At 66.4% G+C, this 52,728-nt stretch carries 49 protein-coding genes; 21 read left to right on the top strand and 28 right to left on the bottom strand.

Annotated features, from left to right (window positions below):
• Window positions 1-6 precede the first annotated feature (6 nt).
• From cmoB to rpmH, 13 genes are all read right to left on the bottom strand, one after another.
• Complete coding sequence (gene cmoB / locus ACLFRM_RS01345) at window positions 7-1,005, bottom strand: tRNA 5-methoxyuridine(34)/uridine 5-oxyacetic acid(34) synthase CmoB (RefSeq protein ID WP_410753820.1); 999 nt, start codon at window positions 1,003-1,005, stop codon at window positions 7-9.
• A gap of 7 nt (window positions 1,006-1,012) precedes the next feature.
• Entirely contained in the window at window positions 1,013-2,080 is a 1,068-nt protein-coding gene (locus ACLFRM_RS01340) for a DUF2860 family protein (protein ID WP_410753818.1), read from the bottom strand.
• 112 nt (window positions 2,081-2,192) lie between these two features.
• Window positions 2,193-2,987, bottom strand: coding sequence for a carboxy-S-adenosyl-L-methionine synthase CmoA (cmoA, locus tag ACLFRM_RS01335; RefSeq protein WP_410753816.1), 795 nt, complete (start codon window positions 2,985-2,987; stop codon window positions 2,193-2,195).
• A gap of 79 nt (window positions 2,988-3,066) precedes the next feature.
• On the bottom strand, window positions 3,067-4,188 hold the full coding sequence (gene mnmH / locus ACLFRM_RS01330) for a tRNA 2-selenouridine(34) synthase MnmH (RefSeq protein WP_410753814.1): 1,122 nt from the start codon (window positions 4,186-4,188) through the stop codon (window positions 3,067-3,069).
• Window positions 4,189-4,202: 14 nt separating this feature from the next.
• Window positions 4,203-5,270, bottom strand: a complete 1,068-nt coding sequence (gene selD / locus ACLFRM_RS01325; RefSeq protein WP_410753812.1) for a selenide, water dikinase SelD — start codon at window positions 5,268-5,270, stop codon at window positions 4,203-4,205.
• Between the two features lie 94 nt (window positions 5,271-5,364).
• A complete protein-coding gene (locus ACLFRM_RS01320; RefSeq protein ID WP_410753811.1) occupies window positions 5,365-6,159 on the bottom strand; it encodes an EAL domain-containing protein in 795 nt (264 codons plus the stop codon).
• Between the two features lie 58 nt (window positions 6,160-6,217).
• Window positions 6,218-6,760 carry a GNAT family N-acetyltransferase gene (locus tag ACLFRM_RS01315; RefSeq protein ID WP_410753809.1) on the bottom strand — a complete coding sequence of 181 codons (543 nt, stop codon included), beginning with the start codon at window positions 6,758-6,760 and terminating at the stop codon, window positions 6,218-6,220.
• Between the two features lie 19 nt (window positions 6,761-6,779).
• Window positions 6,780-7,334, bottom strand: coding sequence for a PAS domain-containing protein (locus ACLFRM_RS01310; protein ID WP_410753807.1), 555 nt, complete (start codon window positions 7,332-7,334; stop codon window positions 6,780-6,782).
• Window positions 7,335-7,460: 126 nt separating this feature from the next.
• Entirely contained in the window at window positions 7,461-8,801 is a 1,341-nt protein-coding gene (gene mnmE, locus ACLFRM_RS01305) for a tRNA uridine-5-carboxymethylaminomethyl(34) synthesis GTPase MnmE (RefSeq protein WP_410753806.1), read from the bottom strand.
• A 78-nt stretch (window positions 8,802-8,879) separates the two neighbouring features.
• Window positions 8,880-10,586: a membrane protein insertase YidC gene (yidC, locus tag ACLFRM_RS01300; RefSeq protein ID WP_410753804.1), complete on the bottom strand. Its 1,707-nt coding sequence runs from the start codon at window positions 10,584-10,586 to the stop codon at window positions 8,880-8,882.
• 9 nt (window positions 10,587-10,595) lie between these two features.
• A complete protein-coding gene (gene yidD / locus ACLFRM_RS01295) occupies window positions 10,596-10,901 on the bottom strand; it encodes a membrane protein insertion efficiency factor YidD (protein WP_410753803.1) in 306 nt (101 codons plus the stop codon).
• Entirely contained in the window at window positions 10,886-11,305 is a 420-nt protein-coding gene (gene rnpA / locus ACLFRM_RS01290) for a ribonuclease P protein component (protein WP_410753802.1), read from the bottom strand. Before rnpA ends, yidD begins: the two co-directional genes overlap by 16 nt.
• A 5-nt stretch (window positions 11,306-11,310) precedes the next feature.
• A complete protein-coding gene (rpmH, locus tag ACLFRM_RS01285; RefSeq protein WP_058574926.1) occupies window positions 11,311-11,445 on the bottom strand; it encodes a 50S ribosomal protein L34 in 135 nt (44 codons plus the stop codon).
• 442 nt (window positions 11,446-11,887) lie between these two features.
• Between rpmH and dnaA the strand changes: the two genes are divergently transcribed.
• From dnaA to xth, 7 genes are all read left to right on the top strand, one after another.
• Entirely contained in the window at window positions 11,888-13,297 is a 1,410-nt protein-coding gene (dnaA, locus tag ACLFRM_RS01280; protein WP_410753801.1) for a chromosomal replication initiator protein DnaA, read from the top strand.
• Window positions 13,298-13,560: 263 nt separating this feature from the next.
• On the top strand, window positions 13,561-14,670 hold the full coding sequence (gene dnaN, locus ACLFRM_RS01275) for a DNA polymerase III subunit beta (protein WP_410753800.1): 1,110 nt from the start codon (window positions 13,561-13,563) through the stop codon (window positions 14,668-14,670).
• A gap of 10 nt (window positions 14,671-14,680) precedes the next feature.
• On the top strand, window positions 14,681-15,751 hold the full coding sequence (gene recF, locus ACLFRM_RS01270; protein WP_410753799.1) for a DNA replication/repair protein RecF: 1,071 nt from the start codon (window positions 14,681-14,683) through the stop codon (window positions 15,749-15,751).
• A 164-nt stretch (window positions 15,752-15,915) separates the two neighbouring features.
• A complete protein-coding gene (gyrB, locus tag ACLFRM_RS01265) occupies window positions 15,916-18,327 on the top strand; it encodes a DNA topoisomerase (ATP-hydrolyzing) subunit B (protein ID WP_410753798.1) in 2,412 nt (803 codons plus the stop codon).
• 78 nt (window positions 18,328-18,405) lie between these two features.
• Window positions 18,406-18,978 (top strand): LemA family protein, encoded by a 573-nt coding sequence (locus ACLFRM_RS01260; protein WP_410753797.1) that lies wholly within the window; start codon window positions 18,406-18,408, stop codon window positions 18,976-18,978.
• Window positions 18,979-18,990: 12 nt separating this feature from the next.
• On the top strand, window positions 18,991-19,935 hold the full coding sequence (locus ACLFRM_RS01255) for a GIDE domain-containing protein (RefSeq protein WP_410753796.1): 945 nt from the start codon (window positions 18,991-18,993) through the stop codon (window positions 19,933-19,935).
• Between the two features lie 61 nt (window positions 19,936-19,996).
• Window positions 19,997-20,788: an exodeoxyribonuclease III gene (gene xth, locus ACLFRM_RS01250; protein ID WP_410753795.1), complete on the top strand. Its 792-nt coding sequence runs from the start codon at window positions 19,997-19,999 to the stop codon at window positions 20,786-20,788.
• 48 nt (window positions 20,789-20,836) lie between these two features.
• On the opposite strand, the gene glnE is transcribed toward xth, so the two are convergent.
• The gene (gene glnE, locus ACLFRM_RS01245) at window positions 20,837-23,764 is read right to left on the bottom strand and encodes a bifunctional [glutamate--ammonia ligase]-adenylyl-L-tyrosine phosphorylase/[glutamate--ammonia-ligase] adenylyltransferase (protein WP_410753794.1); all 2,928 of its coding nucleotides are present in this window, start codon (window positions 23,762-23,764) and stop codon (window positions 20,837-20,839) included.
• 416 nt (window positions 23,765-24,180) lie between these two features.
• Here glnE and ACLFRM_RS01240 point away from each other — a divergent pair, with 416 nt between their 5' ends.
• Together ACLFRM_RS01240 and ACLFRM_RS01235 are read left to right on the top strand one after the other, a co-directional pair.
• On the top strand, window positions 24,181-25,038 hold the full coding sequence (locus tag ACLFRM_RS01240) for a metallophosphoesterase (protein ID WP_410753793.1): 858 nt from the start codon (window positions 24,181-24,183) through the stop codon (window positions 25,036-25,038).
• Window positions 25,039-25,041: 3 nt separating this feature from the next.
• Window positions 25,042-25,224 carry a hypothetical protein gene (locus tag ACLFRM_RS01235; protein ID WP_410753792.1) on the top strand — a complete coding sequence of 61 codons (183 nt, stop codon included), beginning with the start codon at window positions 25,042-25,044 and terminating at the stop codon, window positions 25,222-25,224.
• Window positions 25,225-25,329: 105 nt separating this feature from the next.
• Here ACLFRM_RS01235 and purH read toward each other — a convergent pair whose 3' ends face one another.
• Both purH and ACLFRM_RS01225 read right to left on the bottom strand, forming a co-directional pair.
• Complete coding sequence (purH, locus tag ACLFRM_RS01230) at window positions 25,330-26,892, bottom strand: bifunctional phosphoribosylaminoimidazolecarboxamide formyltransferase/IMP cyclohydrolase (RefSeq protein ID WP_410753791.1); 1,563 nt, start codon at window positions 26,890-26,892, stop codon at window positions 25,330-25,332.
• 220 nt (window positions 26,893-27,112) lie between these two features.
• Window positions 27,113-27,973: an NAD(P)-dependent oxidoreductase gene (locus ACLFRM_RS01225; protein ID WP_410753790.1), complete on the bottom strand. Its 861-nt coding sequence runs from the start codon at window positions 27,971-27,973 to the stop codon at window positions 27,113-27,115.
• A 422-nt stretch (window positions 27,974-28,395) separates the two neighbouring features.
• On the opposite strand from ACLFRM_RS01225, the gene dgt reads away from it, so the two are divergent.
• Together dgt and yfbR are read left to right on the top strand one after the other, a co-directional pair.
• Complete coding sequence (dgt, locus tag ACLFRM_RS01220; protein ID WP_410753789.1) at window positions 28,396-29,835, top strand: dGTP triphosphohydrolase; 1,440 nt, start codon at window positions 28,396-28,398, stop codon at window positions 29,833-29,835.
• 46 nt (window positions 29,836-29,881) lie between these two features.
• On the top strand, window positions 29,882-30,520 hold the full coding sequence (gene yfbR, locus ACLFRM_RS01215) for a 5'-deoxynucleotidase (protein WP_410753787.1): 639 nt from the start codon (window positions 29,882-29,884) through the stop codon (window positions 30,518-30,520).
• A gap of 17 nt (window positions 30,521-30,537) precedes the next feature.
• On the opposite strand, the gene ACLFRM_RS01210 is transcribed toward yfbR, so the two are convergent.
• From ACLFRM_RS01210 to trxB, 3 genes are all read right to left on the bottom strand, one after another.
• Complete coding sequence (locus ACLFRM_RS01210) at window positions 30,538-31,437, bottom strand: hypothetical protein (protein WP_410753786.1); 900 nt, start codon at window positions 31,435-31,437, stop codon at window positions 30,538-30,540.
• On the bottom strand, window positions 31,437-31,808 hold the full coding sequence (locus ACLFRM_RS01205) for a hypothetical protein (protein WP_410753784.1): 372 nt from the start codon (window positions 31,806-31,808) through the stop codon (window positions 31,437-31,439). The genes ACLFRM_RS01210 and ACLFRM_RS01205 overlap by 1 nt, the downstream gene beginning before the upstream one ends.
• Before the next feature lie 62 nt (window positions 31,809-31,870).
• Entirely contained in the window at window positions 31,871-32,830 is a 960-nt protein-coding gene (gene trxB / locus ACLFRM_RS01200) for a thioredoxin-disulfide reductase (RefSeq protein WP_410753782.1), read from the bottom strand.
• Between the two features lie 212 nt (window positions 32,831-33,042).
• Between trxB and hemH the strand changes: the two genes are divergently transcribed.
• From hemH to ACLFRM_RS01155, 9 genes are all read left to right on the top strand, one after another.
• Window positions 33,043-34,155 (top strand): ferrochelatase, encoded by a 1,113-nt coding sequence (gene hemH / locus ACLFRM_RS01195; RefSeq protein ID WP_410753781.1) that lies wholly within the window; start codon window positions 33,043-33,045, stop codon window positions 34,153-34,155.
• Window positions 34,156-34,167: 12 nt separating this feature from the next.
• The gene (locus tag ACLFRM_RS01190; protein ID WP_410753779.1) at window positions 34,168-34,956 is read left to right on the top strand and encodes a competence/damage-inducible protein A; all 789 of its coding nucleotides are present in this window, start codon (window positions 34,168-34,170) and stop codon (window positions 34,954-34,956) included.
• A 179-nt stretch (window positions 34,957-35,135) separates the two neighbouring features.
• Window positions 35,136-36,590 (top strand): DegQ family serine endoprotease, encoded by a 1,455-nt coding sequence (locus ACLFRM_RS01185; RefSeq protein ID WP_410753777.1) that lies wholly within the window; start codon window positions 35,136-35,138, stop codon window positions 36,588-36,590.
• A gap of 193 nt (window positions 36,591-36,783) precedes the next feature.
• A complete protein-coding gene (locus ACLFRM_RS01180) occupies window positions 36,784-37,551 on the top strand; it encodes an exodeoxyribonuclease III (RefSeq protein WP_410753775.1) in 768 nt (255 codons plus the stop codon).
• An 87-nt stretch (window positions 37,552-37,638) separates the two neighbouring features.
• Window positions 37,639-38,097, top strand: coding sequence for a glycine zipper 2TM domain-containing protein (locus ACLFRM_RS01175; RefSeq protein WP_410753773.1), 459 nt, complete (start codon window positions 37,639-37,641; stop codon window positions 38,095-38,097).
• A 57-nt stretch (window positions 38,098-38,154) separates the two neighbouring features.
• A complete protein-coding gene (gmk, locus tag ACLFRM_RS01170) occupies window positions 38,155-38,757 on the top strand; it encodes a guanylate kinase (protein ID WP_410753771.1) in 603 nt (200 codons plus the stop codon).
• Window positions 38,758-38,889: 132 nt separating this feature from the next.
• Window positions 38,890-39,216 (top strand): DNA-directed RNA polymerase subunit omega, encoded by a 327-nt coding sequence (gene rpoZ, locus ACLFRM_RS01165; protein WP_410753769.1) that lies wholly within the window; start codon window positions 38,890-38,892, stop codon window positions 39,214-39,216.
• A gap of 25 nt (window positions 39,217-39,241) precedes the next feature.
• On the top strand, window positions 39,242-41,425 hold the full coding sequence (locus ACLFRM_RS01160) for a RelA/SpoT family protein (RefSeq protein WP_410753767.1): 2,184 nt from the start codon (window positions 39,242-39,244) through the stop codon (window positions 41,423-41,425).
• Window positions 41,426-41,486: 61 nt separating this feature from the next.
• On the top strand, window positions 41,487-41,876 hold the full coding sequence (locus ACLFRM_RS01155) for a RidA family protein (RefSeq protein ID WP_410753765.1): 390 nt from the start codon (window positions 41,487-41,489) through the stop codon (window positions 41,874-41,876).
• A gap of 148 nt (window positions 41,877-42,024) precedes the next feature.
• On the opposite strand, the gene ACLFRM_RS01150 is transcribed toward ACLFRM_RS01155, so the two are convergent.
• The 9 genes from ACLFRM_RS01150 to ACLFRM_RS01110 all read right to left on the bottom strand — a co-directional run bounded on the left by ACLFRM_RS01150 (window position 42,025) and on the right by ACLFRM_RS01110 (window position 51,399).
• Window positions 42,025-43,050, bottom strand: coding sequence for a DUF2157 domain-containing protein (locus tag ACLFRM_RS01150; RefSeq protein WP_410753764.1), 1,026 nt, complete (start codon window positions 43,048-43,050; stop codon window positions 42,025-42,027).
• Window positions 43,051-43,104: 54 nt separating this feature from the next.
• On the bottom strand, window positions 43,105-43,836 hold the full coding sequence (locus ACLFRM_RS01145) for a YdiY family protein (protein WP_410753763.1): 732 nt from the start codon (window positions 43,834-43,836) through the stop codon (window positions 43,105-43,107).
• A gap of 219 nt (window positions 43,837-44,055) precedes the next feature.
• A complete protein-coding gene (locus ACLFRM_RS01140; RefSeq protein WP_410753761.1) occupies window positions 44,056-44,364 on the bottom strand; it encodes a BolA family protein in 309 nt (102 codons plus the stop codon).
• 35 nt (window positions 44,365-44,399) lie between these two features.
• Window positions 44,400-46,418 carry a putative bifunctional diguanylate cyclase/phosphodiesterase gene (locus ACLFRM_RS01135; RefSeq protein WP_410753759.1) on the bottom strand — a complete coding sequence of 673 codons (2,019 nt, stop codon included), beginning with the start codon at window positions 46,416-46,418 and terminating at the stop codon, window positions 44,400-44,402.
• A gap of 10 nt (window positions 46,419-46,428) precedes the next feature.
• Window positions 46,429-47,733: a PfkB family carbohydrate kinase gene (locus tag ACLFRM_RS01130; RefSeq protein ID WP_410753758.1), complete on the bottom strand. Its 1,305-nt coding sequence runs from the start codon at window positions 47,731-47,733 to the stop codon at window positions 46,429-46,431.
• Window positions 47,734-47,766: 33 nt separating this feature from the next.
• Entirely contained in the window at window positions 47,767-48,333 is a 567-nt protein-coding gene (locus ACLFRM_RS01125) for a metallophosphoesterase family protein (RefSeq protein ID WP_410753756.1), read from the bottom strand.
• Window positions 48,299-49,519, bottom strand: a complete 1,221-nt coding sequence (locus ACLFRM_RS01120) for an SO_0444 family Cu/Zn efflux transporter (protein WP_410753754.1) — start codon at window positions 49,517-49,519, stop codon at window positions 48,299-48,301. Before ACLFRM_RS01120 ends, ACLFRM_RS01125 begins: the two co-directional genes overlap by 35 nt.
• A gap of 90 nt (window positions 49,520-49,609) precedes the next feature.
• Window positions 49,610-50,329 carry a LytR/AlgR family response regulator transcription factor gene (locus tag ACLFRM_RS01115; RefSeq protein ID WP_410753753.1) on the bottom strand — a complete coding sequence of 240 codons (720 nt, stop codon included), beginning with the start codon at window positions 50,327-50,329 and terminating at the stop codon, window positions 49,610-49,612.
• A complete protein-coding gene (locus ACLFRM_RS01110; protein ID WP_410753752.1) occupies window positions 50,326-51,399 on the bottom strand; it encodes a sensor histidine kinase in 1,074 nt (357 codons plus the stop codon). The genes ACLFRM_RS01115 and ACLFRM_RS01110 overlap by 4 nt, the downstream gene beginning before the upstream one ends.
• Window positions 51,400-51,571: 172 nt before the next feature.
• Here ACLFRM_RS01110 and argH point away from each other — a divergent pair.
• Window positions 51,572-52,728 (top strand): argininosuccinate lyase (gene argH, locus ACLFRM_RS01105; RefSeq protein ID WP_410753751.1); only part of this gene is annotated, 1,157 nt, incomplete at its 3' end.

The raw sequence follows: 52,728 nt of genomic DNA, 5'->3' as shown, positions 1-52,728 counted from the left end.
GGGTTCTTACCCGGGGCGCCGGGCGGTGATGATGGCGCGGCGCGGGGCGGGCAGGCCTTCGCGAGTGCGGGAGGGATCGTCGGGATCGAGGAAATCGACCAGCGATTGCCGGTCGCCGAACCAGTCGGTGCGGTGCTGCTCCTCGGTGGTAGTCACCGTCACGTCGATCAGTTCGGGATCGACGAAGCCCATGCGTTCGAGCCAGCCGATCACGGCGGCCGGGCTGGGCAGGAACCAGACGTTGCGCATGCCGGCATAGCGGTCGGCGGGCGTGAGGATGGTGGTGGCGTCGCCCTCGACCACCAGGGTCTCGAGCACCAGTTCGCCACCCGGGCGCAGGCAGGCCTTGAGCTCGCCCAGATGGCTGAACGGGTCACGGCGGTGATAGAGCACGCCCATCGAGAACACCGTGTCGAAGTGCGGCCGGTGCGGGAAGCGCTCCAGGGTGGTGGGCACGATGCCGGCACGGGTCTCGCCCAGCAGGTGGGCGACGGCATGAAACTGCGCGACGAACACCCAGGTGGGGTCGACGCCCAGCGCGAAATCCGCCCCCGCGCCGAGCATGCGCCACAGGTGATAGCCATTGCCGCTGCCGATATCGAGCACCCGCCGCCCGGCGAGCGGCTGGATGCGGTCGACCAGTCGATCCCACTTGAGATCCGAGCGCCACTCGGTGTCGATCGACACGCCGAACAGGTCGTAGGGGCCCTTGCGCCAGGGGATCAGCTCGCGCAGCCACTCTTCCAGCCCGGGCAGGGCCTCGTCGGCACGGGCCGTTATCGCCGGGCCGTCGAGCCGGTTGATCGCGGAGGGCGGTCGCTCGGGCAGCCGGCCCACGGCGGCCAGCCACCGGTGCCAGTCGCCGTGGTTGACCGCGCCCCAGTCGAAGGTCCGCCACCCCTCCATCGGCATGCGCCGCGGGAGGCGACCGAGCGCCGCCCGCGTCTGGCGGGCCATTCGCTCGACCCCGAGGGTGACTTGGCGTTCCTTGCTCTTCTCCGTCATCGGTCGGTCAGAAGCGGTAACCCATGCCGATGGCGAACAGGCCGGTTTCCTGATCGTAGAAACGGATGTCGGAATCGCGCTCGGACCAGACGCCGTAGGCGTTGACCGACCAGTTGGACCAGCCGAACGGCTCGGCATAGCGCACACCGGCGGCGACGCCCATCTCGTCACCGTCACGGTACTCGTCGTAGATCGGCTGACGGGCGTCGTAGCGATCCACTCCGTAGTAGCCGGTCATCGAGACCGACCAGCGATCGATATCGTATTGCGCGGTCAGCTGCGGGCGTAGCAGCCAGCCACGATTGGCCGCGCCATCGGCATCGAGGTGACGGTACTGCACGCCCGGCGTGAGGCTGAGGTTGTCGGTCAGGGCGACCCGGTAGTTGAGGTCGAAGCGATGCTCGGTGCCCTCGCGCTCGAGCAGCCGACGCTCCGCGGACGACAGTCCCAGCGCCTGGCCGGAACGCTCGTCGTCGAGATCGCGTCGATAGAGCCGATAGTCGACCGACAGCCCGGTGCCGGCGATACCCGCCAGACCGAGACGCAGGCCGCGCCGATCGGCATCGGTGGCGTCCCGTCGCGTCCCCGTGACGAACGGGTCCGACCAGGCCTCGCTGTCATTGATGGTGAACGGGGTCACCGCCGCGGTCAGCAGCCCGACCCGATTCACCAGGTAGCGCGCCCCGACCTCGAGGGCCAGCTCGCCGTCCGCCAGAGCCGAACGCGGCGTGCCGGCATAGAGCGCGAGCTCCTTCGGCACCACGGTGTAATCCACCTTCCCCAGCACGCCACCGATCGGACGTGTCTCGCGCGCGGACAGGCTATAGAGGGAATCGATGCGTTTCTGGTCGCTGGACACGGCGAGGTTGGACCGGCTGGACAGGACGCCGACCAGCGGCTGGATCTCGCCGGACAGGCCCCTCTCGTCGGCAATCGGCGCCGCCTGAGCCTTGGCCTGGGTCAAAATCTGGGGCATCACCGCGCCCAGCAGACAAAGTGGCAAAACGGCCCGGCTGATCGCCAGGTGTCTGGCCGGGCGCAAGGGGTTGGCAACGGGGTTGTCGGACGGGTTCATCGGCTGCATTCCTGTTGTTCGCGTACCACGTTCCGCGCAATCGCTCGGCGCTGACCGCGCAGGATAAGAGGTATGTCCCTTCCCGCCATGAGCGGTTCCGAAGGAAAGCCGATCAGTCGACATTCCGCGTTGTTTTTTTGCATCGCCTCGCCAGCCAGAGGCAAAACCCATAGTGCCGCGAGAGCATCACCACCTCGCCGAATCCGGCGCGGGACAGGCGCTGCTCGTGGTCGGCGACCGTCTCGGTGTGCAACACGTTCTCCAGTGCCTGTCGCTTGCCGGCAATCTCCAGCTCGGAGTAGCCGTTGGCCCGCTTGAAATCATGGTGCAGCTCGGTCATCAGCGCCTCGGCGCCCCGGCCTTCCTCGTGGACCTTTTCCGCCAGCACCAGCACGCCGCCCGGGCGCAGGCCGTCGTGGATGCGCGCGATCACGGCGTCGCGCCGCGACGGATCGACGAACTGCAGCGTGTACCCCAGCACCACCATCGAGGCCCGCTCGGGCACCACCTCGGCGAGATCGGCGCAGACGAGCTCGGTACGGTAGGGTGAATGAAACGCCGCCAGCTGCGCGCCGGCGCGCTCGAGCATCGCCTCCGAATTGTCCACGCCGATCAGTTCGACACCCGCGGGCGGTGCCGCCATCCCCGCCAATGCCGAGCGGATCGAGAGGGTCATCGCCCCCAGCGAGCAGCCGAGGTCGTAGACGCGCGAATGGGGCTGGACGTGACGCCGGGCGATCGCGGCCACCAGTTCGAGGTTGAAGCGGTACCCGGGCACGGAGCGCGAGATCATGTCGGGAAATACCGCCGCGACCGCGGCATCGAAGCGGAACGCGGCCGGCGGCTGCGGGTCGCGGTAGAGATCGTCCCGACCGACCGGGGCGGGGTATTGTGGGGATTCCGACATGACGGCCTCGACCTTCCGAAGGGGCGGAAAAGTCTACCGCGGGCAGCCGGTATCGAACAGGCTCGCCGAGCCGAGCCGCTCAGGTTGCCGAACGCGGACGCAGGCCGCGCGCGATCAGTTCCTCGGCCACCGCCTCGGGCGGGCCACTGAAGACGATCCGGTCACGCTTGCCGGCGAGCTGGTAGTCGTACATCGGGTCGTAGTACTCGACCAACATGACGCGGATAAGGTCACGCAGGCCCTGAACGTCATCCTGCCCGTACCAGGCATCCAGCGCCTCGATGGCCATGCCGCGCACCCGGGCATGACGGACGCCACCGAGTCGCTTGGCGACCCGGTCGATCGCACCCAGGATATGGTCGCGCACCCGCGCGCTCGCGCCGATCGCGTCGGTGGCCAGCACGCGCCGATAGCCCGCCTCCAGATCGATGATGTAGTCCTTGAGGCTCTGCTCGACCCGCTCGTCGAGCGGGCGCTCGATCACCACCAGCGGCGATCGACGCATGCGTTCGAAGAGGGTCGGCGGTACCTGGCGGGCGCCCACCATCTTGCCCTCGTCCTCCACCAGGATCGGCTCGTCCGCGGCACGATGGCGCAGGCGCAACAGATCGATGGCGAGCTGGTTCTCGAAGTCGATCGGCATGGGTTGCGGCTCCGGCTCGCGACCGAAGGCCGAGCCCTTGTGGCGCGCCCGTCCCTCCAGGTCCAGGTGGCGCTCGAAGCGGAACAGGAACGGCGTCTTGCCCACCCCGGTGCGCCCGCCAAGCAGGATCAGCGGGGCATCGACCGACCGGTTTTCCAACGTCTCCAGCAGAAAGCGGCGCATGGCCTTGTAGCCACCGGCGACGCGCGGATACCTGATCCCCGCCTGCTCGTACAGCATCTGCTGGGTCAGTCGCGAGCGCAGCCCGCCACGAAAGCAGTACAGCAGGCCGTCGGGATGGGCCTCGGCGAACGCCTGCCACTGCGCGATCCGGCGGGCCTTTTCGTTCTCGTCGACCAGTTCGTAGCCTAGTGCGATCGCCGCTTCCTGGCCCGCCTGCTTGTAGCGGATCCCGACCTGGTGACGCTCCTCGTCGGTGAGCAACGGTCGATTCTCCGCCGTGGGAAAGGCCCCCTGGGCGAACTCCACGGGCGCCCGCACATCCAGCATGGGCCGCTGGTCGAGAAAGACCGACGCGATATCGGTAATGGTCGGCAAGTCGCCGCGTCCACTCACGCCATGCCGCCCTCATGGAAGACGACGCGCGGAGCCTCGTCCTCGTCGTGCAGGCGCCCGATCGGCGCGGCGTACAGCCCGGCATCGGTCAGCAAGGTGGCGACTGCATCGACCGCTTCGGGACGCACCGCCACCAGCAGCCCACCGGAGGTCTGCGGGTCACAGACGATCGCCCGGGCGAACTCGCTCATCTCGCCCAGTTCCCGGCCGTAGCTGGCGAAGTTCCGCCCGGTGCCCCCCGGCATCTGGCCGGCGGCGATGTAATCGGCGACCGACTCGATCAGCGGCAGCGATGCCACGTCGATCTCGGCGCGCAGCCGGCTGCCGCGAACCAGTTCGAGCAAATGCCCGCCGAGGCCGAAACCGGTGACATCGGTCATGGCGGTGACCGCATCGATCGTCGCCAGCTCCCGACCGATCCGGTTCAGGCGCGTCATGCTCTGCGGGGCGAGTTCGACATGGGCGGGATCGAGCACCCCGTTCTTCTGGGCGGTGGTGAGCACGCCGACACCCAACGGCTTGGTCAGGAAGAGGTGGTCGCCCGCCCGCGCGGTGTCGTTGCGCTTGAGTCGGTCTAGCTCGACCCGGCCGGTCACGGCCAGGCCGAAGATGGGTTCCGGGGCATCGATCGAGTGCCCACCGGCCAGGGTGATCCCGGCATCAAAACAGGCACTGCGCCCGCCGTCGATCACGGCGGCGGCCACGTCGGGCCCGAGCTTGTCGATCGGCCAGCCGAGGATCGCGATGGCCAGCAACGGCTGGCCACCCATCGCGTAGACATCGCTGATGGCGTTGGTCGCCGCGATCCGTCCGAAGGTGAACGGGTCGTCGACGATCGGCATGAAGAAATCGGTGGTCGAGATAACCGCACTGCCGTCACCGAGATCGAACACCGCCGCGTCGTCCCGCGAGTCGTTGCCGACGATCAGGCGCGCATCGGGTGCGATCGGCGCGAGATTCGAGGTCAGCATGTCGTCGAGCAGGGACGGGGCGATCTTGCAGCCACAGCCCGCGCCGTGGCTGTACTGGGTCAGGCGGATATCCGGGATTCGTTCTGGAGGCATGGCGTTATCGATATTGTGTTTCGAGTGCGGCCGGAACCGGGGAAGAAGCGGGCCGACCGCGGCTGTCGAGCGACGACACGACGTCGGGTGGATGTCAGGGCATCTCGGGGATCGGGAGGGCCTCGAAACCGGGCCGGGCGAACCAGTACCCCTGGAAGCGATTGAGCCCCATCGCGCGCAGCGCGTCGTACTCCTCGCGGGTCTCCACGCCTTCGGCGATCAGTTCGATCCCCATCTCCTCGCACATCATGGCCGTCGACCGAATCACGGCCTGCTTGCTGCGGTTCGTGTCCACGTCCCGGACCAGGTTGAGGTCGATCTTGACCAGGTCGGGCTCGAGTTCGATCAGGTGGTTCAGCCCGGCGAACCCTTCACCGTAGTCGTCGATCGCGCGCATCAGGCCACGTTCGCGGTATTCGTCGAAGATGGCCCGCAGGTGGGACCGATCGGTGATGCGCTCGGCCTCGGTGACCTCGAAGATCAATCGCCGCGGGTCGAAGCCGTAGATGCTCGCCGCCTCCATGGTCGCACGGATGCAGGCCGCCGGCTTGTAGACCGCGTTGGGCATGAAGTTGATGCTCAGGTTCGCCTGAATCCCCAGCTCCGAGGCCAGCCGAATGGCGGTCACCCGGGCCGCCTGGTCGAAGTAATACCGGTTATGGTCGTCGACCTGGGCGAGCACGCTACCGGCGGATTCGCCATTGGGTCCGCGCACCAGTGCCTCGTAGGCGTAGACCTCGCTGCGATCGATGTCGACGATCGGCTGGAAGGCCATCGAGAAGGCGAACCCGAGACGGTCCTTGGCCTCGGCGAGACAGTCGCGACAGCTGACCTGGCGCACCCCGTCGGGAAAGATCTGCAGATCGTTGAGTTCGTTCGCTTGCGGCATCGACAACCTCCCGGGGCGCTGACAGCCTTTGACCCACCAAGGGAGCGGGACCGACCAGTCAGTCTAGCAAACCTCCGGGAATTGCCGTGCGGGACATGAGGTAATCGTCCATCACGAATCCGCCACCGATCGGTTGGCAATCGGTGCCCGTGACACGAAACCCTGCCCGTTCGTAGGCCCGAATGGCCGGCCGGTTGTAGCGATTGACCCGCAGGGTCACTCGATCGAGTCCTTCGGCAGCCATCTGTCGGCATGTGGCCTCGATCAGCCAGCGGCCCAGCCCCGTGCCGTGAAATCGCGGATGCAGGTAGAGCTTGTCGAGAAAGCCCGCCTTTCCGTCGGGTCGCCAGGCCGAAAAGCCGATGGACCGACCGGCAAGTCGCAGCAACGAGAAGCGCGTGCCGTTCCGTCGTGCGTCACGCAGGGCACGCAAGGCATAGCCGCGACCGAGCATGTAGTGGACCTGGGCACTACCGATGATGGGCGGGTAGCAGTGCCACCAGATGACTTCGGCCAGCGCCGCAACGCAAGGCAGTTCGGCATCATCCGCCGGCTCGAGCGCCAGCGGCTCGTGACCGTGATGTCGGACTGGCAAGGTCATGGGTGGATCCGTATGCCGCTCAGGCCCGGGAGGACAGCACCATCTGCTGCAGGCTGGCATAACCGTGACGACGCACGAACCGGTTCATCACCTCGACCGCGGGCGCGAAGCGTCGCTCGTCGTTGTACCCGCTACGCTGCTCCGCGGCCCGCATGTCGTCGAACAGCCCCTCCCAGTCCGGTACCACCTCGGCCCGCGGCAGGAATCGGGCCGACGTGTAACCGACCGTTTCACCGTTGCGCACGATTGGCGCAACCCGAGTCAGCACCCAGTAGTGATCCCCGTTCTTGCAGCGATTCTTGACGATGCCGAAGAACTCGTCGCCGGCCTGGATGGTCTGCCACATCAGGTAATAGACGCTGTCGGGCATATCCGGATGGCGCAGGATATTGTGCGGCTGGCCGATCAACTCGTCGACCGCAAAGCCCGATATCTCGGCAAGTGACCGGCTCGCCTGGGTGATGACGCCCTCGCAATCGGTCTTCGACTGCAGCGCCCGGTGGCTGCCCAGGCCGACCACCCGCCCGGTGACTTGTCGAATGTCGATTGGTGGCTGATATTCCATCGACAGCATGGCGGCACTCCTGTTGCTGAAGGAAGTATCGGCATCGAGCCGAGTGTCCCAGAAAAAATCTATCGGGGCATTAAATAGTACCGATGCCCCACCTTCAACCAAGCGGTGCGCTTGGACAAGGGCGATTCACTTGCCGATACAGAAACTGCCGAAAATCTCGCCGAGCAGGTCGTCTGCGGTGTATCGGCCGGTGATCGCTTCCATCGCTGTCTGCGCACGACGCAACGACTCGGCGGCCAGTTCGCCGGCGCCCAGTGCCAGCGAATCGGCCGCCTCGGTCAGACTGTCGCGGGCACGCTCGAGCGCCTCGAGGTGACGACGTCGGGCGATGAATGGGTCCTCGGTTCGATCGGACATGCCGGCCAGGCGACGGAGTTCGCGACGCAGGGAATCCACGCCTTCTCCCGTCCGGGCACTGAGTCGCAACGTGCCTTTCTCGACAGAGTCGGATGGTGACGCCTCGGTGAGATCGATCTTGTTGATCACGGTCAGCAACGGCTTTTCCGGCAGACGCGCCAGGGTGGCCTCGTCCTCGGCCGACCGGCCGCGAACACCATCGATCAGATGCAGGATCAGATCGGCACGCTCGATCTCCTGCCAGGCGCGGCGGATGCCTTCCCGTTCGACCGGATCGTCACTCTCGCGCAGGCCGGCGGTGTCGATTACGTGAATCGGCAAGCCATCGAGCATGATTTCGGCACGCAGCACGTCGCGGGTGGTACCGGCGATCTCCGTGACGATCGCGCGCGATTCCCCGGCCAGTTGGTTGAGCAGGCTCGACTTGCCGACATTGGGCTGACCGACGATCACGAGCTGCAGCCCCTCGCGCAGACGAACGCCTTCCCCGGTGCGATTCAACAGGTCGGCCAGTTCCTCGCGCAGGCTGACCAGCTGATCTCGCAGGCGGGTGTCGGAGAGAAAGTCGATTTCCTCCTCGGGGAAATCGAGCGCGGCCTCGATGTACATGCGCAGATGGATCAGGTGCTCGACGAAGGCATCCACGCGCCGCGAAAACGCCCCGGTCAAGGAACGCCGGGCGGCCGTGGCCGCTTGGGTGGAACCGGCCTCGATCAGGTCAGCGACCGCCTCGGCCTGCGCGAGATCCATCCGCCCGTTGAGAAAGGCCCGTTCGGTGAACTCGCCCGGCCGCGCCGTGCGCGCACCACAGCCGACCATTTCCTCGACGGCCGCGTCGAGCAGGACGGGGTTGCCGTGCCCCTGCCACTCGACCACGTCCTCGCCGGTGTAGGAACGCGGGCCGGGAAAGAAGAGCACGATGCCGTCGTCGAGTACCGCGCCGTCGGCACGACGCTTGAGGGTGACGTAATGCGCGTGGCGCGGGCGAGGCGTGATACCGGTCAGCCGCGTGATGATCGCGCGGGCCTCCGGTCCGGACAGGCGCACCACTCCGACCCCGGCCCGACCGGCTGCCGTGGCCACCGCGCAGATCGTGCCGACCGGGATCACGCTCGCGCGCCTGCCCGGTTAGTGGTCGCCGGCCAACGACGTTTCACGGGAAACATCATGGGGAACATTCGCCAACGATCAGCTCGATCCCTTCTGAACCGCCATCTGCTTTTCCACCCGCCGGGTGATGATCGCCTGCTGGACGATCGAAAGCAGGTTGTTGACGAACCAGTACAGCACCAGACCGGCCGGGAAGAAGGCGAAGAACACCGTGAAGATCACCGGCAGCCACTGGAAGATCTTCTTCTGCATCGGATCGACCGGCGCCGGGTTGAGCTTCTGCTGCAGGAACATCGAGGCGCCCATCAACAGCGGCAGGATGAAATACGGGTCCTTCTGCGTGAGGTCCTCGATCCACAGGATCCACGGCGCCTGGCGCAACTCGACCGACTCCACCAGCACCCAATACAGGGCGATGAACACGGGAATCTGGATCAGGATCGGCAGACACCCCCCCAGCGGATTGATCTTCTCCTTCTGGTAGAGCTTCATCATCTCCTGGGAGAGACGCTGCTTGTCATCGCCAAAGCGTTCCTTGAGCGCCTGCATCTTGGGCGTGACCGCGCGCATCCGGGCCATGGACCGGTAACTGACCGCCGACGGCCACAGGAACAGCAGCTTGATCACCAGGGTGACCATCACGATCGCCCAGCCCCAGTTGCCGACCCAGTCGTGGAACAGGTCGAGCAGCCAGAAGATCGGCTCGGAAATGACGGTGAGGATGCCGAAATCCACCGCCAGGTGCAGGCCAGTCGCAAGCGGTTCGAGGTTCGACTGGATCTTCGGGCCGACATAGAGGATCGACTCGAACGTCTCGCTCGACTGAGGCGCAACGGCGGCGACCGGCGACATCAGCCCCAGACTGTAGACGGTAAAGCCGTCCTTCTTGCTCTTGAGGGTGTAGTACTGGTTCACCTCTTCGGGATTCGCCGGCACCCAGGCACTCATGAAATAGTGCTGGATGATCGCGGCCCAGCCATCCTGCAGATCCTTCTGCAGGTTGATCTTGCCCATCTCGTCGAACTCGATCTTCTCGTAGTTGAGGCGATCGCCACCGCCAGGGGGGGTGCCCGCATAGACGCCACCGGTGTAGGTGTACATCAGCTGCATGCCCGGGGTGGAACCCGAGCGGGTCAGCTGGCGATATTGCTGACCACGCCACTCGGCATCGGTGGTGTTCTCAACCGTGTAACGCAGGTCGACGGCATAGGAACCGCGCTTGAAGAGATAGGTCTTGGTAACGCGGATGCCGTCCTTTTCCCAGGTCATCGGAACCTCGAGAACGGACTCGCCCTCGGCGAGGCGGTACTCGGGCTCTTCCACCTCGAAGGCCGCATGATGGTCCGGCGCCGGTGCGTTCTTGGCGCCGATCAGCCCGGACTGGGCGATGTAGGTAAACCCGCTGCTGTCCTGCAGCAGGCGCACCGGATCGTCCGGTCGATCGAGCTCGACCGGATAGTCCAGCAGATCCGCCTGCCGGAGCACGCCGCCCTTGGGATCGATCTCGAGCGAGAGCACATCGGTCTCGACCCGGATCCGGTCGGCCGAGGCCGAGGAATCGCCATCCGACCCGTCCTCGGCGCTGGGCACGTCACCCCCTGTCGAGGGCCCGCCGGCGGTCGGCAGGTCGTCGGCCTGGCGTTCTTCGCCGTCCGACGCCTGTTCGGTCGTCTGACCGCCGTTGCCACGCTCGGCGGGTGACTGATGGTCTTCCAGCCAGGCCTGCCAGAGCAGGATCAGGACGAAGCCCAGGGCGATGATCAGGATCAGGCGGCGTTGTTCCATGGGAATCTTTCAGTCTCGCGAATGAACGGCATGGGGCCCGTGACGGACTTCGGCTCGGGAATCGGATGTGTCGGCGTCGCAGCCGCAATCGGTTGTCGACCCGCTGCCGGGCACCGGATCGACGCCCCCGGCACAGAACGGGTGGCAGCGGCCCAGGCGACGCAGGGTCAACCAGCCACCCTTGAGCGCACCGTGTCGGGACAGGGCTTCGACCGCGTACTCGGAACAGGTCGGATAGAAGCGGCAGGAGGGCGGCAACATCGGGCTGATCAGCAGACGATAGCCCTTGACCAGACCGATCAGGACGCGACGCATTTTCGACTCGCCTTTTTCAGGGCCTGGCGCATCTGGCGATGCAACTCGGCCATGGGCAGTTCGGCCACGCCCGGCTTGGCGAGCACCACCACGTCCATGCCGGGCAATTCGGCGCGCCCGAGGCGGAACTGCTCGCGAGCGACGCGCTTGACCCGATTGCGCTCATGGGCCAAGCGAACCCGCTTGCGGCTGACGGCCAGACCCAGCCGTGGTTCGCCACCGGGGTTGGGACTCAGGGCCAGCATCAGGTTGGCGGTATGTACCCGATCGCCTCCGCGCATCACGCGCTGGTAGTCCCGCCCGGAAAGCAGGCGCGCAGAACGCGGAAACCGGCCGTCACGAAAGACGGCCGGTTCGAAGCTGTCGGCGCCGGAGGTCCGGGCCTCGGGCGTAACCGGGTTCATCTGCCTCAGGCAGACAGCCGCTTGCGGCCCTTGGCGCGACGGGCGTTGATGATGGCGCGGCCGCCACGGGTCTTCATGCGGGCACGAAAACCGTGGGTCCGCTTGCGGCGCAGGTTGCTCGGCTGAAAGGTTCTTTTCATGGCGACGTCCCAGTATTGATCAGGTCGATGATGGTATCGGAAGGGCCGACCGCGCCGACCCATGTGGGTCGATTCGGGCGACCCTATCCGCTTGAAAAAGGGGCCGAATACTCTGACAGACCGGGGCCCGCTGTCAAGCGCGGCGTCACCAACGACCGAAAAGACGGCGCCGATGACCGGAGCAAGTCAGGTTACAAACCGCCGCCCGCGTGACCCGACCTGGCCGGTCACGTCGGTCTGGCATCTTGTGGATAAGATGTCGATCGGCCATGACTGGATGTTATCATCCCCGCCCTGTCCGAGACATCGATACACGAATCGGCCCGACCTCCCGCTTGCCGGGTTTATTGGCCGTCAGGGACCGCGAGACGACACGAGCGGCGGTCTTGATTCGAGCAAAACGTCCCAGTCGACCCCGAACCGGTGGAGAACGACCGTCGCCATGCAGCATTTCCCGATGTGGCAACAATGCATCGATCGTCTGGCCCAGGAGTTGCCGAACGATCAGCTGACCATGTGGATATTCCCGTTGCAGGCCGAGCAGGTCAGCGACGACCAATGGCTGCTATGGGCACCCAACCGATTCGCCTTCGACTGGATCAACCAGAAACTGCTCGATCGCATCCGCGTGCACGCCCGCGAGATTTCTGGCCACCCGGAACTCGATGTCTCGCTGCGTATCGGTGAGGCCGGCCGGTCCCGGCCGAAGCCTGCCACCACCTCGAACCGCCCGCAGACCGAGGGCTCGCCGCCAGCCTCGCCTCGAACGGCGGCTGTGCGGCCGATCTCTCCCGAGCCGGTCGAACCGGGCGACACCGCCGACGAAGGCTTTTCCCACAACCTCAATCGTGGCTTTACCTTCGAGACCTTCGTCCAGGGCAAGTCCAACCAGCTCGCCTGCGCCGCTTCCCAGCAGGTGGCCGCCAACGCCGGGGCGAGCTACAACCCGCTGCTGATCTACGGCGGAGTGGGCCTGGGCAAGACCCACCTGATGCACGCGGTGGGCAACCAGATCATCGACCAGCAGGCCGACCGACGCGTGATCTACCTGCACAGCGAACGCTATGTCCAGGAGATGATCACCGCGATCCGCAACAACAACACCGAGCAGTTCAAGAACTTCTATCGCGGCATCGACGCGCTGCTGATCGACGACATCCAGTTCTTCGCCACCAAGCCGCGCAGCCAGGAGGAGTTCTTCCACACCTTCAACGCGCTGATCGAGCAGGGCAAGCAGATCGTGATGACCTGCGATCGCTACCCGAAGGAGATCGAGGGACTCGAGGAGCGGCTGAAGTCGCGATTCGGCTGGGGCCTGACGGTCGCGGTCGAACCGCCGGACATGGAGACCCGGGTGGCCATCCTGCACAGCAAGGCCGAACAGTCCGGCATCGATCTCGACTCGGACGTCGCCTTCTTCATCGCCCGGCGTATCCAGGCCAACATCCGCGAACTCGAGGGCGCGTTGCGACGCGTGATCGTGACCACGCAGTTCTCCAAGCGGCCGATCACCATCGAATCGACCAAGGATGCGCTTAAGGACATGATCTCGGCACACGCCAAGATGATCACGCTCGACAATATCCAGCGCACCGTCGCCAAGTACTACAACATCAAGATCCAAGACCTGACCGGGGCCCGCCGCACGCGCTCGATCGCCCGACCCCGGCAACTTGCCATGGCACTGGCCAAGGAGCTGACCAGTCACTCGTTGCCCGAGATCGGCGAATCCTTCGGTGGGCGGGATCACACCACGGTGCTGCACGCCGTGCGCAAGATCGAGGAACTGCGCGAGACGGACAGCAAGATCAACGACGACTACAACCTGTTGCGACACACGCTGAATGTGTAGGTCACCACGCTGGGGACAAGCCGGGCATTGCGGGCGGACAGTTACTGGGGAACGTGTGGATGAAACGGCGGATCACGAGTTTTCCACAAAGCGTCCCGATTCGTACACAGGCCGTCCCAAGGCATTGAGCCAACCTGTCAAGTGCGAGAAGCTGCTGATCCAGATCGGCTTTTCGCACTTATCCCAAGGAAAGCGGCTACATCACATTCATCATCATCAACAGAACAAAAACATCTGTTACTGATTCAGAGGAACCGTCTGCCATGCAACTGACCGTCAGCCGACCGGACCTGCTCGACGCCATCAACCGGGTTATCGGTGGCGTGGAAAAACGCCAGACAATGCCGATCCTGGGCAACCTGCTGCTCGAGACCGACGATGACCGCCTCAAGCTCACCGGCACCGATCTCGAGATCCAGCTGGAAAGCGAGTGTCCCGCCGACATCACCCAGCCCGGGCGCACGACGGTCAACGCCCGCAAGCTGCACGACATCGTTCGCGCCATCCCGGCCGAATCGCGGATCGGCATGCGCCAGGAAGACGGATTCGTCATCGTTCAGGCCGGGCACAGCGTGTTCCGGCTCGGTTGCCTGCCGGCCGAGGAATACCCGCGCATGGAGGCGACCACCGAGGAACACCGGGTGGTAATCGGTCAGGATCGTCTGCGCGCCATGCTCGAGAAGACCCAGTTCTCGATGGCCCAGCAGGACGTGCGTTACTTCCTCAATGGCCTGTTGTTCGAAGTCAGCCCGGAGCGGATCCGCTGCGTGGCCACCGACGGGCATCGACTGGCCCTGGCCGAGACCGACAGCCAGCAATCGATCACCGAGACGCTGCGCATCATCGTGCCGCGCAAGATGGTGATGGAACTGATGCGGGCGCTGGACCGAGACGACGAATCACCGGTCGAACTGCTGGTCAGCACCCAGCAGATCGAGCTCAAGCTTGCCCAACAGCGCATGGTCAGCAAGCTGATCGACGGCCGCTTTCCCGACTACGAGCGGGTGATCCCGAAGAACAACAGCAAGCAGGTGCATGTCGATCGCGAGAGCCTCAAGCAGGTCCTGCAACGGGCCGCGGTACTCAATACCGATCGCTTCGCCGGCGCGCATTACCACCTGCAGTCCGATCGATTGGCCATCGAGGCGATCAACAGCGACCAGGAATCCTCCCGCGAGGAAATCCCGGTGCACTACCAGGGCGACGATCTAAAGATCGCCTTCAATATCAGCTACATGCTGGCTATCCTGTCCCATGTCGACGACATGCAGGTGCGCATGGACTTCGAGACCCCGGAATCCAGCGCCCTGATCCTGCCGACCGACGAAGACGCCATCCGGACCCGCTACGTCCTCATGCCGATGAAGATCTAAGCGGCTTGACGTGACGCGACTGGCGACACTGCATGTCGAGCGGTTCCGCAACCTCGAACCGCTCGATCTCGAGCCGGCGGCGGGCATCAACCTGATCAGCGGGCCCAACGGCGCCGGCAAGAGCAGCCTGCTCGAAGCGATTCACACCCTGAGCCTGGGGCGCTCCTTTCGCGGCAACAACGCCAGCGAACTGATTCGACATGGTGCCGACGATTTCCTGCTACGCGCCGAGGTAAAGGGCCGGTCCGGGCACAGCGCTCACCGCCTCGCCCTGCAACGCGACCGGCGCGGCATGACCCTGCGGGTCGACCAGGAGAACGTCAGCCGATTGAGCGAGCTCGCCCGGCTGTTGCCGGTACTGGCTCTCCATCCGCAATCCGATGACCTGGTCCTGGGTTCACCCGATTACCGACGTCGCTTCCTCGATCGGGTCGGGTTCTATGCCCAGCCGGAATTCCATGCCGTCCACGGCGATTTCCAGCGAGCGCTCAAGCAACGTAACGCCCTGCTGCGTCGGGGGCGTCGAGAACCGGCCTGGGATAGTCTCTATCTCGAGACCGCTGACCGTCTCGAGACGGCTCGACGCACCGTGCTCGCTGATCTCAATCAGCGGATCACTTCCCTGTTGGATCGGATGCTGCCGGGAAGTGCACTCGGTCTGCGCTACCTGCCCGGCTACCGTCAGGATGTCGATCTCGAGCAGGCCCTTGCCCAGGGGGCCGAACGCGAACGCGATCAGCAGGCCAGCCTGTTCGGTCCCCACCGCGCCGATCTCAAGATCGCGCTCGACGATCACGAGGCCCGCCAGGTCGCTTCCCGTGGCCAGGTCAAGATGCTGGTGGTACTGCTGCACCTGGCGGTACTCGACCTGTGGGCCGAGGTACGTGGCGAACCGGCGGTGGTACTGTTCGACGACCTGGCCTCGGAGCTGGATGCCGACAACCGCAAGCGGGTGCTCGAGTACCTCGGCGAGAGCGGCCACCAGGCCTTCGTCAGCGTGATCGCCGCCGATGCCATCGACGGCGAGGGCGATATCCAGGCGCGGTTTGCGGTCTCGGGCGGTCACATCACGCCGCGGTAGGAGGTTCCGACCCCGGCCGGGTTGCGAAATGGTATGATCACAAGGTTTTGAAACACCGTCGGAACGATCGGGGTGGAACGGCCAGCCGGTCGGGCCCTCGATCAACCGGATTCGTAGGCCAGCGCCGCCCGCGAACCGCTGCGACAGGAAGGGACACGACTTAGATGAGCGCCGAAAACACTTACGACTCCAGCAGCATCAAGGTCCTCAAGGGGCTCGACGCGGTGCGCAAGCGCCCCGGCATGTACATCGGCGACACCGACGACGGTACCGGCCTGCACCACATGGTCTTCGAGGTGGTCGACAACGCCGTCGACGAATCGCTGGCCGGTCACTGCTCGAAGATCGACGTGGTCATCCACGCCGACGGCTCGGTCTCGGTCACCGACGACGGTCGTGGCATCCCCACCGACCTGCACGAGGAAGAGGGACGTTCCGCCGCCGAGGTCATCATGACCGTGCTGCACGCCGGCGGTAAGTTCGACCAGAACAGCTACAAGGTTTCCGGCGGCCTGCACGGCGTGGGCGTCTCGGTGGTCAACGCGCTTTCCGACCGGCTGGATCTCACCATCTGGCGCAATGGACGTCGCTGGGTGCAGGAATACCACCTCGGCGAGCCGCAGTACCCGCTCAAGGACGCCGGGCCGACCGAGCGCTCCGGTACCCAGATCCGCTTCCTGCCCAGCCCGACGATCTTCACCGACGTCATCTTCCACTACGACATCCTCGCCAAACGCCTGCGCGAGCTGTCGTTCCTCAACTCCGGGGTACACATCTCGCTGTCCGAGGAGCAGAGCGGTCGTTCGGACACGTTCTACTACGAGGGCGGTATCCGTGCGTTCGTCGAGCACCTGAACAAGGACAAGACACCGATCCACAAGAACGTGATCTACCTCTCGGGCGATCGAGACGAGGTGGGCATCGAGCTGGCGCTGCAGTGGAACGACGCCTACCAGGAAAACCTGTTCTGCTACACCAACAACATCCCGCAGCGCGACGGCGGCACGCACCTGACCGGTTTCCGCACCGCGCTGACGCGCACGCTCAACGACTACATGGATCGCAACGGGATCCTCAAGAAAGCCAAGGTCAGCACCACCGGCGAGGACTGGCGTGAGGGTCTGGTGGCCGTGATCTCGGTCAAGGTGCCCGACCCGAAGTTCTCCTCGCAGACCAAGGAGAAGCTGGTCTCCTCCGAGGTGAAGACAGCGGTCGAGTCGATGACCGCCGAGCACCTGGCCTACTTTCTCGAGGAAAACCCGGCCGATGCCGAGGCGATCACCTCCAAGATCATCGAGGCGGCGCGCGCCCGCGAGGCGGCTCGCCGTGCCCGCGAGATGACCCGCCGCAAGGGCGCGCTCGACATCGCGGGTCTGCCGGGCAAGCTGGCCGACTGCCAGGAAAAGGACCCGGCGCTCTCCGAGCTGTATCTCGTGGAGGGCGACTCTGCGGGCGGCTCGGCCAAGCAGGGCCGCGACCGGCGCACGCAGGCGATCCTGCCGCTCAAGGGCAAGATCCTCAACGTCGAGAAGGCGCGCTTCGACAAGATGCTGTCCTCGGCCGAGGTCGGCACCCTGATCACCGCGCTCGGCTGCGGGATCGGTCGCGAGGACTTCAACCCGGACAAGCTGCGCTATCACCGCATCATCATCATGACCGACGCGGACGTCGACGGCAGTCACATCCGCACCCTGCTCTTGACGTTCTTCTATCGCCAGATGCGCGAGCTGGTCGAGCGCGGCCATGTCTACATCGCCCAGCCGCCGCTGTACAAGGTCAAGAAGGGCAAGCAGGAGCAATACCTCAAGGACGACCTGGCCCTGAACCAGTACCTGCTGCAGCAGGCGGTGGACGGGGCCCGTCTGGAACTGGGCGAGAACACCCCGCCGATCAGCGGCCCGGGGCTCGAGTCGCTGGCACGCGAGTACCTCTCCGCGCAGGCGATGATCGAGCGCATGGCCAACCGTTTCGACATCAACGCCCTAAAGGCGCTGATGCAGATCGCGCGACTCGATCCGGCCATGATGGACGACGAGTCCCGACTGGCCGGCTGGCTGGGGCATTTCAACGGCATGCTCAACGCCATTGCCGATGCCGGGGTCGAGTACGGCGTGGCGATGGAGGAAGGCGAGCACGGCCACGTGTTCCGCATCGAGCGCAGCCAGCACGGTGTTTCACATGAAACCACCATCCCGGCGGCCTTCTTCAGCGGCAACGAGTACCGTCTGCTGGGTGATCTCGGCGAGCGTCTGGATGGCCTGATCAGCGAGGGTGCCGAGGTCGTGCGCGGTGAGCGTCGTCAGCCGATCGAGCGTTTCGAGCAGGCGATCGACTGGCTGATGGCCGAGGGGCGCCGCGGTCTTGCGGTACAGCGCTACAAGGGTCTGGGCGAGATGAACCCGGACCAGTTGTGGGAAACCACCATGAACCCGGATACCCGTCGCTTGCTGCAGGTGCGAATCGAGGATGCCGTCGCCGCCGACTCGGTGTTCACGGTACTGATGGGTGACCTGGTCGAGCCGCGTCGCGACTTCATCGAGAAATTCGCGCTGTCGGCGTCCAATATCGACGTGTAACTCATCGGCAATTAACCCGAGTTTACCGAACAAACCGAATCCCCGTTTCGGCGGGGTGGCCACGGAGGCGACCAAACCATGGGCATTGCGCTGTCGATTATCGTGTTCCTGCTGGTGCTGATCCTGATCTGGGGGATCGTCATCTACAACGGCCTGGTCCGTCTGAAACACAACGTGTCGCAGTCCTGGTCGAACATCGACGTGCTGCTGCGCCAGCGCCACGACGAACTGCCCAAGCTGGTCGAGACCGCCCGCCAGTACATGCACTACGAGCGCGACACGCTCGAACGGGTGATGGAAGCGCGCGCGGCCGTCAACGATGCGCAGCAACGCGGAGACGTCGGGGCACTGGGCAGTGCCGAGCAGAGCCTGCGTCTGGGTCTGGGTAACCTGTTCGCCGTGGCCGAGGCCTATCCCGAGCTCAAGGCCAACGAGACCTTCCAGCACCTGCAGCAGCGCATCAGCGGACTGGAGAACGAGATCGCCGATCGGCGCGAGTTCTACAACGCCGCGGTCAACACCAACAACATCCGTATCGAACAGTTCCCGGATGTCATGGTCGCCCAGCTGTTCGGTTTCCGCGCCTTCCGCCTGCTCGAATTCGACCGCAAGACCACCGAAGACGTCGACATGAAGACCCTGTTCGGCTGATCTGACTTCCCGGTGCTCGACGGGTTCGCCAACTGGCTGATCGGGCTCGACCCGGGTTTCTACCGGGTGCTTTGGGCCGGATTGCTCGCGCTGTTGTCCGCTTGCCTGTTCTTCGGTTTTCGCACCCTTGCCCGCGCGCGGATCATCGCGAACACGCCTACCGCCCGCTTGCGATCGGCCGCGCAGGGATTCAACGAGATCGAGGGGGTCGGCCATGCGGTCGACGACCACCCGCTCTATTCCCCGCTGACCTTCACGCCGTGCCTGTGGTTCGAGATGAAGATCGAACGGCTCGAATCCCGTGGCAAGAACCGCAGCTGGGTGACCGTCGAGTCTCATCGCAGCGATGCGCTGTTCCGCATCGACGATGGCACCGCCGAGGCGTTCGTCGACCCCGATCATGCGCGGATCATCCCCCACTCGAGTCGACGCTGGCGCGAACGCAATTCTCGTGGTGCCGCCGATGCCCTGTCGCTGGGGTTTGGCGGCAAGCCCTACCGCTACACCGAACGCCTGCTGTTCCCGGACAGGCCGCTCTACGTGCTTGGCTGGCTGGAGACCCGCGGTCATCGAAACGCCGGGGCGTCGGCTCAAGAGGCCGTCGAGCAGCGGCGACGGGAGCTATTGCGGGCCTGGAAGCACGACGACACCGCTCGCGCCCGGTTCGACCTTGACGGTGATGGCGAGATATCGGCTCGGGAGTGGGAGTGGGCCATGCGTCTGGCCCAAGGCCAGGCACGAAAGGAGGTAGGAGAGGCCGAACGGGATCGGGCGACGGCGGGAAACACCGTCCACCTTTTGCATCGCCCACCGAACGGTGAGCCGTTCATCATCTCCGGCCTGCCGCAGGAGACGTTGGTGAAGCGCAAGACGGCGAGGGCGAGTGGCTTCATCGGTGTCGGCCTGATCCTGTTCGTGATCGGATTGCTCGCACTCGACGTCCGACCGCCCTTCTGACGGTCGCAGCCTGTCCGGAACATGCGAAAATACCCCGAGTCTTTCGCTCGAGGCACACCGCATGAACATCGCCAGTTGGAACGTCAATTCGCTCAAGGTACGCCAGCCACAGGTGCTGCAATGGCTGGCGGAACAACCCGCCACCCTGCTGGGCCTGCAGGAGCTCAAGCAACTCGACGAGGCGATCGATCGCGAGGCGATCGAGGCGGCCGGCTATCGCGCGATCGCCAACGGACAGAAAACCTACAACGGCGTGGCCTGGCTCTACCCGTCGCACTGGCCGGCACCTACCGATATCGTCACCGACATCCCGGGGTTCGAGGACCCGCAACGCCGCGTGATCGCGGCGAGTTTCGGCGACCTGCGGGTGATCAATCTCTACGTGGTCAACGGTGAAGCGGTCGGTTCGGAGAAGTACGCCTACAAGCTGACCTGGCTGGAGGCGCTTACCCGCTGGCTGGCCGAGGAGGCCGGGAGGTACGCCAAGCGCGTGGTGGTAGGGGATTTCAATATCGCGCCGGCGGACGCCGACGTGCACGACCCGGAGGCCTGGCGCGAGCGCATCCTCTGTTCCACGCCGGAACGCGACGCGCTCGACCGCATCCTGGAAACGGGGCTGATCGATGCCTTCCGTCTGTTCGATCAGCCGGAGAACACCTTTTCCTGGTGGGATTACCGCCAAGCGAACTTTCGCCGCAACCGCGGACTGCGTATCGACCTGATCCTGGTAAGCGAGGCCCTGCGCGATCAGGCAAGTGCCTGTCACATCGACGTCGAGCCGCGTCGCTGGGAGCGTCCCTCGGACCACGCCCCGGTGGTCCTGACGCTCGATCACGGCGCGCCCGGTAGCTGACTCGCTGACGATCGGGCCGATTGCCGTTACCGGCCGGAGTCGGTGGCACTAGTCGGTTCCGCCGTCGTCGTCCACGTCCTCCTTTCCCCGACCCTCCGGCGGCCGACAACCGATGATCGCTGCCCACTGGTCGATCACCACCTGGGTTTCGGCCTCCACCACATGAGCCTCGACCACGGGTCGGCTGCCCATCAGGGCCTGGTGGTGGCCGGCATCGCGCAGGGTGCGATAGGCCTGGATCAGCGCCTCGGAGGCCTCCGCATCGATTATTTCCGCCTCCCGGAGGGAATCGAGTTGCCGGATGTTGTCCGTGTACTCGAGTATCCCGGGGTGGTCGGCGGCATGACGCAGCAACAGGTACTGCACCAGGAACTCGATGTCGGTGATCCCGCCGATATCTCGCTTGAGGTGGAACAGTCCCGCCGGCGTCGCGGGCTGGTTGGCGCGCATCTTCCGGCGCATCCCGACAACCGCCTCGCGCAACTCGTCCGGATCACGCCTCTGCGTGAGGGTCCGGCGCCGGATCTCGGCGAAGTGCTCGCCCACCGAGGCGACCCCGGCGACGAAGCGGGCTCGGCACATGGCCTGGATTTCCCAGACCCAGGCGTGTTCGGCCTGGTATTGGGCAAAGGCGTTCACGGAGGAGACCAGCAGGCCGCCGACGCCGTCGGGGCGCAGGCGGGTGTCCACCTCGTAGAGCACCCCGGCCGGGGTGCGGATGCTGAGCGTGTGGATGATCTTCTGAGCCAGACGGGCGAAGTAGAGGCTGTTGTCGATCGAGCGTTCGCCGTCGGTCACCGCTTCGTGGTCGGTGGAATCGTGCAGAAACACGAGATCCAGGTCCGATCCGTAGCCGAGCTCGATCCCGCCGAGCTTGCCGTAGCCGATGATCGCCAGGCCCGGCGTGAACGCCTCGCCAGCCTCGTCGACGGCCCGTGGCCGGCCGTGACGCGCCTCGATCTGTGCGCGGGCGCGCTCGTATACTGCCTCGAGGATCACCTCGGCGATCCAGGTGAGCTGGTCCGACACGCGCATGACCGGCAGGGCGCCTACCACGTCGGCGGCGGCCACCCGTAGCGTCGCCAGTTGCTTGAAGCGGCGCAATTCGTCGAGGCTGCGTTCCTCGTCATCCGGACACTTGCCCAGCAGTTCGCCCAGTTCACGGGCCAGCTCGGTCTTGTCGGGCGGGGCATACAGGGTTTCGGGGTCGATCAGTTCGTCGAGCAGGATCGGGTGCTGAGTGAGCAACGAGGCGATCCACGGGCTGCCGTGGACCAGCCGGACCAGTTGGCGACGGGCCTGCGGTTGCTCGATCAGCAAGGCAACGTACACCGAGCGGCGCAGGATGGCCGCGAGCAGGTCAAGCATCCGGTCGAGGATCGCGACCTGGCCCTGGTAGGTACTGATGTCGCGCAGCAGATCGGGCATCAGCTCGTCGAGTCGCTGGGCGACCGTGCCGTTGATCGCCGGGCCCTGGGTGTCGCGCCAGGTTGAAAGGTGCCGCTCGAGGGTTGCGGCCTCCTCGAAGCCGTGGCGTTCGAGGATGGCGACACGGTCGGCGACATCGCCCAGGCCGTTCCATACCTGCTCGAGCGGGTCATCGGCCTCGTCGGTGTCGCTCGGCAGGCGCAATACCTCGGAGAAATGGCCATGGATGCGATCGCGATGCCGGTCGAGCGCATACAGGAACGATCCCCAGTCCTCGAAACCCATGGCGATCGCCAGGCGCAGCTGGTCGAACTTGTTGTCCGGCAGGGTCTGCGTCTGATGGTCGTAGAGCATCTGCAGCCGGTTCTCCGCCCTCCGCAGGAAGTCGTAGCCGGCGGTCAGGTCGGCGACGGTGGCCTGGTCGAGTTCGCCCATCTCCTCGAGGATCGAGAGTACCGGTACCAGTCGGCGTGCCTGTAGTGCCGGTTCGCGTCCGCCGCGCAGCAACTGGAACAACTGGCCGATGAACTCGATCTCGCGGATGCCGCCGGGACCGAGCTTGATGTTGTTGTGCATGGCCGCGTCGGTCATCTCGCGCTCGATCATGCGCTTCATCTCGCGTAGCTGGCTGAAGGCACCGAAGTCGAGGTAGCGGCGGAAGACGAACGGGCGGAGCATGTCCATCAGCTGGCGACCGGCTGCCTGATCGCCGGCGATCACGCGCGCCTTGATCCAGGCGTAGCGTTCCCATTCGCGCCCGCGCGTGGCGTAGTAGAGCTCCAGCCCGTCGAAGCTCATCGCCAGCGGCCCCTCGTCGCCGTTGGGCCGCAGGCGCATGTCGACCCGGAAGACGAAGCCGTAGCCGGTCTTCTCGTCGAGCGAACGAATCAGCCGCTGGCCGAGGCGGATGAAGTACTCGGCGTTGCTGATCGTCTTCTTGCCGTCTGTCTCGCCTTCCTCGGCATAGGCGAAGATCAGGTCGATGTCCGAGGAGTAGTTCAGCTCGTCGCCGCCGAGCTTGCCCATGCCGATCACGACCATCTCCACCGGCTCCCCGTTCGGGCCGCGTGGCTGACCGAAGCGCGTCTTGAGGTGGTGTTCGTGGTAGGCGAGCGCCTCGGCGACGCAGAAGTCGGCGAGGTTCGATAGTGACCGGAGGGTCGCGTCCGTGTCGTCGATGCCGTTGAGGTCGCGCCAGGCGATCAGGATCATTTCCCGGCGTCGCAGGCGCCGCAGCTCGCGGCCGAAGGCGGTCGGTTCCAGCTCCAGCCGCTCGGCCGGCATGCCACCGAGTGCGTCGAAGCGTGCCGCGAGGCCGTCGCCGAGATACGCGTCCGCCGTCCCGTCGATCACGTAGTCGAGAATGTCGGGTTCGGCGGCAAGGCTTTGCTGGATAAACGGGCTGCAGCGCAGGACGTGCTCGAGCTCGTCACGTTGCATCTCGGTCAGGGAAGCTCGATCGCCGAGTTGGTCGAGCAGGGTCGGATCGGGGTTGATTTCGTCGAGGTCGGACACGGGATCGGCCTGTCGGTGAATGGGGACTGCCACGATCATACGCCTTGCCGATGATGGCGTGCAGCGACGAGAAGATCATTGAACCGGAGACGGAAAAGCACCGGGCCCTGCACGAGGGAATCCGGGTGGGTTGGCGCGATGAGGTCGTGATTACGGGGGGAACCGACATGTCGCTGGTGTCCAGTAGCTCGAGGGTTGGGACAATGACAGCCGCGACCGGCTCGGCGGCGAAGCGGATCGGGCAGCCAAGCTGTTGACCTGACGCTATTTTTTAGCGAACATATCGATTATTCGATCGGCAGGCCATCCGCCTGCCCCGTCCCGCGTGCTTGCGATAAGCTTCGACTCGCAGCCCGCCGCGTCCCGGACGGACCATCGACCCAATCCAACCGTTCATGGCATGCCGGCCCACCCCGGTGTCGTGGCGCAGGCGTGGTTGCTTAGATTTCATGACGTTATTCAAACAGCTGTTGAAAAACTCGCGGGGTCGGGATTTCATCGTCGGCGACCTGCATGGCAGTCGTCCGCTGTTGGAAAAGATCCTCGAAAAGCACGACTTCTCTCCCGAGCGAGATCGTGTGATCGCCGTCGGTGACCTGATCGACTACGGCAAGGATTCGCTGGGCACCCTGCGCCTGCTGGGCGAGCCGTGGTTCTTCTCCGTGGCGGGCAACCACGAGCGGGTGATCGCCAATCATCGCGAGGCCCTGATCGAACGGCAGTTGACCGCCGTGCAGCGCGCCGAACTCGAAGCGATGGGATCGGCATGGTTGCTCCAGCCCTACGACAAGCTCAACGACGACAAGTGGGACGATCTGATCACCGAGGTGATGAATCTGATCAGCCAGATGCCGCTGATGATCCAGGTCGGCAACGGCCCCGCGGCGGTCGGTGTCGTGCATGCCGAATTGCCGTTGTGGGACTGGGACCAGAACATCGCGCGCCTGGAGCGGGTCAAGAAGCTCAGTTACTGGGCCTCGATCAAGGCCGATCCCCAGCTCGACACCCTGCTCTGGGGCCGCTCCCAGGTCCACGAGGTGCTCGAGGGCAACCGTCCCGAGCGCAGCGTGCGCGGGATCGACTGGGTGATCGCCGGCCATACCATCACCGGCCAGCCGCTGCGTGACGGCAACCGGTTGTGGATCGACTGCGGTGCCTGGGACGAGCGGTCGGGTCGCGGCCTGGCCCTGGTGGAGGTTGGTAACACCCTTGCCGTGAGCGCGCACTACCACGATCCCAGCGTACGAACCCATCGCTTCGTCCGCCGCGGGCACCATTTCCATTCCGTGATCGACGCCACCGGTTGACCCATGTCCGATCTCAATCACCTCTCCCTGACGGAACTGCGTCGTCTGATCGAGACCGCACGCGGCGAACTCGAACGCCGCGAGAGCGAGCCTGTCGACGAGCAGACCGTGCTCAAGTCCCTGGAACTGGACCTAAAGCGCCACCATCGGCGCAAGGACGAAGATCGCTTCAATCCCTTCGCCTAGCGGCGCCGCACCGGTCTGACGTTAAGCTGGAGTTCACGAAAAGGGCCCCTCGTTTTTCGAGGGGCCCCGTCGTATCCGAGCCGGCGCTGCCGCGGAGGGTCGCGGTCAGTGGCGGAAGTGGCGCATCCCGGTGAACACCATCGCGATGCCATGTTCATCGGCGGCGTCGATCACTTCCTGGTCGCGCATCGAGCCACCCGGCTGGATGACCGCCTTGATGCCGGCCTCGGCGGCGGCATCGATGCCGTCGCGGAACGGGAAGAAGGCATCGGAGGCCATCACCGAGCCCTCTACCGGCAGGCCGGCATCGGCGGCCTTGATGCCGGCGATACGGGCCGAGTAGACCCGGCTCATCTGCCCGGCGCCCACGCCGATGGTCTGCTGGCCGCTGGCGTAGACGATGGCGTTCGACTTGACGAACTTGGCGACCTGCCAGGCGAACAGCAGGTCCTGGATTTCCGCCTCGTCGGGTGTGCGCTTGGTGACGATCTTGAGATCACCCGCGCCGATCACGCCGTGGTCGAAGTCCTGCACCAGCAGACCCCCACCGATGCGCTTGAAGTCCTTGCCCGGGGCCGGCCTGACCGACCAGTCGTCGATCGCCAGCGCCCGGACGTTGGGCTTGACGGCCAGTTCGGAGGCCGCCTCGTTGCCGATCTCGGGGGCGATGATCACCTCGACGAACTGTCGCTCGACGATGGTCCGCGCCGTGTGGGCATCCAGCGGCCGGTTGAAGGCGATGATACCGCCGAAGGCCGAGGTCGGGTCGGTGGCGAACGCCCGGTCGTAGGCGGTGGTGATGTCGTCGCCGGTGGCCACGCCGCAGGGGTTGGCGTGCTTGACGATCACGCAGGCCGGCCGGTCGAACTGCTTGACGCACTCGAGCGCGGCATCGGCGTCGGCGAGGTTGTTGAAGGACAAGGGCTTGCCCTGCACGATGCGGGCGCGGGCGAGCGTGCCCGGTGCGGCGTCCGGCTCGACGTAGAAGGCCGCGTTCTGGTGCGGGTTCTCGCCGTAGCGCAGGTCCATCGACTTGTTCAGCGGCAGGTGCCAGGTCGGCGCGAAGGCGCTGTCCTCGAACTGGCGGCCGAGGTAGTCGGCGATCATGCCGTCGTACTGCGCGGTGTGGCTGAAGGCCGAGGAGGCGAGCCGCTGGCGCGTGGCCATGGAGACGCCCTCGCCGTTGATCTCCTCGAGCACCACCTCGTAGTCGGCCGGGTTGACCACGATCGCCACGTCGTTGTGGTTCTTGGCCGCCGCGCGGACCATCGCCGGGCCGCCGATGTCGATGTTCTCGATAGCCGTGGCGAGATCGCAGTCCGGGTCGGCCACGGTGCGGGCGAAGGGGTAGAGGTTGACCACCACGAGATCGATCGGGGTGATGCCGTGGGTGGCCATCACCTCGTCGTCCGTGCCCCGGCGGCCGAGAATGCCGCCGTGGATCAGCGGGTTGAGCGTCTTGACCCGCCCGGCCATGATCTCCGGAAAGCCGGTCACGTCGCTGACCTCGCGCACGGGCACGTCGTTCTCGCGCAGCAGGCGGGCGGTGCCACCCGTGGAGAGCAGCTCTACGCCAGCGGCGTGAAGACCCTGGGCCAGGCCCAGGATCCCGGTCTTGTCGGAAACGCTCAGCAGGGCGCGGCGCGGCTTGACGGCATGATGGCTCATGGGGATACCCGATACTCTCAGCGGTAAGTGGTGTCGTCCGCTCCCGGGGGGCGGGAGCGGTATGCAAACCGCGTATTGTACCCGCTTGCCAATGACGATGGCCATTGGGCGGCGCACCGTGTCTTGCATCCGGACGCCCGGCGACCCGCAGGGACGTTGGGTATTCGAGCAGCCCTTTCCTGGTCTCGGTTGAGTCGCGCTACCCGCCGTCGCGGAGCGTTCAGTGTGTGGTCACCCGCTCGTGGACGATGCTCTCGAACAGCGAGGAGTAGTCATGGTTGCCGTGCCCGGCGTAGACCCCTTCCTCTAGCACGTGCTGCAGGCCGATCAGCAGGTGTGTGTCGATACCCTGACCGCAGGCGCTTCGGGTGAACAGGCGGATGTCCTTGAGCAGGTGTTTCAACGGGAAGTTGGCCTTTTCGAACGAATGCCCGAGCATGTTGTCGAGTTTCTTGTCGAAGGTGGGGGCGTACAGTGCCGATTCGCGCAGCGTGGCCATGAACTTGTCGACGTCCACCCCCTCGCGCTGGACCAGGCCCAGGCTCATGGAGAAGGCGGCGGTCAGCGAGCCGATCAGCTGGTTGAACGCGAGCTTGGCGCCGGCACCGCTGCGAACCTCGCCGAAATGGGTCGGCGTGCCCAGGGTATGCAGCAACGGGTCGAGTCGTTCGACCAGTGCCGCCGGGCCGCCGAGCAGCAACTGCAGCGTGCCGCTCTGTGCCTGCGGAATGGAGCCGAGCACCGGTGCCTCGAGGTACTCGCCGCCCATGGCCTCGACCCGGCGGGCGAGTTCGGCGGACTCCGAGGGGGCGATGGTCGAACTGTTGATCACGACGTGACCGCGGATGCCGTCCTCGCCCAGCGTGTCGATGACCTCGCGGCAGGCGTTGTGGTCGCTCACCATCAGCCACAGTGTCTCGGCGCGACTGGCCAGATCGGCCAGGGTCGTCGTGGTGGGGAGACCCTCGACGTCACGCGGGTGGCGATTGTAGCCGGTCACCGCCCAGCCTGACTCGGCGAGGCGTCGGGCCATGGCGGTTCCCATCAATCCCAGGCCGATCACTCCGATCGTGGTGTTCATGGCAGTGCCCTCTTCGATGGTTGCAGCTGCAGGTGGTATGTCGCCTCAATCGCGCGGGCACGATCCGTCGTCTGGTGGATTGCGGCAGGTATAGGGTTATGCTTGCGCCAGCGTCCGTTTCGTCTCCCTGACGCCACTGGTTATATTGCGGCTTAAGGAACCTCTGCACGAATCGATGGAGCCTCTGGCTTGCGTGCAAACCCGCAACCCCCGCCAGGGCGGGTCGCCAAGGGACCATCGGCGTCGTTGCGGCGCTTGTGAATGGCGACGGCCATTAGCGGCGCGCCGCGCCTTGCATCTGGCCCCTTGGCGGTCCCGCAGAGACACTATCGATTCGTGCAGAGATTCCCTAAGAAGGCTAGCAGACCCCGGTGTCCGTTTCCGGGCTTGACGGACCGCAACCATTCGTCCGAGGAAATGTGATGAGCCAGGATCTCGACACCCACTGGCGCCGCTGGCTGAACCCCGGCCGGCGTCGTCCGGGCAGCGGACCGGCGGGCGTGTCGTCGTCCCCTGCTCAACCGCGCACCGCCATCGAACGCGACTACGACCGAGTGTTGTTCTCCACCCCGGTGCGCCGGATGGCCGACAAGACGCAGGTCTTTCCGCTCGACCGGTCCGACAGCGTGCGCACCCGCCTGACGCACTCGCACGAGGTCGCCAACCTGGCGCGCTCGGTGGGCATCGACCTGGTGTTCCACCACGGCGTGGCCGCCGGGCTGCCCGAGGCGCTGCGGGATGTCCCCGCCCTGCTGGCCACCATCGGCCTGGCCCATGACCTCGGCAATCCGCCGTTCGGTCACCAGGGCGAGGACGCGATCGCGCGCTGGTTCGAGATCAACCGGCGCGAGGTGCTGGATGCCGAGCCGGCGCTGAGCCCGGCGATGAAGCAGGACTTCCTGCGTTTCGAGGGCAACGCCCAGACGCTGCGTCTGCTGACCAAGCTGCAGCTGATCAACGACGACTACGGGCTTAACCTGACGTTCGCGAGCCTCGCCGCGCTGGTGAAGTACCCGGCGGCCAGCGACGAGATCGACCGCTCCCGGGTCACCCACAAGAAGCACGGCTACTTCCAGTCCGAGTCGGCCCTGATGGACGAGGTCTGGGCGGGCACCGGGCTGTCGGCGGGACAGCGCCACCCGCTGACCTGGATCATGGAGGCCTGCGACGACATCGCCTACTCGGTGCTGGATGCCGAGGATGCGGTCAAGAAGGGGCTGCTCTCGTTTTCCGATACCATCGCCTTCCTGCGCCACGAGGCGCCGGACGACCCGGTGGTCACCGCGGTCTGCGAGTCGGCGATGGCCGAGCACCGGGCCTACCGCCGCGAGCGGCTCTCGCCCGACGAGCTCAACGACATCTCCATGCAGACCTTCCGCATCCGCGCCATCGGGGCGTTGATGGAGGCGATCGGCGAGGTGTTCATCCAGTCCCTGCCGGCGATGGCCGACGGCCGCTTCGAGCGCGAACTGGTGGCCGCCTCTCGCGGCGGGCCGCTGCTGGACGCGCTCAAGGCCTGTAACTGGCAGCACGCCTACCGGCACAAGTCGGTGCTGCGTGTCGAGTTGACCGGCCTGACGGTGATCCATGGCCTGATGGATGCCTTCTGGTACGCAATCACCAAGCGCACGGACCCGGCCGACCCGGCCAGCCCGCGCGCCACCCCGCTGGCCGGCTACATCTACCAGCGCATCTCCGAGAACTACCGGCGGGTGTTCGAGTCGCCGGGCAACCCGATGCCGATTCGCTATCGCGAGGCGCAGTTGCTGACCGACATGATCTCGGGGATGACCGACAGCTTTGCCGTGAGCCTGTTCGAGGAATTCCGCGAGGTGGGCTTTGCGCCCACCACCCGAGCCTGACCGAGTCCGTGCCCCGACCGAACCCGAATCGAATCCAAGGAGACCGATGAGCGATTCCGACTACCGCCGCGATCACCGTCCCGAGCGCCCCGCCGAGGAGAGTCACTTCTTCGCCTACCTGTCGCGGATGAAGTACATCTACCGCTGGGGACTGATGCGCAACACGCGCGCCGAGAACGTGCAGGAGCACAGCCTGCAGGTGGCGATGATCGCCCATGCGCTGGCGGTGATCGGCAACCAGGAGTTCGGCGAGGAAAACGACGTCGGCCGGGTGGTGAGCGTGGCGCTCTACCACGATTCCTCGGAGATCATCACCGGCGACCTGCCCACCCCGGTGAAGTACTTCCGCGAGGACATCCGTGATTCCTACAAGGCGCTCGAGGCACACGCCGAGCGCAAGATCGTCGGCTTGCTGCCCGACTCCCTCCGGGACGCGTTCGCCGAGGTGATCGAGAGCGCCCGCATCGAGCCCGAGGTGCAGCGGCTGGTCAAGGCCGCCGACTCGCTATCGGCCTACCTCAAGTGCATCGAGGAACGGGCGGCCGGCAACCAGGAATTCCGCCGCGCCGAGGAGTTCCTGCGCGGCAAGCTCGACGAGATGACCGACCTGCCGGCGGTGGCCTACTTCCGGCAGCGGTTCGTCGATGCCTTCGAACTGACCCTGGACGACCTGAGCCACGACTGACGTCCGGCCGTGGGGGATCAGTCGGACCTGGCGGCCGACTGGTCCTCGTCCGGCCCGTTGGCCGCGTCCGCGGTCTCGTCGGCGTAGAAGGTCCGGCGCGAGATCTGGCAGAAGGCGCCTTGCCGCTTGACGAAGTGAATCGAGCCGGCCACGACCAGGCCGCCCACCACCAGCAGCAACAGGCTGCTCTGCACGTAACCGAGCGTGATGATGGCCACGCCCACCAGGCCGACGTGACGTGCCTGGACAAGCAGCAGGTCGTCGCGTGGCTGGGACAGGGCTGCCAGGGCTGCCCACTCGATCGCCAGCACGATCAGCAGCACCAGCGGCGCGGTGGCGACCTTGGGGTAGGCGACCGTGATCACGCCCAGTACGCCGATGATCGCCAGTACCGCCCACTGGGCGAGTCGCTGGTTGCGCGATCCCCGGCTGCCGGCCCGCAGGGTGCCCTTCAGGCGCAGCCAGTGGATCAGCCCGGTAATGCCGGTCCAGACCCCGATGAAGATGCCCAGCACGGCGGCCAGGCGCAGGTCCCAGGCGCCGACGTAGCGGGTGGTCTGTTCCCAGCCGATCACGCCCAGCAGCGTGATGGTGATACCGCTGCCGATCAGCACGATCGCCGCACCGCGCACAAGGTCGATCAGCCGCGTGTCCTGGTCACGGCTGGCTTGATACCAGGGGGCGGCGGCCACACCGAAGGCCAGCGCGGCGATCGCCAGCCACGCCTTCCAGCCCATGCCGGGCAGGTCGCCGGCCGCGCCCGGGAAGAGCGCGCCGGCGAGCACGATCAGTATCGCGAGCGGCAGGGCCCACATCCACACCCGGCGACGCTCCGGGTGGGTCAGTGCCGAGAGCGTGATCAGTACCAGGCCGAGCGCGAACCAGCCGGCGTTGTCGATCATCAGTCCGATGCCCATCACGACACCTCCCGATCGGTCCGTGCGTCGCCATGACGCTCATGGGCGAACTGCTGTTCGCGATCCTCGTCGTCGAGCAGGTCCTGCTCGTCGAGTTCGTCCGCCGGCTCGGCATGGATTTCCTGGCGCAGCAGCAGGAAGGCCGTCGCCGCCGCCTGGGCGCCGAAGAACACCGCGACCGTCGACAGCACCAGCTCGAGCGCACTCTGCGAGGTGAGCAGCGCGCTGACGGCCGCGACCACGAGAAAGCCCGCCAGGGTGGTGACGATCAGCAGGCCCCGGCCGCAGTGCTCGCGTTCGGCGCGCAGGGCGCCGGTCAGTCCGAGGGCGAGGGCCAGCAACACCACGTAGGCGGCGATGGTTGGATCCATGTCTGTGTTCCTTCGGTCGTGAAGGCCGGTGCGGTGACCGGCGGGATCGAGCGTCGTCGGATTCAGTCGTCGAGCTTTTCCAGGAAGGCCTTGGCATCCAGGGCGGCCATGCAGCCGGTGCCCGCCGAGGTGATCGCCTGGCGGTAGACGTGGTCCATGACGTCACCGGCGGCGAACACGCCGTCGACCGAGGTCGCGGTGGCGTTGCCGTCGGTACCGCTCTTGACCTTGATGTAGCCGCCGGCCATGTCGAGCTGACCCTCGAAGATGCCGGTGTTGGGCGAGTGGCCGATGGCGATGAACACGCCGGAGAGTTCGAGATCGGTGGTCTCGCCCGCCTTGTTCTTGATGCGCAGGCCGTTGACGCCCATCTGGTCGCCGAGCACCTCGTCGACCTCGTGATCCCAGTGGATCACGACGTTGCCGTCCTCGGCCTTCTTCATCAGGCGGTCGATCAGGATGTCCTCGGCGCGGAAGCGGTCGCGGCGATGCACGACGTGCACCTTGGCGGCGATGTTGGACAGATACAGGGCCTCCTCGACCGCGGTGTTGCCACCGCCGACCACGGCGACCGTCTGGTTCTTGTAGAAGAAGCCGTCGCAGGTCGCGCAGGCCGACACGCCCTTGCCGCGGAAGGCCTGCTCGGACTCGATGCCCAGGTAGCGCGCCGAGGCGCCGGTGGCGATGATCAACGCATCGCAGGTGTAGGTGCCCTGGTCGCCGGTGAGCGTGAACGGGCGCTCGTCGAGCTTGGTGGTGTGGATATGGTCGAAGACGATCTCGGTATCGAACTTCTCGGCATGCGCCTTCATGCGCTCCATCAGTGCCGGGCCGGTGAGGTCGCCCGGATCACCCGGCCAGTTCTCCACCTCCGTGGTGGTGGTCAGCTGGCCGCCCATCTCCATGCCGGTGATCAGCACCGGGTCAAGGTTGGCCCGGGCCGCGTAGACCGCGGCACTGTAGCCGGCGGGACCGGAGCCGAGGATGAGCAGTCTGCTGTGGCGGGTGTTGTTGTCGGCCATGGTGAAGGAGCACTCCTGTGATTCGTTCGTGTCGATTCGCCGCCGACGGGCTGACGGCGACGACCGGGGCGGCGGGAAAGCAGCCGTTCCGGCAATAGATGACTCGTTTGCCTAGAATGACCCGGTGTTTCGGGTTCGGCGATGTCGTTGGCGGCATCGACCGGGCACGTTCAGACTGTAGGATACTCGTCGAAAATTGTTGAGGCCATCGAATGAATTACCAAGGTGAACCGGACTACAAGCACGGCAGCGCGGAACGACTGGGGGTGCTGCTGCTTAACCTCGGTACGCCGGATGCCCCCGAGGCGCCCGCATTGCGCCGCTACCTCGCGCAGTTTCTCTCCGATCCGCGCGTGATCGAGATCCCGAAGTGGAAGTGGTGGCCGATACTGCACGGCATCGTGCTGCGCACCCGGCCGGCGAAATCCGCCGAGGCCTATCGCTCGGTCTGGGATCACCACGGCGAGGGCTCGCCGCTGCTGACCATCGCCCGCCAGCAGCAGAAGGGCCTGCAGGAACGGCTCTCCGAGCAGATGGCCGGCCCGGTGACCGTGGCGCTCGGGATGCGCTACGGCAACCCGTCGGTGCCATCGGCCCTGCACGAGCTGCGCGAGGCCGGCGCCCGGCGCGTGGTGGTGCTGCCGCTCTACCCGCAGTACGCCGGGGCGACCACCGCCTCGACCCTGGACGCGGTATTCGACGAGCTGATGCACTGGCGCTGGGTTCCCGAGCTGCGCACCATCAACCAGTACCACCGCGACCCGGGCTACCTCGATGCGCTCGCGGCGAGCATCCAGGAGCACTTCGACGAACACGGCAAGCCGGACAGACTGATCATGAGCTACCACGGCGAGCCCAAGCGCTACCTGCTCAACGGCGACCCCTATCACTGCCAGTGCTACGTCACCTCGCGGCTGGTCGCCGAGCGCCTGGGGCTGTCCGAGGACGACTACATGGTCACCTTCCAGTCGCGCTTCGGCCCCGAGGAGTGGCTCAAGCCCTACACCGACGAGACCCTGAAGGCCCTGCCCGGTCAGGGTGTGAAGCACATCGCGGTGGTCTGCCCGGGCTTCTCCGCCGACTGTCTCGAGACCATCGAGGAGATCGGTGACGAGAACCGCGAGTACTTCGAGGAGGCCGGTGGCGAGACCTACCACTACATCCCGGCGCTCAACGACCGCGACGACCACCTCGACGGGCTGGCCCGCCTGGTGCGCCAGCACACACAGGGCTGGGTCGAGCACAGCGAGTTCGACGCAGTCGAGGACCAGCGCGAGCGCGAGCGGGTGCGCGAGAACGCGCTCAAGATCGGTGCCAGGCAGTAGGGCGTGCCGGGCATGCACGAGGGCTTTGGCAACGAGGCGGGCAACGGAGCACTCGCCGGCATCGGCGTGGTGGTGATCGGCGACGAGATCCTCTCCGGGCGTCGGCAGGACCGGCATCTCGCTGCGGTCACCGAGCGGCTGGCTTCTCGCGGCCTGGTGGTCGACTGGGCCCAGTTCCTGCCCGACCGCGAGATCACCATCGTCGACCTGCTGCGGCGCAGTCGGGCCGACGGGGCGACCGTCTTCTCTTTCGGTGGCATCGGCGCGACCCCCGACGATCTTACCCGCGCCTGTGCCGCCACCGCCTTCGGCCGGCCACTGGTGCGCCACCCCGAGGCCGCCGCCCTGATCGAGGCACAGTTCGGCGAGGAGGCCTACCCCACGCGCATCCGGATGGCCGAGCTGCCGGAGGGCGCGACGCTCGTGCCCAACCCGTTCAACCGGGTGCCGGGGTTTGCCGTCGAACGGCACTTCTTCCTGCCGGGCTTTCCCGAGATGGCCCACGCGATGCTCGACCACATTCTCGCCGGGCCCCTGGCCGAGATCGGGGATGCGGGTTACGTGGAGCGATCCCTGTGGCTGGTGGACACCCCGGAGAGCGAGCTGGTCGATCTCATGGAGGCCTTCTGCGCCGAGCATCCGTCCCTGCGCCTGTTCAGTCTGCCCGTGCTCTCGGCCGAGCGGCGCCTGCTGGAACTGGGTTTCAAGGGCGAGCGTCCGGAGGTCGAGCGGGCGATGGCCGCCCTGGTGTCGGCACTCGCCGAACGACGCATTGCGGTGCATGCGCACCGCCCGGCCTGAGGCCGCTGTCGTGGGCGCGTCCAGTGATCCCGGCGGCCCGCCAAGGACCGTGGCGTGGCCTCCGTAGGGGATTGAACTTCATGCGGCCAGCCCTATCTCATCGAACTGGCCCTTGGTTCGCCTCGGGGCCGGCCTGTAACCTTTTTGCGTGATTCCGCAGTCGGAATAGGAGTTAGTCGATGATGGCATTCGTCACAGCCCCTCACGCCAGGTCTCGTCTCCCGGGGGTTGCCGGGATCCGACACCTCGGCCACCACCTGGCCCTGTTGGCCGTCGCCCTGCTCGTCATGGGCATGCTGGGTTCCCCTGCCCAGGCGCAGTACCCCGACTTCGTCAAGCTGGCGAAGGAGAATGCCCCGGCGGTGGTCAACATCAACACGGTCACCAAGGGTGAGCAGCCGGGGCGTTCCGGTCAGCGGCCGCAGATGCCCAACCTGCCCCCCGGCCCGCTGGGCGACATGTTCCGCGACTTTTTCGAGCAGATGCCGCAGCAGCCGATGCCGCGCTCGCGTCCGGCCCAGTCGCTGGGCTCCGGCTTCATCATCAGCGAGGACGGCTACGTCATCACCAACGCCCACGTGGTCGGGGGCGCCGATGAGATCAGCGTCCGGCTCAACAACCAGAAGGAGTATCGCGCCGAGCTGATCGGTGAGGATCGCCGCACCGACATCGCGCTGCTGAAGATCGACGCCGAGGACCTGCCCACCGTGAGCATCGGCGACTCCGAGGAGGTCGACGTGGGCGAGTGGGTGCTGGCGATCGGCGCGCCGTTCGGACTGGATCATTCGGCCACCCACGGCATCGTCTCCGCGATCGGTCGTGATCTGCCCAACGAGACCTACGTGCCGTTCATCCAGACGGACGCGCCGGTCAACCCGGGCAACTCCGGCGGGCCCCTGATCAACGTCGATGGCGAAGTCATCGGTGTCAACTCGCAGATCTACACCAACTCCGGCGGCTACATGGGTATCTCGTTCGCGATCCCCGTTAACGTCGCCATGGACGTCGCCGAGCAGCTCAAGGATACCGGCGAGGTTCGTCGCGGCTATCTGGGGGTGATCATCCAGCCGGTCACCGACGAGCTGGCCCGCTCCTTCGGTCTGGACGACACCCGTGGCGCCCTGGTCGCTCAGGTGCAGCCAGATACCCCGGCGGCCGAGGCGGGCCTCGAGTCGGGCGACATCATCACCGAATTCAACGGCAAGTCGGTGAAGCGATCCGGGCAGCTGCCGCGCCTGGTGGGCGCCGCCCCGGTAGGCGAGCCGGCCGAGGTGACCGTGATCCGCGATGGCGAGGAAAGAAAGTTCGAGGTGGTGCTGGCCGAACTCGATGCGACCGCGGCGGCCGGGGGTAGCGCCCTGTCCGGCTACGGCCTGTCGGTCGAGCCTCTGGAGAAGGACGATCGCGGCAGCCTCGGCGTGCGCTACGGCATCGAGATAGAATCGGTAGCCGGTGACTCGCCCTTTGCCGGGGCACTCGAACCGGGCGACGTGCTCCTCGAGGTCAATCGCCGCCCGATGCGCAGCGAGCAGGATCTGGCCGAGGCGCTGTCCACCGCACCGGAGAATCGCCCGGTCGCCATTCGCCTGCTGCGCCGTGGCCAGCCGCTGTTCCTGGCCGTCGACCTGAACTGAAAAAGGCGGACCGCTCCGAGGAACTTGTAGCTGGTTGAACAATCCCAGTGATTGGCTCCTCAAGGAAGAACCGCTGCCCCGACCCGTTGGTCGGGGTTTTTTTTGCGTGGCTCGGACCGATCGCCCGATGGGAGACGTCGTTGGGGCCAGCGCCCCGGCCGACTTGCTAGAATCGGCCCATTTGGACGGACAGATGAGGGTAATCAGTTTCAACGCCAATGGCATTCGCGCAGCGGCGCGCAAGGGGTTCTTCGACTGGCTGGCGACGGCGGACGCCGATCTGGTCTGCATCCAGGAGACCAAGGCGCAGACCTGGCAACTGGAGAAGGACCCGGCCTTCTGGCCGGAGGGCTACCACTGTCGCTACGTGGATGCCGAGCGCAAGGGCTACAGCGGCGTGGCGATCTACAGCCGGATCGAGCCACGGGCGGTAACCACCGAGATGGGGCTGGTGGAGTTCGACGCCGAGGGGCGCTACTGCGCCTTCGACCTGGGCGATCTGACCGTCGCCTCGCTCTACCTGCCCTCGGGGTCGGCCGGCGATCACCGCCAGGCCTCCAAGGACCGCTTTCTCGAGTCGTTCCTGCCCATGTTGCAGCGTTTTCGCGACGAGGATCGTTCGCTGATTCTCTGCGGTGACTGGAACATCGCCCACCGCGAGATCGACCTGAAGAACTGGCGCGCCAACCGCAACAAGTCGGGCTTCCTGCCCTACGAGCGCGCCTGGCTGGACCGCGTGTTCGACGACCTGGGCTTCGTCGACGCCCACCGTACGCTCAAGCCCGACGTCGCGGAATACACCTGGTGGTCGAACCGGGCCAATGCCTGGAACAACAACGTCGGCTGGCGGATCGACTACCAGATCGTCACCCCTGACCTGCGCGAGCAGCTGGCCGAGGTACAGGTCTACCGAGAGGAGAAGTTCTCCGATCATGCGCCGCTGATCATCGACTACCGCTGATTCGCGGTGGCCGCGGAACCCTGCGAGGCGCGGGGGATCTGACTTATACTTTTTCAACCACTATTTCGAATCGTGCGGAGGTTCCACATGAAACACTGGATGACCCTGGTGCTCGCCGCGGTCGGCGTGGCCTTCCTGTCAGGCTGCGCGAGCAGCCTCTCGAGTGGCGCCTACTCGCGCGATTCCGCTCGTCAGATGCAGACCGTCTACTACGGCACGATCGACAGCGTCCGCACGGTGCAGATCGAGGGCACCAAGACGCCGGTGGGCACCGGCGCGGGTGCCATTACGGGTGGCATCCTCGGCAACCAGGTCGGGGGTGGCAGCGGTCGGGCACTGGCTACCGTGGGCGGTGCGCTGCTGGGCGGCATGGCCGGCTCGGCGGCCGAGGAAGGCCTCACTCGCCAGCCGGGCTACGAGATCACCGTGCGGCTGGACAACGGTCGGACGGTCAGCATCGTGCAGGCGGCCGATGTATCCTTCCAGCCCGGCGAGCGGGTGCGTGTGATCGAGGCGCGTGACGGCACCACCCGCGTGACTCGCTGAGCCACAAGAAAAACCGACGGAGAGACGATGACGGCAACGCCGCGTGGACAGCTATTCGTGATTTCGGCGCCCTCCGGGGCGGGCAAGACCAGCCTGATCAAGGCCCTGCGTGAACGCCGGCCGGAGCTAGCGCTGTCGGTCTCGCACACCACCCGCCCGCGCCGCGACGGCGAGGTCAATGGCGAGCACTACCACTTCGTCGATATCTCGCAGTTCGAGGTGATGCTGGCCCAGGATGCCTTCGTCGAGCACGCCAAGGTTTTCGACAACTACTACGGCACCAGCAAGGCGGCGATCAGCGAGGAGCTCGAGCGTGGCCGCGATCTGATCCTCGAGATCGACTGGCAGGGTGCGGCGCAGGTCAAGAAGCTGTTCCCCGAGGCGATCTTCATCTTCATCCTGCCGCCGAGCAGTGCCGAACTGGAAAAGCGCTTGCGCAACCGGGCCTCGGACGACGACGAGGTCATCGCGCGCCGGCTGGCCGAGGCGCGCCGCGAGATGAGCGAGTGTCACTGGTACGACTATCTGGTGATCAACGATGCCTTCGAGCAGGCGCTCGATGAACTCGACGCCCTGTTCATCGCAGCCGGCCTCGAGACCGATCGACAGCGCGAACGGCACCCCGAACTGATCGCCGATTTGCTGGGCGAGGTCGACTGACCGTAAACTAGTGCCCCAAAACGTCTTTTCTGCCGAATCCGTTCGCTTGATAAAGACACCGAATCGAGACGCGGCCCGGTCGTCCCCAGGACGGCCGGGCCGTCCAACCTGTATACCGAGGTCAAGACACCGATGGCACGTGTAACCGTAGAAGACTGCCTGGACAAGATCCCCAACCGCTTCGAGCTGGTACTGACCGCGGCCAAGCGCGCCCGCCAGATCGAGCACGGCGCCGAGCCGCTGGTGCCGATGGGCAAGGAAAAGCCGACTGTCATCGCCCTGCGCGAGCTGGGCGAGGGCAAGATCGACCGCGCGCGGATCGACGAGATCGAGAAGCAGATCACCCTGTCGCGCTCCGAGATCACAGAGCAGGAAATCCGTGCCGAGCTGGCGCAGTTCGCCGACGAGAGTGCCGAGGGCGCCCGCCCGGCCACGCCGGTCACCAGCGACGAGGCCTGAGTCCCCGGGCCGGGGCGGGGTATCCATGGAAAGCGGACAGACAGGGACGCCGGTCGTCGCCGCGACGACCGGGTCGAACCTGACCGACGTCTTCTTCGCCCCGCTGGCCCAGCATCTTGCCCAATACCTGGATGCGGCGGACGTCGCCCGCATCCGCACCGCTTTCGAGTTCGGCGCCCAAGCCCACGCCGGACAGACCCGCAAGAGCGGTGAACCCTACATCAGCCACCCGATCGCGGTGGCGCACATCCTTGCCGACCTGCGCATGGACGAGGCCACGCTGGTCGCGGCCATCCTGCACGACGTCGTCGAGGACACCGACATCGTCCACGACCAGATCGTGGCCGAGTTCGGCGAGGAGGTCGCCCACCTGGTCGACGGCGTCTCCAAGCTCGCCCAGATCCGCTTCAAGTCCAAGGCCGAGGCGCAGGCGGCCAACTTCCGCAAGATGATGATGGCGATGGTCGAGGATGTGCGCGTCATCCTGATCAAGCTCGCCGACCGCCTGCACAACATGCGAACGCTCGGGGTGATGCGTCCGGACAAGCGCCGGCGTATCGCGCGCGAGACCCTCGATATCTACACCCCGATCGCCAACCGCCTCGGTCTCAACGCGATTCGCCACGAGCTCGAGGACCTGGGCTTCGCCTCGCTGCACCCGCTGCGCCACCGCATCCTGAGCGAGGCGGTGCGCCGGGCGCGCGGCAATCGCAAGGAGATCGTCGCCGGCATCCAGGAACGCTTCGAGCAGCGTTTCGCCCACGAGCGCCTGACGGCCGACATCCTGGCGCGCGAGAAACGGCCCTACTCGATCTACCGCAAGATGCTGTCCAAGCACCTCTCGTTCAAGGAGGTGTTCGACGTGTTCGCGGTGCGGGTGCTGGTCGACTCGGTCGACGACTGCTACCGGGCGCTCGGCATCGTGCACAACCTCTACAAGCCGCTGCCCGGACGCTTCAAGGACTACATCGCCATCCCCAAGGCGAACGGCTACCAGTCGCTGCACACCATCCTGTTCGGGCCGCACGGCATTCCGCTGGAGGTGCAGATCCGCACCCACGAGATGGACCAGTTCGCCGAGTCCGGCATCGCCGCCCACTGGCTGTACAAGGCCCAGGGCGACCATGGCTCGGTCACCCAGACCCGTGCTCGCGAGTGGCTGCGCGATCTGCTCGAGATCCAGCAGAAGGCCGGCAACCCGCAGGAATTCCTCGAATCGGTCAAGGTCGACCTGTTCCCCGACGAGGTCTACGTCTTCACCCCGATGGGCGAGATCATCGAGCTGCCACGTCGGGCAACGGCCGTGGATTTCGCCTACGCGATCCACACCGACGTCGGCAACACCTGCGTGGCCTGCAAGATCGACCGGCGCTTCGCCCCGCTGTCGACGCCGCTGGAGTCCGGCCAGACCGTCGAGGTGATCACCGCGCCGGGTGCGGTACCCAATCCCAGCTGGCTGTCGTTCGTGGTCACCGCGCGCGCCCGGGCCAATATCCGCGCCTACTTGAAGCACCTGCAGGATGCCGAGGCGATTCGCCTTGGTCACCGCCTGCTGGCCAAGGCGATGGCCGCCGAGGGTTGCGACATCGAGGAGCTCGACGAGCCCCGCATCGACAAGATCCTGCGCGAGTACCACCAGGAGAGCTTCAACGACCTGCTGCGCGAGATCGGGCTGGGCAACCGCATGGCCCCGCTGGTGGTCCGCCTGCTCAAGGCCGAGGCCGGCAAGCTCGATCCCGACGAGATATGGCGTGAGGGCAGCGGCAAGCAGGCGCCGGTGATCATCAGCGGCACCGAGGGGCTGGTGGTCAGCTTCGCCGGCTGCTGTCACCCGGTGCCCGGCGACGCGGTGGTCGGTTTTCTTTCCACCGGTCGCGGGATCGTGGTCCACCGCCAGGGCTGCCCGAACGCCAGTGACGCCGGCGAGCACCCGGAACGCTGGCTGGCGGTCGAATGGGAGGCCGAGCCCACCGGCGAGTACCAGTCGCAGATCAGCATCCAGGCGAACAATGTCCGCGGGGGACTGGCGCGTATCGCCGCGGCGGTCTCCGATGCCGGTTCGGACATCGACGACGTGCGCTTCGACGACCGCGACGTGAACCTCACCATCATCGACATCACCGTGCGCGTCACCGACCGCATCCACCTGGCCCGGGTGATGCGCGCGATCAAGCAGTTGCGCGACGTGGTGCGCGTCTCGCGCCACTGACGCACCGCCCCCGACAGCCCCAGATCGATCGCCCCGAATTGACCGTGTCCGAGGAGAGACCATGAGCCAACGTGAAATCATCCACACCGAAGACGCTCCGGCCGCCATCGGCCCCTACTCGCAGGCCGTGCGGGTCGGGGACACCGTCTACCTCTCCGGCCAGATCGCACTCGACCCGGCCAGCATGACCCTGGTCGAGGGTGGCATCGAGGCCCAGACCCGGCGCGTGTTCGACAACCTCGCCGCCGTCTGCCGTGCCGCCGGCGGCGATCTCGCCGACGTGGTCAAGCTGCAGGTGTACCTGCCGGACCTGGCCCACTTCGAGAAGGTCAACGCGGTGATGAAGGAGTACCTTGCCGAGCCCTATCCGGCCCGCGCGGCCCTGGGCGTGCGCGCCCTGCCCAAGGGCGCCGAGGTGGAGATCGACGGGGTGATGGTCCTGCCGGGCTGATCCACGCGCGCGAACACCTCCGGCGCAGTCCGACCAAGGCGTCGCGAGCCAAGCGCCCGTCGGGCCATCCCATCGTTCGATCGAATGCCGGGCTTGCAGGTCCCGCGCTGTCGGGCGGTTGGCCGACGGTCGCGCCTGCAACGAGCCGCTACTCGATCTCTTCGAGCAACCGCCGCAGGCGTGCCGGCAACCAGCCGCGCAGGGTCGCGGTGATACTCGCCTCGTGGCGTTGCCAGAGCGCGCCGCCGAGGATGATCCCCAGTCCGATGAAGGCAAGGATCGCCGGGAAGGCGAGCGTGTCTTCGAAGACACTGGCGAGGTGAATCAGGTAGATGGCGACGCCGAAGGCGCCGAACACCGCGAAGGTGCGCCGGCGCAGCGCCGCGCCGAGCCCGATAAGCGCCAGGTGGATCAGCAGGTAGGCCAGCTTGCCCAGATCGCTGTCGGAGTCCATCGAAGTCAGCCCGCCGGAGAAGGCCGCCAGTCCCGCCAGGTAGAGCCAGAAGGCCCAGTCGGGGTTTCGTCCGGCGCGCAGTTCGATCCAGAACGCCAGTCCCAGCATCGCCGCGCCGGAGAGTACGGAGACCAGCTTGCGCATCTCCCAACGATCCTCCCAGGTCTCGAAGAAGAATGGCACCAGGTCCATTTGCAGGTACCAGAGAGTCAGCGCCACCAGGAAGATCAGGAAAGGCAGCCGATAGCGCCACAGGGCGACGGCCGCGACGGCCAGTGTGGCCAGTTCCATGAGGACCCACCGCCAGTCGATCCAGCGGTGGTAGTCGGTTACCGTGAATGTGCCGCTCCAGAAGCCCAGTATCTGCTGGACGTTGAAGACGACGATCGGTGTCATCGATATGGCAAAGGTGAGGGTCACCCCCGCGGGGATCGCCAAGCCGTGGTCGAGGAATCGACGTGTCAGCGCCAGGCCCAGCGCGGCGAAACCCAGGGCCAGCCCCAGCATCGGCCAGCCGGCCCAGGAATCCCAGGCCTGATTGATGAACAGTCCCAGGGCCGACATGGCGACAAAGCCGCCGAGGTAGTAGAGGATGTGCGCCGCGCGAAAGCGGGGTCCGGTCTGTCGATGCTCGAGATAGGTCCAGAGGGCCTCGGCCGTGTCGGGTGCCAATACCCCGTCATCGGCGGCCTGCCTCAGGTCCCTGCGGCGGATTTCCATGTGCTTTCCCTGCGTTGCCGAAACCGTCGTCCTGACGTGATGTTACCTCGGCCATCAGCGGAAGTCGTAGACCAGGTTGACCGAGGTGTAGGTGTCGGTCTTCTCGGTGCCCGCCGGCACGTCGGTGTTGTGCTGGACGGTGTAGGCGAGCTTCATCGCCAGCTTCTCGGTCAGGGAGGTCGACAGGCCGGTTACCGACTCGATCTCGGTGTTGTCCTGGCCGGCGAGCACGGTGAGATCCTGGTCGAACCTGGCGTAGTCGGAAATACGGTACTCGAAGCCGCTCGACAGCCGCGCGATGGCGTTGGTCTCGCGCTCGCCGTCCTCGGTCTCCGCGATGCGCAGGCCCGGGCCGATCTCCGCGTCCCAGTAGCCCCGTTCCGAGATCCATAGCTTGCGCCCGTAACCGGCGGCGACGCTGGACTGGTACTTGTAGCCGGAGAACTCGTCATGGGTGCCGCGCAGCACGCCGAACAGGTAGTCGCGCTCGCTCAGGGCATAGTTGCTCTCGAACTCGCCAAGCGTGCGGTTGGCCGTGTCCTCGCCGTCCTCGCTCGACTGGATGGTCTCGAGGCGCAGTCGGTGTGTCCACGGGCCGGTCAGGTAACCGAGCTTGAGCTTGCCGTTGATGGTGGAGGACTCGGTGTTGCCGGTCGTGATCGAGGCGCCCAGCTCGGCTGCCCCGGACCAGCCGTTGTCGGCCTTGTCCTCGGCGGCGAGCAGCGGATGGATGGTGAACGGGGCCATGGCCAGCGGGGTGGCCAGCAGCAAGTGACGGGTCTTCATGGGAACTCCTGACGGATTGGAACGGATGCGTTCGGCCGTGAACCTCGTGCTCCAGACACGAAAATGCCCCGATGCGGGGCATGAGCGTCACGGGCAGTTGGCGTGGGAGCCTAGACGGTCACTCTCGGCTTGTAAACGAATCGGACGGATTTCCTCGGGATAAGGTTGGGCATCCGTTCCAGCCCGCTCGCGCGGGCCTGACGAGGGGATGCCGCCGCGTCAGTGGCCCCCGCCCTGGCAGGCCGGCGAGGCCGGCGCGTTCTGGCGCTCGGCCCACTCGTCCGGGCTATAGGTGTGCAGGGCCAGGGCGTGCAGGCCCTGCTCGAAGGCCGGCTTGAGCGGGTCCTGGACCAGCCGGTGGCGGCGGATCAGCGGCAGGCGGTCGAAACGGTCGCTGACCACCACCATGCGGAAGTGGCTTTCGACTCGATCGCCGGCGTGCTGAGTCGATTCGTCGGTGATCTCGAGGTGGGTTGGCTCGAGGGTCGCTCGCAGGGTCTGTTCGATCCATTGTGCGCGAGTGGTCATGGTATGTCGGACCTCGTGGTCGGTGGATGCCTGCCTCACAGCAGGCGCACGCCCAGCAAGGGGCGGATGGCGTCGGCCGGAGTCGGCCGGCCGATCAGGTAGCCCTGGAAGGAGTGACAGCCCAGCGAGTCCAGCAGGTCGCGTTGCTCGATGGTCTCCACTCCCTCGGCGATGATCTCCAGCGACAGGGCGTTGCCCATCGCGATGATCGCCCGGACAATCTCCAGGTCGTTGCGGTCGCCGAGGATGTCGCGCACGAAGCCCTGGTCGATCTTCAGCCGGTCGAAGGAGAACCGCTTGAGGTAGCTCAGCGACGAGTAACCGGTGCCGAAGTCGTCCAGCGCGAGCTTCACGCCCAGCTCGCGCACGGCATCCAGCATGGTGGCTGCCTGCTCCGGATCATGGACCAGCGCGGTCTCGGTGAGTTCCAGCTCGAGACGCTCGGGGGGCAGGCCGGAGATTTCCAGTGCCCGCGCGACACGATCGGCGAAGCAGGGAGCGTGCAACTGCACGCTGGAAACGTTGACCGATACGGTGATCGCCTCGCCGGTCTCCCGGCCCCACTCGGCAGCCTGGCAGGCCGACTCGGTCATTACCCAGCCGCCGACCTCGACGATCAGGCCCGATTGCTCGAGGAATGGGATGAAGTCCTGTGGTCCGCATTGCAACTGCGGGTCCGGTGCATCCCAGCGCAGCAGGGTCTCCACGCCGGTGACCGCCAGTCCCAGCGCGTCCTGCTGGATCTGGTAGACGAGATGGAAGCGTTCGTTCTCCAGGCTGTCGCGCAGCGCGCCCAGCATTTCCGAACGCCAGATCTGTCGCTCCGAGAGATGCGGGCTGAAGACCGCAACCGGCTCGCGCTCGTTCTTTTTCGCCTCGAACAGGGCCCCGTCCGCCTGGGTCAGCAGCTGGGCGACGTGGCGACTGTGCGTGGGCCAGAAGGCGATGCCGGCGCTGGCCGTCATGATCAGGTTGGTGGTCTCGATTTCGAACGAACGGCGCATCATCTCGCGCAGCGCCTCGCTGAGCACCTCGGGGCCGTCTTGTGGTTCGACGTCGCTGGCGAGGATGGCGAACTCGTCCCCGGACAGCCGTGCCACCAGCCAGTCCTCGCGTGCGCTCAGTTCTCGCAGCCGATCGGCGACCTGACGGATCACGCGGTCACCCTCTTCGTGACCGTGGCAATCATTGATGCTGCGGAAGCGGTCGAGGTCCAGTACTGCCACCGCCGCATGGCGATTGTCCCGTCCGAGCTCGTCGAGACGGCGCTGGGCCTCGATCTGGAAGAAGCGGCGGTTGTAGAGGTGGGTGAGTTCGTCGTGGATGGCGAGGTCTTCGTATTCGGCCTGGGCGCGCAACTGGGCGGTGATGTTGCGCGCGATCACGATCATCGCGTGGCGCTTGCCGTCGGCATCGAATACCGGTTGCTTGATGGTCTCGAACACCTCCTCGTCGCCTTCCGGCGAGGTCACCACTTCCGTCTCGCGATGGATCTCGCCCGCCGACCAGGCACGCTGGTCCGACTGCTGGCAGTGGTAGAAGGTGTCGCGGAAGGTCGGCTCGGTCAGCTCGGCCAGGGCATCGTCGTCGCGCCCCCACCAGGGCAGCCCGTCGAGGCGGAACAGGTCGAGCGCGGCCCGGTTCGCGAGCAGCCAGCGCCCCTCGGCGTCCTTGACCACGATCAGGTCGGGGCTGGCATCGACCATCAGGCGCACCAGGCGCTCGGTCTCCGCCAGGGCCGATTCGGCGAGCTTCTCGCCGGTCACGTCCTGAAGCAGGTGCAGTTCGCGCGGGCTGGCCTCGGGGTCGGGGTGCGAGCCGAGATGGAGGTGGCGATAGACCCGGCGGTCCGCGGTGGAGCGGGACAGATGATTGATCAGCCGCGGGCCGCCGTTGCCCTCGAGTCCGTCGATCATGTTCTCGAGCCGGCTGTCCGCGGGTATGGCGCGTGCCGCCTTGTTGATCAGACGCAACCGACCATCGCGATCGCGCCCCACCAGCGGATCGGGCAGGGCCTCGAGCCAATGCGAGATGTCGTGTCGGCGATCCATCATGCCTGATCCGTCATGGCTGGGTACGTCCCCGCAAGTGGCCCCGGTCCGCCGGGGTCCCGCTGCTCGCCGCGGGATCGCGTCGATCGGCCCGGTCGGCCAGGTAGATTCGGTCGCCGATCCGTTTCAGGTCGACGGGTTCGAGCCGCTGGCCCTCGCAGGGGCCGGCAGTACACAGGCCATCGTCGAGACGAAAGTAGGCCTGATGAACATTGCAGCGCAGTTGCCGTTCGCCGTCACGTGTCTCGAGGAAGTCGTGCCGTTGGCGCGACAGCGGCGACCCGTTGTGCGGGCAGACGTTCCGCCACGCGCAGACGCGCTCGCCTTCACGCACCACGATCAGCGGCGCCGGCCCGCCCTGCTCTCGGCCCCTGGGCCACACGCCCAGGGCATCGAGCGGCTCGAGGTCGTCGAGGCGGCACAGCAGATCGGGGTCCGCGGCCGGATCCTTCGGCCCCAGCCCCGCGAGTCCGGTCTGCGCGAGCTTGCGTTCGGCCAGCCTTGCTGCGAACTCAAGCGATTCCTGCGCACCCATCCCGCGTACCCGCGCGTGGATGAACCCGGCGATCAGCGTGTCGCCAGCGGCAATGCTGTCTACCACCGTATCGACCGGTTGCGCCGGAACTTGAACCGGCTCGGTGTCCCCGGGGCGCGACAGCCAGGCTCCCCCACTGCCCCAGCCGAGAACGAGGATCGCCTGCGGCGCCCAGCCCCGGGCCTCGCGGAGGAAGGTCGCCGGCTCGTCGAAGCCGCGACCGCGAGCGAAGGCGGCGGAGAAGAAGATGATGTCCGGAAACGACCAGAGCTGGTCGAGTTCCGGGCGGTCCTTTTCCACCTCCAGCGAGATGGGCTGGTCGGTCACCCGCGACCGGCTCAGTGCCAGCATGGCGGCGGTCTCGTCGCAGGCGCGGGCCTCGAAGTGCAGCCAGTCGTACTCGCTCGGGTCGATGGCCATGAACGCACCCAGGTCGAATTCCGGCAGGTCGCGCCAGTGGACGATGGTGCGGCTGCCGGTGGCGCGGTTGACCGTGATGTAGGAGGTGGGCGCGTGCCCCTCGACCCGGCGGGCGTGACGGGTATCGATGCCGTAGCGATCCATGAGATCGCCGATGCGGCGACCGTCGGCATCCTCGGCCAGCACGCCGGCGAACTCGACCGGGTGGCCGAACTGGCGTAGCACCCGCAGGCTGTTGGCGACGTTACCGCCCAGTTCCACCCGCTGGGACAGGGCGCGCTGTTCGCTGTCCTCGGCCGGGTAGTGATCCAGCTCGTTGATGATGTCCAGCGTGGCGATTCCCACGCCCAGCACGTTTGCCATGAATCGAGAGTGTCCTTTGAACCCTGCTTGAGTTTACGTGTGCCGGCCACGCTTGGGGAGGGTGACCGCTTCGACCTGCCACTCGTCCGCGGTGGCCGTCAGGCGCAGGAAACCGATGCCGCCGAAGGCACGCTGGCGGCCGGCCGCGCCCGGATTGAGCACCCACGGCGTCTGGTCGGTGTCGATCACGCGACGGTGGGTGTGGCCGTAGACGATCGCGCGCGCCTCCGGGTGCCGTTGCCGCAGCCGCTCGTGGCGGGTCCGGGCGGGATTGACCCGGTGGCCATGTTCGACCACGAGCAGGCCGCCGGGCAGTTGCAGGCTGGCCTGCTCGGGGAGGGTCTCGAGCAGTGATTCGGTGCCCTCCGGCCACTGGCCGGGCGTGTCGTTGTTGCCGCGCACGACCACCAGGTGGCCGCTTTTCGGCGCCAACTGGCGCAATTCGCCGGGATCGAGCAGGTCGCCGGCATGGACGATCACGTCCACGTCGGCCAGCAGCGGCAGCAGGGCACGCTCGAGGGTGCCGTGCGTGTCGCTGATCAGGGCGAGCGTGACCCGCTCCTGGTCACCGAGATCCATCCCGGCCCGATGCGCAATCACAGGCTCCCTCCCCTGACGCTTGGCCTGAAGCTTGGCCAGATCCCGGGGCTGCTGCCTGGCGGGCCCGCTGACGTCGCCAGTAGGCGTGAATCGTGACGGCCGCGAGCACGATCAGCGAGGCCAGCCCGATCCCGTTCGCCTCCATGACGTGGCCGTCGGCCGCCCTGCTCGGCAGGCTCCAGTCGAACACCTGCCACAACACGTCGAGAATGATCCCGGCGATCAGCGCGCAGGCGATCACGGTGGCCAGATACAGCGCGATCAGGCGGTTGCCGAAATGCTTTCTCAGGATGCCGAGCGTACCGATGTTCGTGGCCGGCCCGGCGAGCAGGAACACCAGCGCCGCGCCCGGCGACATGCCCGCCACCAGCAGGCCGGCGGCAATCGGCGTCGAGGCGGTCGCGCAGACGTACATCGGGATGCCGATCACCGCCATCAGCAGGTAGCTGCCCACCAGCCCCCAGGCGTTGTCGAAAAAGCCGTCCGGGATCAGCACCACCGCGGTGGCCGCCACGGCCAGGCCGAAGAGCATCCACGGCATGATGTCGAGCAGCACCTGGCCGAAGGCGTAGGAAAAGCCGCCGGCGAGACGCTTGCGGGCGCCCGGCGATGCGCCGGCCACCGGCGTCGCCTGGTTGCCGCAGCAGGCACCGGTCGTCGGCGACTCGTTATCTTCGCAGCGGCCGGTGACCGACGGGGTCGACTCGCAGCAACTGGCGGCGGTCGGGTTGCTCTCCCCGCCGCAGCAACCTCCCTGGGCGACTGCCGTCCGGGCGGGCTCCGGGCCGGCGAACCGGCCGCCGATCAGGCCGGTGACGATCGCGCCAATGATGGCCGCGACCGGACGGGCGATGGCGTAGACCGGCCCGAGCATGCCGTAGCTGACGCTGATCGAGTCGGGGCCGGTCTCCGGCGTGGCGACCAGGAAGGCCATCGACGGTCCGCGCCCGGCGCCGGCATCCTTCAGCCCCAGCACCGCCGGCACCACGCCGCAGGAACACAGCGGCAACGGGGCGCCGATGAACGCGGCGCGGACGATCGCGCCGGTCGATTCGCCCGAGAGGTATCTGGCGATCGCCAGCCGGTCGGAGAATGCCTTGATCAGCGCGGCGATCACCAGGCCCAGAAGAAGCCAGGGCGCCGCTTCCAGCGTCAGGAACCACAGCTCGTTGAGCCATTGCGTCATCACGGACCTCCCGGGGAATCGCTAGGGGAACCGCTACACGTTTCGATAGCGTCGATGGGTCCTCAGTGTCGCACAGATGCGACTCGGGCCTCAGGCGTCGTCGAGCGTCTCGCGCACGGAACGCCACGCCCGGCGGCTGATGGCCAGTGGCGCGTCGAGGTGGTGGACGCGGCACTGGTGCTGGCCCTCGTGGTGGCTGACCGAGTGGATCTGGGCGGGGTTGACCAGGCTGTGCCGGTGCAGGCGCAGCAACTGGCCGTCGAAGCGCTCTTCCAGTTCGGTGAGGCTCGGCTCGATCCACGCCTCGCGGCGCCGACCATCGGCCGGGTCGAGCAGGTAGAGGTGGGTGGCCTTGTCCTCGGCGATCGCCGCGATCAGGTGTTCGAGGCCCAGCCGCAGTTCCTCGCGCCCCAGCCGTACCGTCAGAGTGGGCCGCCGGGCCTGCTGGCAGCGGTTGCGCTGGCCGGCACGCTCGATCGCCGCGCGCAGGGCCTCCGGTTCGATCGGCTTCAACAGGTAGCCGGCCGGGGCGGTTTCACTGGCGGACAGCGCGCGGTCGGCGTGTGCCGTGGTGAATATGATCGCCGGTGGCAACTCCGCCTCGCGCAAGCGATGGGCAAGCTCGATGCCGTCCTCGCCGGGCATTTCGATGTCGAGAAACACCAGGTCCGGCACCTGGCGCATGGCCTCGCGTGCCTGGTCGGCGTTGCCGGCCTCGGCGACCACCTCGATGCCGCCCTGCCGGGCGAGCAGGCGGCGCAGCCGGTCACGGGCGAGCGGCTCGTCATCGACGATCAGGGCGCGCCTCATTCCGTCGCCCCGCGGTTCGATCGTGGAACGACCAGCTTGACGCGAAAGCGCCCCTCGACCGGCCCGGCGCGCAGCGAGGCGGCCTCGCCGAACATCAGGTCGAGTCGGTCACGGATGTTCGCCAGGGCCATGCCGTTGCCCTGCCGGTCGGGGCCGGGCACCAGGTCGTTCTCGATCACGAGACTGATCGAGCGGCTGCCTATCTGGCACTCGACCCGGATGGGGCCGGGGTCGGGCTGGCGTTCGACGCTGTGGCGGACCGCGTTCTCGACCAGCGGCTGGAGGGTGAGTATGGGCAGGTCGAGCGGTGGCAGCGGATCGGGCAGTTGCCAGTCGACGATCAGACGATCGCCCAGCCGCCAGTATTCGAGATCGAGATAGCGGCGCGCGAGCTCGACTTCCTCGGCTAGCGTGCTGGTGGACTCGCTTGCCAGCGCGGCACGGAACACGCGGGCCAGATCCATGACCGCCTGCTCGGCGGCCTCGGGGCGGTCATGCACCAGTTCGGCGACCGTGTTCAGGCTGTTGAACAGGAAGTGCGGCCGGATACGGGCATGGAGTGCGGACAGGTGCGCCTCGGCGGCGGCGTTGATCTGGCGGGCGTTGCCCAGGTGCAGCGAGAACACCCAGATACCGATCAGCCCCACCAGCAGGGCGATGGCGAGGTTGTGCAGCAGGAACTCGCCGGCGGTCTCCTGCGGCTGCCAGCCGATCGACTGCAGCGCGCCGAAGGCGACCGTGCTGGTCACGGCGGTGACGGTCAGCAGCAGCGCCACGATGATCGCCAGCAGGGCTGCCAGCGGCAGGCGGTCCAGCCAGCGGCGCGTCGCGCAGAGCAGCGCCACGGTCACCAGCGCGATCCAGGTCACCAGCCACAGCGTCGTGCCGAAGCGCGCCCAGCGTTCCGGGCCCGCCCCCGGCACCAGGGTCAGCAGCAGCGAGAGTGCCGCGCCCATCGCCAGGGTGATCAGGATCACGCGCGCGGTGCAGAAGGCCGGCAGCGCGGCGGGCAGCAGTGCGCGGTCGCGGGCGGCTTGCGTGGCAGGCGGGTTGGCGGGCTTGGATGGCAAGCGGGCGACTCCTTTCGCGTCGATGCGCGTGTGACGTCTATCTTGCCTCAAGGGTAGGCCGGAATCGAAGCGTCACTCCGGTGGCGCGCGATGGCTGCGATATACTCGCGCCATTCCGAAGGCGGCCCGCTGCGGCCGATTCGACGCGAAACCGCATTTCCCGAGGACCACCATGACCGATCGCGACGACAAGCCAGCCGCCAAGCTCTGGGGCGGCCGTTTCTCCGAGCCCACCGATGCCTTCGTCGAGGCCTTCACCGCCTCGATCGGCTTCGACCAGCGCCTCTACGACGAAGACATCACCGGCTCGATCGCCCATGCCCGCATGCTGGCGCGCGTCGGCGTGATCACCGAGGACGAGGCGAAAAAGATCGTTCGGGGTCTCGAGGACATCCGCGGTGACATCGAGCGCGGCGATCTCGCCTGGTCGGTGGAGCTCGAGGACGTCCACATGAACATCGAGGCGCGCCTGATCGATCGCATCGGGGATGTGGGCAAGAAGCTGCACACCGGCCGTTCGCGCAACGACCAGGTCGCCACCGACATCCGGCTGTTCATGCGCCGCGCCGTCGATGCCATCATCGAGGAGGCCAACCGCCTGCGCCGCGGGCTGATCGACCTGGCCGAGGCCGAGGCCGACACCGTCATGCCCGGCTTCACTCACCTGCAGGTCGCCCAGCCGGTCAGCTTCGGCCACCACCTGCTTGCCTGGCACGACATGCTCGAGCGCGACGTCGAGCGCCTGATCGACACCCGCAAGCGCATCAACATCATGCCGCTGGGCTCGGCGGCACTCGCCGGCACCTCCTACCCGCTCGACCGCGACTGGGTGGCGAAAGAGCTGGGCTTCGACGGCATCAGCGAGAACTCGCTGGATGCGGTCTCCGATCGCGACTTCCAGATCGAATTCCTGTCGGCGGCCTCCATCCTGATGATGCACCTGTCGCGCATGAGCGAGGAGCTGGTGCTCTGGACCTCGGCGCAGTTCAACTTCATCGAGCTGCCCGACCGCTTCTGCACCGGCAGCTCGATCATGCCGCAGAAGAAGAACCCCGACGTGCCCGAGCTGGTGCGCGGCAAGACCGGCCGCGTCTACGGCAGCCTGTTCTCCCTGCTCACCCTGATGAAGAGCCAGCCGCTGGCCTACAACAAGGACAACCAGGAGGACAAGGAGCCGGTCTTCGACGCCGTCGACACCCTGATGGGCTCGCTGCGGGCGTTCGCCGACATGATCCCGGCCATCGAGCCCAACCGCGAACGGATGCGCGAGGCCGCCCGCCAGGGCTTCTCCACCGCCACGGATCTCGCCGACTACCTCGTCCGCCGCGG

Source organism: Guyparkeria sp. (assembly GCF_046540515.1).
Classification (GTDB): Bacteria; Pseudomonadota; Gammaproteobacteria; order Halothiobacillales; family Halothiobacillaceae; genus Guyparkeria.
This window is presented reverse-complemented; position numbering and strand designations above follow the sequence as displayed.

Coding starts and splice junctions, on each gene's coding strand:
- ACLFRM_RS01130 (WP_410753758.1), bottom strand. CDS start 47,733: ATGGCAAACGTGCTGGGCGTGGGAATCGCCACGCTGGACATCATCAAC.
- rpoZ (WP_410753769.1), top strand. CDS start 38,890: ATGGCACGTGTAACCGTAGAAGACTGCCTGGACAAGATCCCCAACCGC.
- ACLFRM_RS01210 (WP_410753786.1), bottom strand. CDS start 31,437: ATGGGCATCGGACTGATGATCGACAACGCCGGCTGGTTCGCGCTCGGC.
- cmoB (WP_410753820.1), bottom strand. CDS start 1,005: ATGACGGAGAAGAGCAAGGAACGCCAAGTCACCCTCGGGGTCGAGCGA.
- ACLFRM_RS01135 (WP_410753759.1), bottom strand. CDS start 46,418: ATGATGGATCGCCGACACGACATCTCGCATTGGCTCGAGGCCCTGCCC.
- gyrB (WP_410753798.1), top strand. CDS start 15,916: ATGAGCGCCGAAAACACTTACGACTCCAGCAGCATCAAGGTCCTCAAG.
- ACLFRM_RS01140 (WP_410753761.1), bottom strand. CDS start 44,364: ATGACCACTCGCGCACAATGGATCGAACAGACCCTGCGAGCGACCCTC.
- rnpA (WP_410753802.1), bottom strand. CDS start 11,305: ATGAACCCGGTTACGCCCGAGGCCCGGACCTCCGGCGCCGACAGCTTC.
- ACLFRM_RS01190 (WP_410753779.1), top strand. CDS start 34,168: ATGCACGAGGGCTTTGGCAACGAGGCGGGCAACGGAGCACTCGCCGGC.
- dgt (WP_410753789.1), top strand. CDS start 28,396: ATGAGCCAGGATCTCGACACCCACTGGCGCCGCTGGCTGAACCCCGGC.
- ACLFRM_RS01225 (WP_410753790.1), bottom strand. CDS start 27,973: ATGAACACCACGATCGGAGTGATCGGCCTGGGATTGATGGGAACCGCC.
- yidC (WP_410753804.1), bottom strand. CDS start 10,586: ATGGAACAACGCCGCCTGATCCTGATCATCGCCCTGGGCTTCGTCCTG.
- purH (WP_410753791.1), bottom strand. CDS start 26,892: ATGAGCCATCATGCCGTCAAGCCGCGCCGCGCCCTGCTGAGCGTTTCC.
- ACLFRM_RS01205 (WP_410753784.1), bottom strand. CDS start 31,808: ATGGATCCAACCATCGCCGCCTACGTGGTGTTGCTGGCCCTCGCCCTC.
- ACLFRM_RS01155 (WP_410753765.1), top strand. CDS start 41,487: ATGAGCCAACGTGAAATCATCCACACCGAAGACGCTCCGGCCGCCATC.
- hemH (WP_410753781.1), top strand. CDS start 33,043: ATGAATTACCAAGGTGAACCGGACTACAAGCACGGCAGCGCGGAACGA.
- yfbR (WP_410753787.1), top strand. CDS start 29,882: ATGAGCGATTCCGACTACCGCCGCGATCACCGTCCCGAGCGCCCCGCC.
- ACLFRM_RS01120 (WP_410753754.1), bottom strand. CDS start 49,519: ATGACGCAATGGCTCAACGAGCTGTGGTTCCTGACGCTGGAAGCGGCG.
- ACLFRM_RS01180 (WP_410753775.1), top strand. CDS start 36,784: ATGAGGGTAATCAGTTTCAACGCCAATGGCATTCGCGCAGCGGCGCGC.
- dnaA (WP_410753801.1), top strand. CDS start 11,888: ATGCAGCATTTCCCGATGTGGCAACAATGCATCGATCGTCTGGCCCAG.
- ACLFRM_RS01240 (WP_410753793.1), top strand. CDS start 24,181: ATGACGTTATTCAAACAGCTGTTGAAAAACTCGCGGGGTCGGGATTTC.
- xth (WP_410753795.1), top strand. CDS start 19,997: ATGAACATCGCCAGTTGGAACGTCAATTCGCTCAAGGTACGCCAGCCA.
- ACLFRM_RS01260 (WP_410753797.1), top strand. CDS start 18,406: ATGGGCATTGCGCTGTCGATTATCGTGTTCCTGCTGGTGCTGATCCTG.
- rpmH (WP_058574926.1), bottom strand. CDS start 11,445: ATGAAAAGAACCTTTCAGCCGAGCAACCTGCGCCGCAAGCGGACCCAC.
- ACLFRM_RS01150 (WP_410753764.1), bottom strand. CDS start 43,050: ATGGAAATCCGCCGCAGGGACCTGAGGCAGGCCGCCGATGACGGGGTA.
- selD (WP_410753812.1), bottom strand. CDS start 5,270: ATGCCTCCAGAACGAATCCCGGATATCCGCCTGACCCAGTACAGCCAC.
- trxB (WP_410753782.1), bottom strand. CDS start 32,830: ATGGCCGACAACAACACCCGCCACAGCAGACTGCTCATCCTCGGCTCC.
- ACLFRM_RS01310 (WP_410753807.1), bottom strand. CDS start 7,334: ATGCTGTCGATGGAATATCAGCCACCAATCGACATTCGACAAGTCACC.
- ACLFRM_RS01315 (WP_410753809.1), bottom strand. CDS start 6,760: ATGACCTTGCCAGTCCGACATCACGGTCACGAGCCGCTGGCGCTCGAG.
- ACLFRM_RS01340 (WP_410753818.1), bottom strand. CDS start 2,080: ATGAACCCGTCCGACAACCCCGTTGCCAACCCCTTGCGCCCGGCCAGA.
- dnaN (WP_410753800.1), top strand. CDS start 13,561: ATGCAACTGACCGTCAGCCGACCGGACCTGCTCGACGCCATCAACCGG.
- ACLFRM_RS01175 (WP_410753773.1), top strand. CDS start 37,639: ATGAAACACTGGATGACCCTGGTGCTCGCCGCGGTCGGCGTGGCCTTC.
- yidD (WP_410753803.1), bottom strand. CDS start 10,901: ATGCGTCGCGTCCTGATCGGTCTGGTCAAGGGCTATCGTCTGCTGATC.
- ACLFRM_RS01185 (WP_410753777.1), top strand. CDS start 35,136: ATGATGGCATTCGTCACAGCCCCTCACGCCAGGTCTCGTCTCCCGGGG.
- ACLFRM_RS01115 (WP_410753753.1), bottom strand. CDS start 50,329: ATGAGGCGCGCCCTGATCGTCGATGACGAGCCGCTCGCCCGTGACCGG.
- ACLFRM_RS01145 (WP_410753763.1), bottom strand. CDS start 43,836: ATGAAGACCCGTCACTTGCTGCTGGCCACCCCGCTGGCCATGGCCCCG.
- ACLFRM_RS01160 (WP_410753767.1), top strand. CDS start 39,242: ATGGAAAGCGGACAGACAGGGACGCCGGTCGTCGCCGCGACGACCGGG.
- cmoA (WP_410753816.1), bottom strand. CDS start 2,987: ATGTCGGAATCCCCACAATACCCCGCCCCGGTCGGTCGGGACGATCTC.
- ACLFRM_RS01235 (WP_410753792.1), top strand. CDS start 25,042: ATGTCCGATCTCAATCACCTCTCCCTGACGGAACTGCGTCGTCTGATC.
- ACLFRM_RS01320 (WP_410753811.1), bottom strand. CDS start 6,159: ATGCCGCAAGCGAACGAACTCAACGATCTGCAGATCTTTCCCGACGGG.